A 55,605-nucleotide genomic window follows, 5' to 3' on the forward strand; every position below is an offset into this window, starting at 1 on the left:
CGCCCGCACCGGACAGGCGGTCCGGGGGTGCCGCCGCACGGGCGCCGAGCAGCACCGGCGCGCCCGCCGCGGCGGCGAGCAGCCGCAGCGGCCTCACCGGGCGGCCTTGAGGTGTTCGGCGAAGGCCAGGAGTTCGGCGTACTGCTCGGACAGTGCGGCCGGGCCGCCGTCCGGGTCCTTGAAGTAGAAGCCGAGCTCGGGCCGGGGGCCCGTCAGTCCGGCCTCGTGGGACCGGGCGAGCAGCCGGGCCAGGTCGAGGATCAGTGGAGCGGCCAGCGCCGAGTCGCAGCCCTGCCAGATCGTCTGGAGGATCATCCGCGAGCCGAGGAAGCCGTCGAACGCGATGTGGTCCCACGCGGTCTTCCAGTCGCCCATCGCCGGGACGTCGTCGATGTGGACCTCGCCCTCCGGGGCGGCCCCGAGGGTGTCGGCGAGCACGCGTTCCTTGCCGGCGTTCTTGGCCGCGGCGGCGGCCGGGTCGGCCAGCGCCGCCCCGTCCCCGCCGCCCAGCAGGTTCGTGCCCGACCACGCCCGTACCGGCAGGGCGCGCTGGACGAACATCGGGGCGAGTACGGAGCGGAGCAGCGTCTGGCCTGTCTTGCCGTCGCGTCCGGCGTGGGGAAGTCCGCAGGTGTCGACGGCGTCCTGGAGCCGCGGGCTGCGCAGGCCCGTGGAGGGGGTGAAGTTGACGTACGTGCAGCCGGCGCGGAGGGCGGCCGCCGCGTAGAGGGAGCTGGCGGGCAGGCGGGTGGCGTCCTCGGCGGGTGCGGGCTCGGTCGAGGCGACGTTGATGACGACGGTGCGGGCCAGGTCGTGGCGCCGGGCGAAGTCGGTGAGGTCGGCGGCGAACGCGGCGATGATCTCCTCGTCGGTCCGGGTGTCGCCGGGGTGGGGTCCGCCGGGGCGTATCTCCGCGTCGGCGGCGGCGAGTTCGGCCCGGACGGCCGAGGGGAGTCCGTGCGGGAGCACTCCGCCGGCCGCCAGGGCCTCGGCGCGTTTGGGCAGCGGGCAGTCGAGGGTGTCGTGGCCGCCGAAGACGAGGGAGGTCAGGGGTGGCAGTCCGCTGTCCGCGAAGGGTGGTGTCTCGGTGACCATGCCGGTCGCCGGGTGGAGGCCCGCGGCGATGGCGGCGCACCCCGCGGTGGCGGTGGTGGCGACGGAGCCGCGTGCTCCGATGAACCAGACTCCGGTACGTGCGGCATGTGCGGTCACGGGCTGCCTCCCTGGGGGGACGAAGAGGGGTTGGGTGGACGGTGGGCGGGGAGAGCGCGCTTCCCCGCCCACCGTCGGCAGAGGTGGCCGCCCTACGTGGAGGGCAGCTCCTTCAGCTGGATGTCGCGGAAGGACACCTGGTCGGCGGCCCCGTGGTTCTGGAGGCCGATGTAGCCGTTCCTGAGGCTGCGGACCGGGTCGGTGTTGGTGAAATCGTTGATCTTCACCCCGTTGAGGAAGACCTGGAGCCGTTCGCCCTGGACCTTGATCTCGTAGCTGTTCCACTGGCCGGGCGGCCTCAGGACCTGGTCACGGGCCTTGATGTCGGCCGACTTGAAGGTGTAGACGGCCCCCGTGGTGCGGTCCGCCGCGTCCGTGGCGTCGATCTGGACCTCGTAGCCCTTGTTGACGGCCGACCAGGGGTCGTCGGACTCGGGGAAGCCGACGAAGATGCCCGAGTTGTCGTCTCCCGCCATCTTCCAGTCGAGCTTCAGCGAGTACGACTTCAGCTCCTTGGCCTGGTAGGTCAGCAGGCCCATGCCGCCCTCGGAGCGCAGCTCACCGTCGGCGACGGCGAACTTTCCGGGGCCGGCCTGCTTCCAGCCGTCGAGCGTCTTGCCGTTGAAGATCGACCGGTAGCCGGTGTCCGGCTTGCAGTTGGCCTTCACCTGGCCGGCGGCGTAGCGCAGTCCGCCCAGCAGGTGCTGGCGCAGGGCGGGTTCGGCGTAGGACTCCTTGGTGTGGCCGAGGCCGGTGTAGAAGGAGCGGCCGCCCTGGTAGGTCTGGCACCAGGCGATCGGGTGGTCGCCCTTCATGGTGCCGCCGGTGTAGCTCGTCTCGTCGAGCGTGGCCAGGACCTGGGCCTTGTCCCGGGGGTTGGTGCGGTAGTTGTACCACTCGTCGGTGCGGTCCCAGGCCTCGTCCAGGTGTGCGGTCGCCGGGTGGTCGTGGTTCTCCACGCGGATGGTCGCGGGCTGGATCTGCGGGTGCGAGTCGAAGTACGCGCCGACGAGTCCGCCGTAGAACTCCCAGTCGTATTCGGTGTCGGCGGCCGCGTGGACGCCCATGTAGCCGCCTCCGGTGGCCACGAAGTTCTCGAACGCCTTCTTCTGGCCGGCGTCGAGGACGTCACCGGTCGTGGAGAGGAAGACGACGGCGTCGTAGCGGGCCAGGTTGCTGGTGGTGAACTGGCCGGCCTCCTCGGTGGAGTCGACGGTGATGTTGGTGGTCCTGCCCAGTTCCTTCAGGGCGGTGATGCCGGTCGGGATGGAGTCGTGGCGGAAGCCGCCGGTCTTGGAGAAGACGAGGACCCGCTTGGCGGTCCGGTCCACGGGGCTGTTGGAGAGTTCGAAGTCGTCCACGTCGTAGAGCGCTCCGTCGCCGCCCTTGAAGACCAGGAAGAGTTCCGTGGCCTTCTTCGGCGCGCCGCGCAGGGGCACGTCGATGTCCTGGAACGTGTCCCAGCTGCCGGTCACCGGTACGGGTGCCGAGCCGAGGATCTTTCCGGTGGCGGAGCCTGCCCGCACCTCCAGGAAGCCTCCCGCACCCGCGGAGGACGTGCGTGCGGTGAGCTTGGTGGTGCCGCCGAGGATGTACGGGGTGAAGGAGATCCAGTCGTCGTTGTGGATGTCGCCGACGGTCCGGCCGCCGTGGGCACTGGTCTTGCTCGGTGTGGTGACGCCGGAGGAGTTGTCGTAGTGCTCGGCCTGGCGGTGGCGCGGCTGGAGCTGGGCCTGGTCGCGCCCGGTGAGCGCCGCCTGGCCGCCGCCTCCGCCGTCCGTGTAGGAGGCGGAGATGCCGCCGTAGATGTTGGCGTTCGGGTCGTGCCCGCCTTCCATCGCGGTCTTGATGGTGCCTTCACAGCCGTGCTCGGTGGTGATGTCGTGGCCGTGGCTGTCATGCCCCAGGGTGAACTTGACCTCGACCTCGGTGCAGTCGATGGTGCCGTCCTCCGGGTCGGTGACGGTGACCTTGAAGGGCACCTCGTCCCCGAACGCGAACTGCTGCCCGTCGCTGGGGGCCTGCAGCACGACGGTGGGGGCGGTGTTGCCGACCGTCACGTGCACGCTGGCCGATCCGGTGCGGCCGGCCGGGTCCTCGGCGGTCACGGTCGCGACGTACGTGCCGTTCTTCTTGTACGTGTACGTGGGGTTCGCGGCGGTCGACTTCCCGCCGTCGCCGAAGTCCCAGGTGTACGTCAGGGCGTCGCCGTCCCCGTCGGTGGTGCCGGCCGAGGAGAACTTCACCCTGAGCGGTGCGACGCCGGAGGTCTTGTCGGACGAGGCCTCGGCGATGGGTGAACGGCCGCCCGTGGCGTTCTCGATGCGGTACAGCGCGGAGTTCTCGTCGCCGCCGAACCAGGCGAGGCCGTAGTCCAGGACGTACAGGGCCCCGTCGGGCCCGAAGGCCATGTCCATCACCTGGGTCCCGGACCACGGGATGTCGTTGACCGACTGGACCGCGCCCTCGCCGTCCTGCTCGATGCGCTTGATCCACTGCCGGCCGAACTCACCGGCGAAGAAGTCCCCGTCGTACTCCTCGGGGAACTTGACCGGCGAGTCGAGGTCCGCGTCGTAGTGGTAGACGGGCCCGCCCATCGGGGACTCGGAACCGGTGCCGAACTCGGGCACGGACCCGCCGTCGTACGGGATCCAGGCGGCCTGCGCCGGGGGCAGGTCCACCAGACCGGTGTTGTGCGGCGACTCGTTCTTCGGGGCGGCGCAGTCGAACGGGGCACCGGAGGTCTTCGTCGCGAAGTCGTAGTCGTTGAAGGCGTCGTTGTCGCCGGTGCAGAACGGCCAGCCGAAGTTCCCGGGCTTCGTCACCCTGGCGAACTCCACCTGTCCGGCCGGTCCGCGGTTCGGGTCGGCGGCACCCGCGTCGGGGCCGTAGTCACCGACGTACAGGATGCCGGTGGCCTTGTCGACGCTGAAGCGGAACGGGTTGCGGAATCCCATGGCGTAGATCTCGCCGCGGGTCCTGTCCGTCCCCGGGGCGAAGAGGTTGCCCTCCGGGACGGTGTACGAGCCGTCGTCGGCGACCTTGATGCGGAGGATCTTGCCGCGGAGGTCGTTGGTGTTGCCGGAGGTGCGGCGGGCGTCGAACGCCGGGTTGCGGTCCGGGCGCTCGTCGAGCGGGGTGAATCCGTCGGAGGCGAACGGGTTGGAGTCGTCGCCCGTCGACAGGTACAGGTTGCCCTGCGCGTCGAAGTCGATGTCGCCGCCGACGTGGCAGCAGATGCCGCGGGTGGCGGGGACGTCGAGGATCTTCTTCTCGCTGGCGTTGTCGAGGGTGCCGTCCGCCTTCAGCACGAAGCGGGAGAGGCGGTTCACCCCGTCGAACTTCGCGAAGTCGGCGGCGGTGCCGGTCTCCGGGGCGTCTCCGGCGGGGGTGTCCAGCGGAGGAGCGTAGTAGAGGTAGATCGCCCGGTTCTCCGCGAAGTCCGGGTCTACGCCGACGCCCTGGAGCCCTTCCTCGTCGTGCGAGTAGACGGGCAGGGTGCCGGAGACGCGGGTGTTGCCCGCGCTGTCGGTGATCCGCAACTCGCCGTTGCGCGAGGTGTGCAGCACACTGCGGTCGGGGAGTACGGCCAGCGACATGGGTTCGCCGGTCTCCGCGGCACCCTTGGCGAGCGTGACCTGCTGGAAGTCCTCGGCGGCGTCCTGCGCTGCCGGGGCCGCCGGCGCGTCGTCGGCGGTGGCGGGCGAGGAGCCCAGGGTGAGGGTGGCGGCTGCGAGCAGTCCGCCGGTGAAGAGGGCGAGTGATTTTCGGGCGCGGAGCCGTCTGCTGCTTCTGTGCACGTGCGTCCTCCGGAGTGTGCCGGTTGTTCGGGCGGGTGCGTTCTGCCGTTCCGCGCGGGGACTGCCGCGCTCGTCACCGGGGCTGTGGGGCCCCGGTGACGCGAGTCATGTCGTGTACACGTATGGGACGGTAGCTGTGTTCGTCCGGTACGGAAAGCCCTTGCGCAGGGCCTGAGTTCAACTTCTACCCGAGCCAGGACAAAGCCGTTTCAGGGCACACCGAACCGCCCCGGCGGCCCCTTCGAGCCCCGTCGGCGGCCCACAGAAAGCCCTCCGGCGATTGAGGAGCGGGGCGCTCCGGGGGGCGGAGCCCCGGCGCTCACGGCGGCCCACCGAAGCCCCTCCGGCGATTGAGGAGCGGGGCTCCGGGGCAGCGCCCTGGAAACCTCAGTCGCCGCCCCCGAACGCCGCGTCGAACGACGCACTGGGCGGGTCGAAATCGAACCGCTTCAGCGACGCGAGCGCCTCCGGCGCCCCCGTCAGCCGGTCCATGCCCGCGTCCTCCCACTCCACCGACACCGGCCCCTCGTACCCGATGGACCGCAGCATCCGGAAGACGTCCTCCCAGGGCACGTCACCGTGCCCGGCCGAGACGAAGTCCCAGCCGCGCCGCGGGTCGCCCCACGGCAGATGGGAGCCGAGCCGGCCGTTGCGGCCGTCGAGGCGCTTGCGGGCCTCCTTGCAGTCGACGTGGTAGATCCGGTCCCGGAAGTCGTAGAGGAAGCCGACCGGGTCGAGGTCCTGCCACACGAAGTGGCTCGGGTCGAAGTTCAGCCCGAACGCGGCCCGGTGGCCGACGGCCTCCAGGGCGCGGTGCGTCGTCCAGTAGTCGTACGCGATCTCGCTGGGGTGCACCTCGTGGGCGAAGCGCACGCCCTCCGCGTCGAAGACGTCCAGGATCGGGTTCCACCGCTCCGCGAAGTCCTCGTAGCCGCGCTCGATCATGTGCGGCGGGACCGGCGGGAACATGGCGACGAGATGCCAGATCGAGGACCCGGTGAAACCGATGACCGTGTCCACACCGAACGCGGCCGCCGCCCGCGCGGTGTTCTTGATCTCCTCCGCGGCCCGCCTGCGTACGCCTTCGGGCTCCCCGTCGCCCCAGATCCGGCCGGGCAGGATGCCCTGGTGGCGTTCGTCGATCGGGTTGTCGCAGACCGCCTGGCCCACCAGGTGGTTGGAGATCGCCCAGCACTTCAGTCCGTACTTGTCGAGCAGCTGCCGCCGCCCGTCGAGGTAGCCGGGGTCCGCGAGTGCCTTGTCGACCTCGAAGTGGTCTCCCCAACAAGCGAGTTCGAGGCCGTCGTAGCCGAAGTCCCGGGCGTGCCGGCAGACCTCCTCCAGCGGCAGGTCGGCCCACTGGCCGGTGAAGAGGGTGAACGGACGGGGCATGCGCGGGACCTCCTAGAAGGGGACCGGGGTGTGGACGGAGTTCTTCGCGGCGCTCTCCTCGACGGCGGCGAGCACCCGCTGCACCTGGAGGCCGTCGGCGAACGACGGCACGGGCGCGGTGCCCGTGGCGATGGTGTGCACCACGTCGCGGGCCTGGTGGACGAACGTGTGCTCGTAGCCCAGCGCGTGGCCAGGCGGCCACCACGCCTCCAGGTAGGGGTGTTCGGGTTCCGTGACGAGGATCCGGCGGAAACCGGCCGAGGTCGCGGGTTCGGTGTGGTCGTGGAAGGACAGCTCGTTGAGCCGTTCCAGGTCGAAGGCGATCGACCCCAGCTCACCGTTGACCTCCAGGCGCAGGGCGTTCTTACGGCCGGCCGCCATGCGCGTCGCCTCGAAGGAGGCAAGCGCACCGGAGGCGAGGCGCCCGGTGAACAGGGCCGCGTCGTCGACGGTGACCGCCCCCCGTGCGGTCCCGTCCGCGGTGCCGGACAGTCCGGCCGCCGGACCGGCGAGGACGGGGCGTTCGCGGACGAACGTCTCGGTCACCGCCGACACCCCGACGAGCAGTTCCCCGGCCAGGAACTGGGCGAGGTCGACGATGTGCGCCCCGAGGTCTCCCAGCGCACCGGATCCGGCGTGCTCGCGCTTGAGCCGCCAGGTCAGCGGCGATTCGGGGTCGACCAGCCAGTCCTGGAGGTAGGTGGCCCGCAGGTGCCGCAGGGGGCCGAGCCGGCCTTCGGCGATCAGCTTGCGGGCGTACGTGATCGCGGGCACCTTGCGGTAGTTGAAGCCCACGATCGCCACCTGGCCGCGGGAGGCGGCCCGTTCGGCCGCGTCCACCATGGCCTCCGCCTCGGCGACCGAGTTGGCGAGCGGCTTCTCGCACAGCACGTGCTTTCCCGCCTCCAGAGCGGCGATGGCGATCTCCGCATGGCTGTCGCCGGGTGTGCAGATGTCGACGAGCTGCACGTCGTCCCGGGCGATCAGGGCGCGCCAGTCGGTCTCCGCCGCCGCCCAGCCGTGGCGGGCGGCGGCGGTCTCGACGGCCGTACGGTCGCGTCCGCAGATGGCCGCGAGAGCGGGTCTCATCGGCAGGTCGAAGACGTGTCCCGCGGTGCGCCACCCCTGGGAGTGGGCGGCGCCCATGAACGCGTACCCGACCATGCCGACCCCGAGCGTCGCCGGCCGCTGTGCCGGCGGTGGGGCCTCGGTCTCCTGCTCCGTCTCTTCCCTACGGGCCATGCGGGCTTCCTCCTCGTCGGTGGTTCGGTGGCGGCGGTGGTGCGGGATCAGCTGAAGCCCGTCGGCAGGTACTGGTCGATGTTGTCCTTGGTGACCACGGCCGAGTACAGGGTGAGCGAGGTCGGGATCTCCATCTCGGAGAGGCCCGGGACGCCCTTCCCCTGGCCGAGGGCGCGCGCCAGGTCGATGGCGGAGGCGGCCATCGTCGGCGGGTACAGCACGGTGGCCTTCAGGACGCTGTTGTCGGCCTTGATGGCGTCCATCGCGGACTTGGCCCCTGCTCCGCCGACCATGATGAACTCGTCGCGGCCGGCCTGCTGGATGGCGCGCAGGGCGCCCACGCCCTGGTCGTCGTCGTGGTTCCACAGGGCGTCGAACTGCTTCTGTGCCTGGAGGAGTTGGGCCATCTTCGCCTGGCCGGACTCGACGGTGAAGTCGGCGGCCTGACGGGCCACCAGCTTGATGTTGGAGTAGTTCTTCAGCGCGTCGGCGAAGCCCTGGCTGCGCTGCTTGGTGAGCTCCAGGTTGTCGATGCCCGCGAGCTCGACGACCTTGGCGTCCGCCTTGCCCTTGAGCTGCTCGCCGATGTAGTGGCCGGCGTTGAGGCCCATGCCGTAGTTGTCGCCGCCGACCCAGCAGCGGTAGGCCTGCGGGGAGGCGAAGACGCGGTCCAGGTTGACGACCGGGATGCCCGCCTTCATCGCCTCCAGGCCGACCTGGGTGAGCGCCTTGCCGTCGGCGGGGAGGATGACGAGGACGTCGACCTTCTTGTTGATGAGGGTCTTGACCTGCCCGATCTGGGCGGCGGTGTCGTTCGAGCCCTCGGTGATCTCCAGGGACACCTCGGAGTACTTCTCCGCCCGCGACTTGGCGTTCACGTTGATCGCGTTGAGCCAGCCGTGGTCGGCCTGCGGTCCGGCGAAGCCGATGGTGACGGCCTTGCCCGGCTTGTCGTCGGCGGCGGGCTGGTTGCTCTGGGCGGTTGCCTGGGCCTTGGGCTCGTTGCTGGTACAGGCGGTGAGGAAGGCTCCCGCGGAGACGGCCGCGGTGCCGAAGAGCAGTCCTCTGCGGCTGGTTTCTGGCATGGCTGTCAAACCCTTCATCCGGTGTCTTGACTACGGAACTGCGGGTGGCTGGTCGGTGGCGCGGGAGGGGTCAGGTCTCGCCGTTGCGGAGCGTGCGGCGCTGGACCAGGACGGCGGCGACGATGATCGCGCCCTTGGCGATCTGCTGGACGTCGCTCTGCAGGTTGTTGAGCGCGAAGATGTTGGTGATCGTGGTGAAGACGAGGACCCCGAGCACGGAGCCGACGATGGTGCCGCGGCCGCCGCTGAGGAGGGTGCCGCCGATGATCGCGGCGGCGATGGCGTCGAGCTCGTACAGGTTGCCGTTGGTGTTCTGTCCGGAGCCGGACAGGATGATCAGCATGAAGGCGGCGATGCCGCAGCACAGGCCGGAGAGCAGGTAGAGGTAGAGCCGCTGGCGGCGTACGTCGATGCCGGCGAGCCTGGCCGCTTCCGCGTTGCCGCCGATGGCGACCGTACGGCGTCCGAACGTGGTCCGGTTGAGGACCAGCCAGCCGACGACGGTGACCGCGGCGAAGACCAGGACCAGGGGCGGGATGCCCAGGACGTACGCGTCGGGCAGGCCCAGGTCGAGGACGGACTGGACGGTGACGATCTGGGTCTTGCCGTCGGTGATCTGCAGGGCGAGCCCGCGGGCCGAGGCGAGCATGGCGAGCGTCGCGATGAAGGGGACCATGCGCCCGTAGGCGATGAGGACCCCGTTGACGAGCCCGGCGGCGAGTCCGACGATCACGGCGGTGAACAGGATGCCCGCGAAGCCGAAGTCCTGGGTGGCGAGCGTCGTCGCCCAGACGGAGGCGAGGGCCACCATCGCGCCGACCGAAAGGTCGATGCCGCCGCCGATGATGACCAGGGTCATGCCGACGGTGACGACCCCGATGACGGAGGACTGCGTCAGGATCAGCTGGAGGTTCCCGGTGTCCAGGAACGCGTCGGGTTCGGTGAGACCACCGACGGCCACCAGCACGGCGAGCACGCCGAGCAGGGACAGGTTGCGGACATCGGCGCGCAGGCCGAGTGCGCGCAGACCGCCGGGGGGCGAGGGCGGCGCGGCGGGGCCGGTCGCGGGCCCCTTCTCCGGGCCCTTGTGCTGCGCCGACGGTGCGGGCTGTGTCATGACGTCGGGCTCCCTTCCATGACGAGGTCGAGTACGCGGTGCTCGTCGAGCTCCTGGGCGGCCGCCGTGTGCACGACGCGGCCCTCGCGGAGCACCAGCACCCGGTCGGCGAGGCCCAGCACTTCGGGCACTTCGCTGGAGACGAGCAGTACGGCGAGGCCTTCGTCGGCCAGCCGGCGGATCACGGCGTAGAGCTCGGCGCGGGCGCCGACGTCGACGCCGCGGGTGGGTTCGTCGAGCAGGAGGACCCGGCAGCCGCGCAGCAGCCAGCGGGCCAGGACCGCTTTCTGCTGGTTGCCGCCGGAGAGGGTGCGGACCGCCGCGTCGGGGTTGTCCGGGCGCAGGGAGAGCTCGCGGGTCGCGGTCCTGGCGGCGGTCCGTTCGGCTCCCCGGTCGATCCAGCCGGCGCGGGCGAAGCGGGAGAGGGTGGAGACCGAGACGTTACGGGTGACGGATTCGGTCAACAGGAGGGCCTGCGCCTTGCGTTCCTCGGGGGCGAGGCCGATTCCGGCGGCGACGGCCGCCCGGACGCTGCCGGGTTTCAGCGGCCGTCCCGCGACGGTGACCCGGCCCGCGGTCGGCTTGCGGGCGCCGTAGACGGTCTCCAGGATCTCGGAGCGGCCGGAGCCGACGAGTCCGGCGAGACCGACGATCTCGCCGGGCCTGAGCTCCAGGTCGATCGGTTCGAACTCGCCCTTGCGGTACAGGCCTTCGACGGTGAGCACCGGCTCCGCGTCGCGTCCGGTGCCGGGTGCGGGCCGCTCGGGGAAGACGTATTCGACGTTGCGGCCGGTCATCATGGCAACGATGTCTCGCGTGGGGGTGGACGTGGCGGGAAGCCCCACGGCGACGGCCCGGCCGTCCTTGAGCACGGTCACCCGGTCGCCGATGCGGCGGATCTCCTCCAGGCGGTGCGAGATGTAGACGACGGCGACGCCGTCGGCGGTGAGGCCGTCGACGATGCGGAAGAGGTTGTCGACCTCGTCGGGGTCCAGGGCGGCGGACGGCTCGTCCATCACGATGAGCCGCACGTCGTGGGAGAGCGCCCGGGCCATGGAGACGATCTGCTGGTGGGCGGCGGAGAGGTCGCCGACCGCGCGGGCGGGGTCGATCTCCGGGTGGCCGAGGCGCTTGAGGAGCGCGGCTGCCGCGGTCCTGGCGTCTCGGGTGCGGACGACGAACCCGGCGGTGGTGGGTTCGTGGCCGAGGAAGACGTTCTCGGCGACCGACAGGCCCTCGACCAGGTCGAGTTCCTGGTAGATGGTCGCGATGCCCAGGCGCATCGCGGTGATCGGCGAGGAGAGTCTGACGGGTTCGCCGCGCCAGGTGATGGCGCCGTCGTCGGGCTGGTGGGCTCCGGCCAGCACCTTGATGAGGGTGGACTTTCCGGCGCCGTTCTGGCCGAGGAGGCAGTGGACTTCGCCGGCCTGTACCTCCAGGTCCACACCGTCGAGTGCGCGCACTCCGGGGAAGGACTTGGTGATGCCGGACATGGTGAGCAGGGGTGGTTCAGGTGCCATGACGAATCCCCTCGGCGAAACGGGGGCTCCCCTGCTCGGTCGAGTCCGAGAGCGCGGGGTAGGCCGGTGAGCGGGCAGGGCGCAGTACCGGCGGTGCCGTACTGCTGACGGAACTGCTGGCGGGTGCGGGGGCGGAGCTCGGATCGGGCGGGTGCGGGCGCGGATCGGCCCGCTTACGGGTACGGGGGCGGAGCTCGGATCAGGCTGCTTGCTGCGGTGGCCGCGCGGTGTGGGCCGCACGGCGCACCGGCCCGGACATCAGGCCGGCGAGAACAGGTGGTCGCTGATGAGCCTGGCCGCGCCGATGACTCCGGCGGTCGGCCCCAGCTCACCGAGGACGATGGGGAGGTTGCCCGTGGCCAGCGGCAGGGACTGCCGGTAGACCTGGGTCCGGACGCTGGCCAGCAGGTTGTGGCCGAGCCCGGTCACCCCGCCGCCGATGACGACGAGGCCCGGGTTGAAGAAGCTGACGAGTCCCGCGATGACCTGGCCGACCCTGTTGCCGCCTTCGCGGATCAGGTCCAGCGCGGTGGGGTCCCCGGCCGCCGCCGCGGCGGCCACGTCGACGGCGGTGAGTGTCCCGGCCGCGTCCAGCCGGGCCGCCAGCTCCGCGGACAGGCCCGCGCGGGCTGCGTCCTCGGCGTCACGGGCGAGGGCGGCCCCGCTGAAGTGGGCTTCCAGGCAGCCCCGGTTGCCGCAGGCGCAGGAGCGTCCGTCGGGTTCCACCTGGATGTGGCCGATGTCGCCCGCGCTGCCCGTCGTACCGCGGTAGACCTCGCCGCCGACGACGATGCCGCAGCCGATACCCGTACCGATCTTGACGCAGAGGAAGTCGCCCACGGAGCGGGCGACGCCCGCGTGCTGCTCCCCCATGGCCATCAGGTTCACGTCGTTGTCGACCATGACGGGGCAGCCCAGTTCCTGGCTGAGCGCCTCGCGGACCGGGAAGCCGTCCCAGCCGGGCATGATCGGTGGTGCGACCGGTATGCCCTCCGGGAAGCGGACCGGGCCGGGTACGCCGATGCCGGCGCCGTCGAATCCTTCGGCGAGGCCGGAGGCCCGGAGCTTGGCCGCCATCGACAGCACCTGCTCGAAGACGGCGACGGGCCCTTCGCGTACGTCCATGGGGTGGTTGAGGTGTCCGAGGACCTCCAGCTCCGCGTTGGTGACGGCCACATCGATGGAGGTGGCGCCGATGTCGACGCCGAGGAAGCGCAGTGCGGGGGCGAGCCGGATGTTGTGCGAGCGGCGTCCGCCGCGGGAGGCGGCGAGCCCGTCGGCGACGACGAGTCCGGTCTCCAGCAGCCGGTCCACCTCGACGGCCAGTTTGGAGCGCGAGAGGTCGACCTGGTCCCCCAGCTGTGCACGGGAGTTGGGTCCTCCGTCGCGCAACAGCCGGAGCAGCCGCGCCTGATGCGTGTTCGCGGGTCGTGCCGTCATCCGTCTCACGCGTCCCTCCCCGCCACATCGGCCAGTCCGTCGGGCTTTCGAGTGGGAACGTAGCAGCGGTTCACCGGAGTGGGAAGAAGTTGCGCAGGAATCCGCTCCAACTTTCTCCACACTCAGGACAAAGCTGGGATGCCCGACCACGCGCCGGGGACAGCGGGAGGGGCCGGAACGCCTGCGTTCCGGCCCCTCCCCCGCACGCGCCCTCAGCCCTTTTCGCGCTGGTGGTAAGCCGTGCGTGTGTGTTCCGTGTGCGCCCGCATGATCTCGGTCGCCCGCCGTTCGTCCCGTGAGGAGATCGCCTCGATCAGCGCGCGGTGCTCGATCCAGGACCGGGCGCCGCGCTGACGGGCCACCGGCGTGTGGTACCAGCGGACCCGGCGGTCGACCTGCGCGGCCAGCTCGGCGAGGACGACGTTGCCGGCCAGCTCCATGACCTTGGCGTGGAAGGCCGCGTTCGTGGCGACGGCGAGGTCCACGTCGTCCGCGTCGGCGGCCCGCTCCCCCTGGGCGCAGAGCTCCTGGAGCGCCTCGATGCCCGCCTTGCCGGAGTTGGCGGCGGCGAGCCGGGCCGCCTCGGCCTCCAGGAGCGTGCGCACCGAGAGCAGCTGGTCCGCCTCCTCCTCGGTGGGCTCGTGGACGAAGGCGCCCTGCGCGGGACGCAGATCGACCCAGCCCTCGGTGTTGAGACGCTGGAGCGCCTCGCGCACCGGCTGGCGCGACACCCCGAGATGCCCGGCCAGCTCGCTCTCGACCAGATGCCGGCCGGGTCCGAGCACCCGCGTGGTGATCAGCTCCAGCAGTGTCTCGTAGACGCGCTCGCGCAACGGTCCCGGCCGTTCGAGCTTCGGCACCGTTCCCTGCGGCAGTCCTGCGGACAACATCGCGGTCCCCCTCCGGGCGCCCGGCAATCGCCTTTTGTCTACAGCCTACCGAGCACGGCTCAGGGGCAGCGGATCACTTGGCCCGCGTACGAGAGGTTCCCGCCGAAGCCGAAGAGCAGGGCCGGCGCGCCGCTCTCGATCTCGCCCCGTTCCACCAGCTTGGACAGGGCCATGGGGATCGACGCGGCGGAGGTGTTGCCGGAGTCCACCACATCCCGGGCGATGACCGCGTTGACCGCGCCGATCTTCCGGGCGACGGGCTCGATGATCCGCAGGTTGGCCTGGTGCAGCACGACGGCGGCGAGGTCCTCGGGGGTGATGCCCGCCCGCTCGCAGACCTTGCGGGCGATCGGCGGCAGCTGTGTGGTCGCCCAGCGGTAGACGGACTGGCCCTCCTGCGCGAACCGCGGGGGCGTGCCCTCGATGCGTACGGCGTGGCCCATCCCCGGCACCGAACCCCACAGGACGGGCCCGATCCCGGGCCGGTCACCGGCGCCCGGGTCCGCGACGACGACGGCGGCCCCGGCGCCGTCTCCCATCAGGACGCAGGTGGAGCGGTCGGTCCAGTCGACGATGTCGCCCATCTTGTCGGCGCCGATGACCAGGGCGCGGGTGGCGGCACCGGCCCGGATCGCGTGGTCCGCGGTGGCCAGCGCGTGGGTGAACCCGGAACAGACCACGTTGATGTCCATCACGGCGGGCGAGCTCATGCCCAGGCGGGCGGCGACCCGGGCCGACATGCTCGGCGAGCGGTCGATCGCGGTGGAGGTGGCGACGAGGACCATGTCGATGTCCGCCGCGTGGAGACCGGCCGAGGCCAGCGCCTTGGCAGCCGCGTGCGCGGCCAGCTCGTCCACCGGCTCGTCGGGCCCGCCCACGTGCCGGGTCTTGATGCCGACGCGGCTGGTGATCCACTCGTCGCTGGTGTCGACCATGGCCGCCAGGTCGTGGTTGGTCAGCACCTTGGCAGGCTGGTAGTGGCCGAGCGCCACGACACGTGAGCCGGTCATGTACGGGTTCCCCTCGCTACGGATGGCAGGAACCACCCAGTCTTGGTTGCTACCGATCGGTACAAGGGCACGTAACCCCACAGGAATATGCGCCGGAGCTTGGAGCGTCTGGAAGCCCTTCCGGGGAACTCTGGCACCCACCTGCCACACAACCCGCCGGTCCGGCACGGTGGGGCCCACGAGAGGCACACCCTGTCACGACACGCGCCTCTCCACCCCCACCGAAGGCATACTGTAGACAATATCCCGCCGCCCAGGTCCATCTCATCGCCCGGGTCCGCACCTGGCGGTCATGCGCCGCGACGGCGTGCGGGTGCTCGGACCGTGCGGTGACATCCCCGCACGGTCCGGTGCGCTTTCGTTCAGCTCAGGGTTCGAGAACGACGCGATCGTCGAGGTCACCTCGCCGCACGACAGCCCGGTGACCCATGGCAACCTCTGTAGCAAGGGCCGGTTCGGCTGCCGACACGTACAGAATCGGGAGTGACGGCTATGGGACGTGTCACGGAACGTCGCCGCACCATCCGCATCCGGGACGGGGCCGTCACCACCCGGCCCGACACCCTCGTCGCGGAGGAGCCCCTGGAGATCCGGCTGAACGGCAAGCCGCTCGCCATCACGATGCGCACCCCGGGAGACGACTTCGCGCTCGCCGCCGGTTTCCTGGTGAGCGAGGGCGTGATCGGCGAGGGCTCCGAGGTGCAGTCGATCGTCTACTGTGCCGGGGCGACGGCCGACGGGGTGAACACGTACAACGTGGTGGACGTGCGGCTCGCGGCGGGCGTCGTGGTCCCCGACATCACGCTGGAACGCAACGTGTACACCACGTCGTCCTGCGGGCTCTGCGGCAAGGCGAGCCTCGACGCCGTACGCACGACGACCCGTCACCCGGTCGCCGACACTCCCCCGGTCCGGGTGGAGCCCGCGCTGCTCTCCGCCCTCCCCGACCGGCTGCGCGAGGCGCAGCGGGTCTTCGACCGGACCGGGGGTCTGCACGCAGCCGCGCTGTTCTCACCGGAGGGCGAGCTGGTGGACATCCGGGAGGACGTCGGCCGGCACAACGCGGTCGACAAGCTCGTCGGGCGGGCGCTGACGGACGACCGGCTGCCGCTCTCGCAGTCGATCCTGCTGGTGTCGGGCCGCGCCTCCTTCGAGCTGGTGCAGAAGGCGGTGATGGCCGGGATCCCGATGCTCGCGGCGGTCTCCGCACCGTCGTCACTGGCCGTGGACCTCGCGGCCGAGAGCGGACTGACCCTCGTCGGTTTCCTGCGGGGTTCGTCCATGAACGTGTACGCGGGTGACCACCGCATCGCCCTGGAAACGGTGGTGGGCGGGGGCTGAGGCGGCCTGCCCGCCGCACGCGTCGGGGGGCCGGCCGTCCGGGGTGCGTCCCCTGCGCCGACCGGACCCTCCTGCGCGCCTCAGACGCCTACGACGCCGTCTTTCACGGCGGACACGAACGGGGCCCAGTGGTCCGCCGCGAACGTGAGGGCGGGGCCGTGTGGGTTTTTGCTGTCCCGCACAGGGACAAAACCTGCGAAGTCGTCAGAGATCTCGACGCACGCGCCACCATCCTGGTTGCTGTGGCTGCTCTTGCGCCAGGTGACGGCGCTCAGGTCGATGGGCCTCACGACAGTTCCTCCAACACGTGCAGGATGAATTTTTGCGACTCGGCCGGGGAAAGTGCCAGGTCACGCGTCGCATCGTACGCACGTTGCATGCGCTCCACCGCAACGCCCTCCTCGTGGAGTTCCCCTCCGTACCCGTGCTCCGTGTATGCCACGGTACGGCTGTCCGGCAGTCGCAGAAACCAGACGTCAGTACTCGACAGCCCATGCAACCCGGCACTCTGCGGGAGCACTTGAACCGTCAGGTTCGGCCGCTCCGCCATCTCGGACAGGTACCCGAGTTGGTCCCGCCACTCGTCAGCACTCCGCAATGCTGTCCGAAGGGCAGCCTCCGACAGGATCGTCCGGAACGGCGGCGCACCTTCTCCCTCCAGCAGGTTCCGCCGTCCCATCCGCGCCTCCACCTGCTGCGTCAGCCGTGGCCCGCTGACCCCGCCGGATGCCAGTAATTCCCGCGCGTACCCCGGGGTCTGCAACAACCCCGGCAGCACACTCACCGCGAAGTGCCACAGACTCGTCGCCTCCGCCTCCAGCGCCATGTACCGCCGGTACCGCTCCTTGAACTGCGTCTGGTCGCTGATCGCCAGTTCCCACAACGCCAGCAGCAGCCCCGGTGTCCCGTAGTACTGGTCCAGCGCCTGCACGACCTCCGGCCCGCCGACCGTCTCGCCCTTCTCCATCTTTCCGAACAACGACCAGTCCCAGCCCAGCCGTTCGCCGAGCTGCCGCAGACTGTCGCCGCGCTCGGTCCGCAGGTGCCGCAGCTCCTCCGCGAACCGTGCGCGTGGTTCCCTGCTGCGGCCCGAAACCGCCCGCCTCGTCGGCATCGTGTCCTCCGTGGAACGTGTGGAACGTGACTCACCTGCCGGGGAAGCACATCCCGCTCTCGGTGTGTCGCACCTCTGACCAGGCCACTCTCGTATCGAGCCCCTCACGCAACGTAGCCGCAGGCGTGGGGTCAGGCAGAGGAATCCGCGAAAGCACAACCGAAGGTAGACACCGATGACGCCACCACCGCAGAAGCCGCCCCTCCCCCGCAGGACGCCTCAGGCCGACGCTCCCGACTCCCGAGCAGGACGCAAGGCACCGTCCAAGGTCCAGGAGGCCGTGGCCGCACGCGACGACCTCGCCGCCGCGCTGAGCAGCGCCGGTGTCCAGCTGCCCGCGATGGATGTGCGTACGCCGTGGCCGGACACGGACGGCGACGACAGCACACGGCCGACCCGTTACGCCCTCGTCCACCTCGGTATCTGCTCCGCCCCGGTGGCGCACGCCCTCGCCGTGGTGATCAGGAAGGGAGCGGCCGGGTGACGGATGACGGCGCCCTCTCCGTCGGGGCGGCCGTGCACGACGGCGACAGCGGCCGGGTGGGCCTGGTGATGGGCCACGAGGGCCCCTATCTCCAACTCCGCCCGCTCGGCGGTGGCCGCGAGTGGGACGCGGACCCGTCCCGCCTACGGCCACTCGGCCCGGCCGAGCTGCTGAGCGCCCGCGTCGCCGAAGCCAACGCCCGCAGCCGTACCGACCTCGGGCTGAGCGACATACGGAGTGCCCCGCACACCGGCCCGGCGGAGTAGGGCGCCCGGTGATCACCCGCAGCTCCCGTTGAGGTGCGGGCCGGATCTGCAGGCGGATGCCCTCGGGGGCGAACCCTTCCGGGTCCGCGGCTGCAACCGCCAGGCCGCTGCGGGAGACACGGACACGCATCCATCCGGCCGGGACCCCCGGGGCGGTCCCACCAGGCGAGGCCGTCGGCGGCGAGCGGCAGTGGCAGTCCGGCCGACGCGGCACGCAGTCGCCCGACGACGCCGGCCGCACCGAGGACATCGGGCGGCGCCAGGCCCGCACCACGCTGCTCGAGGCCGTCGCACGCCACCCTGCTCGCCGCCGTCGTCGAGCTCGGCGGTGATCTGGAGCTCCCAGCCACCCGTAACGGGCGCTTGAGGGGCGCGGTCATCCCAGAAGGCTGCGCGGTCAGCGCCGGCTGCCGCCCATGCGGCGGTCATCGGCCAGTGCGGTCAGCGGGCCGTACTCGAGGGCAAGCTCGTTCCACGTCAGAACCTCGCCACAGCGGGCCGGGAACTCCTTCGGGTTGAACTCGGGCATGGTCCAGGAGCCGGTGCCCCGGTCCCGCAGCCACAGGTCCCCGTCACCGTCGACCACAGTCGGCGGGACCGGTACGGGCTCGGCCTGATCGGTGGGCCCCCAGGTGACCCGGCCCGGGTGGGAAGCGCGGCGCAGCTCGGTGGTGGCCAGCCGCGCGGCCAAGTCACGGGTGGACTCTTCTGCGTCCTTGACCGACGCGAGTCGGAATGCGTCGTCAAGTACGGGCAGGGCTGGATTCTTGCTGCGCTTTGAACTCATACGCTGACTACCTCCGGTGGGGGGCGTCACATCCGTTATGGCGCCCCGTAGAGGAACACGATATCCGAGGCGGGAGCCGGGCCGGCTACGACCACCGTCCAGGAGGAGGCGCTGGCACGCCGGGCGGTGGGGCTGGGTGGTGAGCTGGTCCTGGACGTGGCGCAACCCGTGGTGGTAGCGCTCAGATATGGCGGTCCGGGTCGGAGAAGGTGAGGCCAGGCCGCCGGGGGCGAGCCGACGTCGGGCCGGGGCGGGTGCGGGCTCGGGCTCGCCGAGCGGCTGGCGGAAGTCGGCGCCCGCCCGCCTGGGCGGGTACGGGAGCGTCGGAAGCGGGCTAGGGGAAGGCGGGCGGCGAGAGCGGTCGACGGTCGGTCATGATCCCTGGTCTCCCAGGTCCGGCCCTGCGGGCAGGGCCGGGCTGGTTGTTTCAGCTCACCGGAACGGAGCGGTCGAGCCACTGCTACCGCCGGTGAACCGGCCCGGACCGCCGAGACCGGGCGGCACACTGCGCGGGTGACCACGACCTCCGCCTGAACCGGGTTCGGAAACCTCCACGACCTGGAGGGCGACGCGGGTGTCCTGTTCGCGCAGATCGATCCGCGCCCCGGAGGTCCCGGAGGAGCACGGCAGGCCCTGGCGGATCGCGTGTACGAGTGGGAGCCTGAGCGGACTCCTCGCGGCGGCCCGTGCGGGCCTGGGCCTGATGGCGCACACCCGGGGGCTGATCCCTCCGGAGCTGGTTCCGGTGCCTGCCAGGGCGGGTCCGTCGGAGCTCGGCGAGGTGGATCTCGTCCTGCTGCACGGGCGGCGCGGGGACGCCGCCCAGGAGGCGGCCGGCGCCCTGGCCGCCTCGATCCTGGCGGGCGGCGACCGGCTGTACCGCGGTCCGGGCACGTCCCCGCGCACGGCGCCGGCGTAAGCACGGCGTACAGATTCGGTGGAGATTCCCGCGCGAGCTACTTACCCGGCGGTCAGAAGTGCGCCCGAGCCCGGCCCATCTGGCCCGATTTCTGTGGGCGGCCTGTCCGGATGCCTCGATTTCAGGAGACTTCGGACCCTCCCGCCGCCGTGCCGGGTGGGGTAGCGTCGCGGCGCCGTGCGGAGCGCCACAAGGAGCAGGTCATTGCGCGAGTTCACTGTCCCACCCATGGCCGCCGCCCCTCAAGTCGGCGGCCTCGCCGACACCGTCTTCGACTACGCGGAGGACGATCCGCACCGGATCACCCTCGGCCGCAAGGACGCGGACGGACAGTGGCACGACGTCACCGCCGCCGCCTTCCGCGACGAGGTGCTCGCGCTGGCCAAGGGGCTGATCGCGCACGGCGTCCGGTTCGGCGACCGGGTCGCGCTGATGTCCCGTACCCGCTACGAGTGGACGCTCTTCGACTACGCGCTCTGGACGGTGGGCGCGCAGTCCGTGCCCGTCTATCCGACGTCGTCGGCCGAGCAGGTCCTGTGGATGCTGCACGACGCCGAGGTAGCGGCCGTGATGGTGGAGCACGAGGACCATGCCATGACGATCGGTTCGGTCATCGACCGGCTGCCGCACCTGAAGCGGCTCTGGCAGCTGGACGCCGACGCGGTGACCGAGCTCGTGGACGCCGGGGCCCAGATCGAGGACGAGGTCGTGCACCGGCACCGGCGCGCCGTGACCCCGGACTCGGTGGCGACGCTGATCTACACCTCCGGCACGACGGGGCGCCCCAAGGGCTGCGTGATCACCCACGCCAACTTCATGTTCGAGTCCGACACCATGGTCTCCCGCTGGGCGCCGGTGTTCCGCTCCAGGCCCGGCGACGAGGCCGCGACACTGCTCTTCCTGCCGCTCGCCCACGTCTTCGGCCGGATGGTGGAGATAGCGGCGCTGCGGGGCCGGGTGAAGCTGGGCCACCAGCCGGAACTCTCGGCGAAGGCGCTGATGCCGGACCTGGTGTCGTTCCGCCCGAGCTTCATCCTCGCGGTGCCGTACATCTTCGAGAAGGTCTTCGACGGGGCGCGGCGCAAGGCGGAGGCGGAGGGCCGGCTCGGGCCGTTCGACAGGTCCGTGGAGATCGCGGTGAAGTACGCGGAGGCGATGGAGGAGCGGGCCTTCGGCACGGGCCCGGGGCCCTCCGCCGGACTGCGGATGCAGCACCAGTTCTTCGACAAGGTCGTCTACCGGAAGGTCCGCGACGCCATGGGCGGCCGGGTGCGGCACGCGATGTCGGGCGGCTCCGGCATGGACCGGCAGCTGGGCCTGTTCTTCGAGGGCGCGGGCGTCACGATCTACGAGGGGTACGGCCTCACCGAGACGACCGCCGCCGCCACGGCCAATCCGCCCGAACGCACCCGCTACGGCACGGTCGGTCAGCCGATCCCCGGCTCCAGCGTGCACATCGCGAGGGACGGCGAGGTGTGGGTGCACGGCGCGAACGTGTTCTCCGGGTATCTGGGCGACCCGAAGGCCACCGACGCCGTGCTGCACGACGGCTGGCTGGCCACCGGTGACCTGGGGGCGCTCGACGAGGACGGCTATCTGACCATCACCGGACGGAAGAAGGAGATCCTGGTGACGTCCGGCGGCAAGAGCGTGTCGCCGGCCGGCCTGGAGGAGCGGGTGCGCGCGCACCCGCTGGTGGCGCAGTGCATCGTCGTCGGCAACGACCGGCCCTACATCGCCGCGCTGGTGACCGTGGACCAGGAGTCGGTGGACCACTGGCTCGTCATGCAGGGCCGCACACCCATGCCCGCCGCGGACCTGGTGCGCGACCCCGACCTGGAGATGGAGGTCCGCCGGGCGGTGGTGGCCGCGAACACGACGGTGTCCCAGGCGGAGTCCATCCGTACGTTCCGGATCCTGGCGCATCCGTTCACCGAGGAGCACGGTCTGCTGACGCCGTCGCTCAAGCTGAAGCGGAAGTCGATCGAGACGGCGTACGCGGCCGAGGTCGACGCCCTCTATCACTGAGCCGGTCCACGACCGTCCCGGGACACGCTTTCTGATGAGGCGTCACGCACGGGCGCGCCGTTCCGTCCCGTTCTTCCGTTCACCGGTTCGCCGCAGGTGGGAATGCGTAGGCTGCGTTGATCGTTCCTCCGGGAGAACCGACCGACAACGTAAGGATCGACCGCTCGTGAGCCAGGTCCCTTCCCTCACCCTGAACAACGGCCTCACAATGCCGCAGCTCGGCTTCGGTGTCTGGCAGGTGCCGGACGACGAGGCCACGAAGGCCGTGGCCACGGCCATCGAGGCCGGGTACCGGAGCATCGACACCGCCACGGTCTACCGCAACGAGACGGGCACCGGCAAGGGCATCGCGGCCTCCGGTGTGCCGCGCGACGAGCTGTTCGTCACCACCAAGGTGTGGAACGGCGACCAGGGCTACGACTCGACGCTGCGCGCCTTCGACGCCTCGCTGGACCGGCTGGGCCTGGACCACGTCGACCTCTACCTCATCCACTGGCCGGTGCCGGCCAAGGACGCCTACGTCGACACGTACAAGGCCCTGGAGAAGATCCACGCCGACGGCCGTGCGAAGTCCATCGGTGTGTCGAACTTCTTCCCGGCGGCCCTGGAGCGCCTGATGGACGAGACCTCCGTCGTCCCCGCGGTCAACCAGATCGAGCTGCACCCGCAGTTCCAGCAGACGGAGGCCCGCGCCTTCCACGCCCGGCACGGCATCGTCACGGAGGCCTGGTCGCCGCTGGGGCAGGGCAAGGGTCTGACGGTCCCGACCGTCGTGGCGATCGCCCAGAAACACGGCCGGACGCCCGCACAGGTGGTGCTCCGCTGGCACCTCCAGACGGGTCACGTCGCGATCCCGAAGTCCGTGACCCCGTCGCGGATCGTGGAGAACCTCGCGGTGTTCGGCTTCGAGCTGGACGCCGACGACCTGGCCGCCTTCGCCGCGCTCGACGGGGGCAAGCGCATCGGGGGCGACCCGGCCGAGTTCGCCGTCGGCGCCTGACGGCTCCCGAGCCCGCCGAAGAGGACCGGACCATGAGCGGGGACACGTTGCCCGTCGTCGAAGAGGGCCTGTACCGCCTGCGCAATGTGGCCAGCGGGCTGCTGCTGGAGGTGTACGGCGGGGCCAGGGGCAGCGGTGCCAACGTCCAGCAGGGCGAGGACGACGGCACCGCGGCCCAGCACTGGCGGCTCGCGCCCGTGCACGAGGGCGCCGCCCTGTACCACCTGGTCAACGCCAACAGCGAGAAGCGGCTGGACGTCGCGGGTGCCTCCACGGAGAACGGCGCGAACGTCCAGCAGTGGAAGGCCAACAACTTCGGCGCCCAGGAATGGCTGATCGAGCAGCATCCGGAGTCACCGGGCACGGTGACCCTGGTCAGCTTCGTCAGCGGACTCGTCCTGGAGGTCGCCGAGGCGTCGGCCGAGGACGGTGCCAACGTCCGTCAGTGGGAGGACACCGACTCGCCCGGCCAGTGGTGGCGGCTGGAGCGGGTGGCCGATTCCTGACACCGCAAGGCCGTGGCCCGGTTCCCGACGGCGTCCGGCGGTTCCGACGCCGGCGGGACGGCCCGGTTCCCGACCGCCGTCAGCCGGTGGTCAGGGGCGCCGCCGGGCCAGGTGCGCCGTGCGCGCGGACAGGGTGAAGACGTCCGGGCGCAGCCGGAGCCCGGCGGGGTCGGCCGGGTCGAGCAGCCGGTCGAGCGCGGCGGTGTCCTCGGCCGTCAGGTGGTCGGCGAACGCCTCGCGCCTGCGGGCGAAGTCCGACACGGCGTGGTCGAGCGCGGCGGCGGGCAGCGGAGCGGGGAGATCGAGCAGGAAGCTGCGGGTGCCCTGGGGTTCCAGGCCCACGGCGGCGAACAGGGCGCTCCAGTCCTCGGACTCCCTGATGGTCCCCGGAAGCCCGGCGCGCATGGCGTCGAACCTGTCGGCGGCGAGGACGTCGAGCCTGGCCTCCAGTCCGGGCCTGCCGAAGCCGATGTCGCGCGGGAGGTAGCGGGTGGCCAGGCCGCCTTCGAGCAGGGCCAGTGTGCCGCCGGGGCCGAGCAGCCCGGCGAAGCCCGCCAGGCCGCCCCGCTGGTCACCGATGTGGTGCAGGGTGTTGCCCACCCAGATCAGGTCGGCCTCGCCCAGCTTCCCCAGGTCTTGGGGGAGTTCGGCGTGGAGGGTGCGTACGCGCTCTCCCACCCCGTAACGCTCCGCGCGGGCCCTGGTGCGTTCCAGGAGGGCAGGTGTGCCGTCCACCGCGAGGATCTCGGCCTCGGGGAACACCTCGGCGAGCAGGCAGCTGATCACACCGGGGCCGCAGCCGATGTCGAGGACCTTGCGCACCCGCGGGGCTGTGGGCAGGCCAGCGATCCATCGGGCGGCCGCCTCGTACTGCGGGCGGCTCAGCTCGGCCTCCTGCTCAAGCACCGGGCCCACGACGTCCCAGTCGAACGCGTCGGAGTGGTGGTCATGGGCATGGGCGTGGCCGTCGGCATGCTCGTGCGCGGTGTGCTTACTCATGGGGGTCAGCTTCCACGGGAACGCGTTCCCCGGCGAATTTCATTGCCGGTTCAGCAAACAGGTTTCCCGTTGCGGAATTCCTGCGGACTCACGCCCCGTACCCGTTTGAAGGCGGCGCTGAAGGCGAACGAGCCGCTGTAACCCACTTTGCGCGCGACGGTCTCCACGGTCGCGTCCGTCTCCCGCAGCAGGTCGGCGGCCAGGGCGAGGCGCCAGCCGGTGAGGTACGCCATCGGCGGCTCCCCGACCAGTTCGCTGAACTGCCGCGCGAGCCCGGCCCTGGAGACGCCGGTCCTGGCGGCCAGCGAGCCGACCGTCCAGGGGTGGGCGGGCTCGTCCTGGAGGTGTCTCAGCGCCTGGCCGACGACCGGGTCGCCCAGGGCCGCGTACCAGGCGGGGGCGGCGGCCCCGGGCCGGGCGAACCAGGTGCGGAGCACCGCGATCAGCAGCAGGTCCAGCAGGCGGTCCAGGACGACGCCCTGGCCCGGTTCGTCCTGGGCGATCTCGGCCTCGAACAGCTTCAGCAGCGGACCGCTGCGGTCGTCCGAGGGGAGCAGGATCAGCGGGGGCAGCGCGTCGAGCAGCCGCCGGCTGATCTCCCCGTCGAGCAGGTACGTGCCGACCAGGAGGGTGGTCGCGCCGTCGGGTGCGTTGCCCCAGGTGCGTACCCCCAGCCGCATCGACTCGGCGAGCGGCTCGCCGTGGAGCGTTCCGCAGACGCCGCCGGGTCCGACCCGGGCGTGCGGGGCGGTGCCTGGCCTGTCCGCCACGGTGTACGGCTCGGGGCCGCGGATGACGGCGATGTCCCCGGGAGTCAGCCGGACGGGTCCGGTCCCGTCCGGCGGGACGATCCACGCCTCGCCGCGGGTCACGGACATCAGGCAGAGCGGGGCCCGGTCCTCGACGCTGACCGCCCAGGGCGGTTCCATCACCATCCGGAGCAGGAAGGCGCCCCGGGCCCTCGGTCCGTCCAGCAGCCCGGCAAGTGCGTCCATGCCTGCCAGCCTAGGACCGTTCCGAAGCTTCTTGGACGCGCGCGTATGGAGTTGAGTTCCTGGAGGATGTTCCGCGCGGGCCGTCCCGGCGAGTCTTGGGGCATGACGACGAACGCGGAACTTCAGAAGCAGGACACCGTGCTGGTGACGAGCGGCACGGGCAAGACGGGCCGCCGGGTGGTCGAGCGGCTCACGGCGCTCGGTGTCCCGGTCAGGTCGGGTTCGCGCGGCGGCGGTGTGCCGTTCGACTGGGAGGACGGGTCCGGCTGGGAGGCCGCCCTGCGCGGCGCGGACGCGGCGTACATCACGTACTACCCGGACCTGGCGGTCCCCGCGGCGCCGGAGGCGATGGCGGCCTTCGGGCGGATCGCGGCCGGCTGCGGGGTGCGGCGGCTGGTGCTGCTCTCCGGTCGCGGCGAGCCGCAGGCCGTGGTCGCGGAGGAGGCACTGCGGGAGGCGGCGACGGGCATCGAGCTCACCGTCCTGAGGTCGGCGTTCTTCGCGCAGAACTTCAGCGAGGGCGCGCTGCTGGACGGAGTCCTCGCAGGTGAGGTGGTCTTCCCCGCGGGCTCGGCGGCCGAACCGTTCGTGGACGCGGACGACCTGGCCGACGTGGCCGTGGCCGTGCTCACCGGGGACGGTCCCGCGGGAGTGGTCCACGAGCTGACGGGGCCGCGGCTGCTGACCTTCGAGGACGTGGCCGCGGAGCTCACCCGGGCGATCGGGCGTGAGGTGCGGTACGTGCCGGTGTCCGGGCCCGCTTTCGCGGAGGCGCTGGCGGGACACGGTCTGCCGGCGGACGAGGCGGGGTTCCTGGGGGACCTGTTCGCGATGCTGCTCGACGGGCACAACGCGTCGACGACGGACGGGGTGAAGCGGGCCCTGGGCAGGGAGGCGAAGGACTTCGGGGCGTACGTGCGCGAGGCGGCCGAGGGCGGCGCCTGGCAGAAGTGAGCGCGCTCAGCCCCGGGTCCGGAAGGCCGGCAACCGGTAGGCGGGGTCGGGGCGCCCGGTCGGGGCCGGGCAGCGCGGCGAGCCGTGCCGCGCACGGCCGGATCACGGGGCCGAACGGGCGCCGTACGTATTGCCGGTGGGTGCCGCCGGCCATAACGTGCGCTTATGGAGCTGGAGTTACGTCATCTGCGCACCGTTCGGGCGATAGCCGACACGGGGAGCCTCACCAAGGCCGCCGCCTCCCTGGGCCTCGCACAGCCCGCGCTCAGCGCCCAGTTGCGGCGGATCGAGAAGGCACTGGGCGGCCCGCTGTTCGACCGGGACCACACGGGTGCGCGCCCCACCCCGCTCGGTGAGCTGGTGCTGGAGCGGGCCCGGGTGGTGCTGCCGGCGGTGACCGAACTGCAGGAGGAGGCGGTCCGCTTCGCCAACGCGGGGGCCACCGTGGATCGGTTCAGGCTCGGCGGTACGCACGGCCCGTTGCTCGGTGGCCTCGTCGACCGGCTGGCGGCCGCGCATCCGACGGCTCCGGTGACCACGTACACCTCGTGGTCGGTGTCGGAGGTCGCGTCGCTGCTGGTCGAAGGGCGGCTCGACTTCGCGCTGATCGGGGCCTGCGGGGAGAGCCCGCCGCCGCTGGCGGACCGGCTCCTGTGGCAGGTCATCGGCATCGACCCGGTGTTCGTGATGCTGCCCGAGGACCATCCGCTGGCCGGCGGGTCCGAGCTGGAACTCTCCGCGCTGGCGGGCGAATGCTGGGCCGACGTACCCGGTGACGGCTGTTTCGCGGACTGTTTCACCGCCGCCTGCGCGCGGGCCGGCTTCACCCCGGTGTCGGTGTACGAGACGGACACCTCATCCGTCGTCCATCTGGTGCAGGTGGGGCGGGCGGTCGGGCTGTGCCGGGCCACGTTCCCCCCGACGCCCGGGCTGGTGACCCGGCCCCTGGTGGGTTCACCGCTGAGCTGGCGCCATCTGCTGGGCAGGAACCCGCGTTCCCCCGCGGCGGACGCGGCGGCCACGGCGGTGAGCGGGCACACCCGCTCGGCGTACGCGGAGGCGGTGCGGCGGAGCGACACCTACCCGGGCTGGCTGGCCGCCCACCCGCGCTTCGGCCCGGCGCCGTGAGACCTGTTCACTTCGCGCCGTGGCCCGGCGCCGTGAGGCGTGTTCACTCCGCGCCGTGCCCCGCCGCGACCGCCTCCACCCGTCCGGCGAGCGTCAGGTCCTTCCGCGTGACCGCGCCGCCCGCGTCATGGGAGTGCACGGAGAGGCGCACGGTGTTGTAGCCGAGTGTCAGGTCCGAGTGGTGGTTGAGCTCGTCCTGGATCTGCGCGACGTGGACGGTCAGCCCCGCGGCGGCGAAGTGGGAGGGCAGCCGGTAGGTCCGGGCGATCCGGTCGCCCTCCAGTTCCCAGCCGGGCAGGTCGCGCAGCCCGGTCTCGATGTCGTGCGCGGACAGCGGTTCAGCGGGCACGCGGCGCTCCTGCCGGGATCGGTGGCATCAGTGGGATCAGCGTTTCCCGTGACGTTACGGTCTGGGTATGACAACTGTCGCGCTTGACACGGGGGTAGGGCCACTGCTGCGCGGCTGGCGGGAGCGGCGGCGGATCAGTCAGCTGGAGCTGGCCCTGCGCGCGGACTCCTCGGCCCGGCACATCTCGTTCGTCGAGACGGGCCGTGCGCGTCCCAGCGAGCAGATGATCCTGCGGCTGGCCGATCACCTGGACATCCCGGTCCGGGAACGCAACGCACTGCTGGTGGTGGCCGGTTACGCGCCCCGCTTCGCGGAGACCCCCCTCGACGACCCGGCCATGGAAGCGGTCCGCGAGGCGATGGAGCGGCTGCTGCGCGGCTACGAACCGTATCCGGCGCTCGTCGTCGACTCCACGTACACGGTGGTGGCCGCCAACCGGGGCATTCAGCTCCTGCTGGAGGGGGTGCCCGAGCATCTGCTGGCCCCGGCGCCGAACGCCATGCGGCTCACCCTGCACCCGGAGGGTCTGGCGCCGCGCATCCTGAACCTGCCGGAGTGGCGGGCCGATCTGCTGGCCCAGATGGAACGCCAGATCGCCCTGGTCCGCTCCGCCGAGCTGCGCTCCCTGTACGAGGAGGTCGCGGCCTACCCCGTACCCGCGCCGCCCGGCGGCACCCAGGCCGTGGTGGGCGGCGGCGTTCCCTCGCTCGCACTGCCGTTGCGGATCCTGCACGAGGGGCAGGTGCTCTCGTTCGTCGCGTCCATCGCGACGTTCAACACCCCGATGGACATCACCGTCGCGGAGCTCGCCATCGAGACGTTCCTGCCCGCCGACCGGGCCACCGCCGACCGTCTGCACGCGCTCATCGGCTGACGGGCGGGCGGGTCCGGGGGGCGTCGTGGCGGCCGGCAGGACCGTGGTCGCGCTCACGGCGGCCAGGACCGCCACGGCGAGCACCAGCGGCAGCCTCGGATACCCGTCCAGCAGGGCCGGCGCACCGAGGAACGCGCCGGCCGGCATGGCCACGGCGGACAGTCCCCGGCGGCCGGCCCGGCTCCCCGGCCCTTGGCGAGCCGGCTGTCGGCGACGATCCCGGTGAGGGTCAGCTCGGTGGTCTTGAGGTCGGGCACGGAGAGCGCGCGGGCGGCGGCGCTCTGCACGCCTAGGCCGAGGGCGAGCAGCGCGATGAGCGTGAAGCGCACGGCGCCGGTGTACGGGTGTCCCGAGACGACGGCGACGGTCACGGCGGCCGTGACGAAGGCCGTCTCGGCGAACAACGCGTACTGGAGGTGTCGGCCCGTACCGACCGGGGTGCGCCGGGCACGCGTACGTCCCGGTCCGTGGCCGGACGCGACCGGCCACGGACCGGGGCGGCTCTAGACCCGCGCCCCGTTGTCGGCCGGATCCCGTCGTGCCCGCGGGGTCCCCGCCTTGCGGCCGGGCGCGCGCTTGCGGGCCGGCGGCGGGGCCTTGCTGCTCCGCTCCAGGAGGAGCGCCCCCGGCACGGCGGTCATCACCGAGGAGTACGTGCCCACGCAGACGCCGATGAGGAGGGCGAGCGCGAAGTCCGCGAGCGAGTCACCGCCCAGCACGGCGAGGGCGATGAGGATGAACAGGGCTCCCATCCCGGTGTTGACGGTGCGTGGGACGGTCTGCAGAACGGCGCGGTTGGCCACGTCGGCGACCGGTGTGCGCGGTCGCTTGGCCCACAGTTCCCGCACCCGGTCGAAGACCACCACCGAGTCGTTGACGGAGTAGCCGATGACGGTGAGCAGCGCGGCCAGGAAGATCCCGTCGACGGCGCGGCCGAGCCAGGCGAAGGCGCCGACCAGGATGATGACGTCGTGCACGAGCGCCGCGACCGAGGCCACGGCGAACGTCCAGCGGAACCGGACCGCGAGATAGGCGAGCTGCACGAACACGGCGACGCCCAGCGCGATCAGCGCGTTGCGCCGCAGTTCGTCCCCGAGGCTGGGACCGATCAGCTCGTCGCGCACCTTGGTGGTCTCGCCCCCTTCCTCGGACAGCGCGGTCCGCAGGGCGTGTTCCCCGTCGTTGTCGAGCTCCCCGGTGCGTACGGACAGGTCGCTGTCGCCCGCGGTCGTGACCTCCGCGTCCTCGAACCCGGCGGCGGCGATGACACCACGCGCCGTCTCCACGTCGACGGGGCGGCTGGTGGAGTACTCGACGAGCCGCCCGCCGGTGAATTCGACACCGAGGTTCACCCCGCGCACGAAGATGCCCAGGACGGCGACGGCGACGAGCACGGTGGAGACGAACAGCCAGCGGCGCGGCGACCGGAACAACTGCGGGTCGCGCTCGTTCAGCCAGGTACGGATGCGGCCCGGCCGTGCGATGCCGTTGACGCCCCGGTAGTCGCTGACGAACCGGGAGCCCGCCGCGATCTCGGTGAGCGCACGTGCGATGACGAGCGCGGAGAACATCGACGCGATGACACCGATGGCGAGCGTGACACCGAAGCCCTTGACCGGTCCCGAGCCGAGGAAGAACAGCAGCCCCGCGGCGATGAGCGTCGTCACGTTGGAGTCGGCGACGGCACTCCAGGCGTTGCGGAATCCGGCGGTCAGCGCGGATCTCAGCGACCGGTCGGGCCGCTCGGCGGACTCCTCACGGGCCCGCTCGAAGACAAGGACGTTCGCGTCGACCGCCATCCCGATGGCGAGGACGAATCCGGCGAGCCCCGGCAGGGTGAGGGTGACACCGAGGACGACGAGGGCCGCGTACGAGATCACTCCGTAGGCGGCGAGGGCGAGTGCGGCGAGTGCGCCGAACAGCCGGTACATGAAGGTGATGAAGAGTGCCGTGGCCGCGGCGCCGATCAGGGCGGCCTGGGCGCTGGCGTCGATGGCGGCGGCCCCGAGTGTCGGGCCGACGGTCCGCTGCTCGACGATCTCCACGGGGACGGGAAGTGCGCCGCCCTTGATGAGCAGGGCCAGGTCGCGTGCCTCGTCGGCACTGAACGAACCGGTGATCTGGGTGGACCCGGAGGGCAGGCCGACCTTGCAGCCGACCGACGGGTCGACCTGGGGCGAGGAGATGACCTGGCCGTCGAGGACGATCGCCACGCGGCGCCGTTCGTCCTGGGCGGGGTTGCACGCGGCCTCCCCGGTCAGGTCGGTCCACTTCTTGCCCGCGTCCTTGTGGAAGTCGAGCGCGACGCTCCAGCCCGTGCCCTGCTGGGCGTCGAAGCTCGCGGTGGCGTCCTTGACCCCGGCGCCGGAGAGCTGCGCCGGGCCGAGGTCGAGGAGGCCGCCCTGTTCGTCGGGGAGCGTCGGACCGTCCTTCGCCGTGTCGGTCCTGCCCTCCTCCGTCTTCCCTGTCCCGTCCGTCTTCCCTGTCCCGTCCGACTTCGCGGTCCCGTCCGTCTCCTCGGTCCCGGGGCCCTGGACGGCGTGGAAGCTCAGCTGGGCGGTCTTGCCGATGACTTCCGCGGCCTGGCGCGGGTCCTGTACGTCCGGCAGCTCGACGATGATCCGGTCCTCGCCGGAGCGGGTCAGGGTCGGTTCGGAGACCCCGAGGGAGTCGATGCGCTGGCGGAGCACCTCCAGGGTGCGGTCGGTGCTCTCCCGGTCCGCCTTCGCGGTGTCCGAGTCCTTGGCCTGCAGCACCATGCGGGTGCCGCCCTGAAGGTCGAGGCCGAGTCTGGGTGACATGGTCAGCGTGATGAACACGGAGACGAGCAGGACGGCGGCAGCCAGAACTGCTCGCACCGTGGTGGCGCGAGTCATGGGAATCCTCCGAGGGGGCGCCGTCCGCCCCTTCTCTCAGAGGGGGCGGGGCGACGGGTCTGTGGAGCAGGACCGGTGGGTGGCCGGCTGTCCGGCCGTCACCCGCGGAGGACCTCGGACACCGGGCAGCGCCGCGCGGATCCGGCCGGGTACGAAGAGGGCGGCGCGGGCCGCTTCCTGTGCGACGGCCCGGGGGACGGGCAGGCCGGGGAGCCCCGGCGGCAGGGCGCCGTGCCCGGGTGGGGGGAAGTGCTGCGGGGCGAGTGTGCGGTCGGCGCCGGCCCGGGGTGCGGGGGCCGGAGCGGCCTCCGCCTGGCGTCCGGGGCCGGTGGCCACGGCGGAGCGGGCCCCGGAAGCCGACGGCCCGGACGTCTCGGCCGTACGGACGGGGCGGTGGTCGCGGGCGTGCCCGGCGCGCAGGGTGCGGTCGGTGCGGGGGGTGGGGGCCTGCGGGGCGGGGGTGTGCGCGCCCGGCGCGCTCCCGGTGACGGGTGCCGTACCGGTGAGCGCGTGCAGGGGTACCGCCGCCCCCGAGGCGGCGGACGCGCCGCCGACGAGGGTGAGGACGGTGAGGAGGAGCGCTGCCAGGGCGTGCCGCAGCTGGTGCGCCGGTGTGTCCGGCCGCCCCCGTGGGGGCGCGTTCCCCCGGGGTGCCCCCGGGAGGGGGCTCACCTCAGCCGGCCCGGTCGGACGGACACCGCGCCTGTTCCGGCGTGGCGCAGGACGGAGTCCAGGATCAGTCCGGCGCCCCGGACGACAGCGGTCGAGGGGTCGGCGGCCGGCCGGACCGGCGTCCCGAGACGCAGCGCGATCCGGTGCGTGACCTCGGGGTGCAGGGCACCGCCTCCGGTGAGCACCGGCCCCTTGCGCAGTGCGCCGCGCACCGCTCCGTGCTTGTCCTGCCGCCACATGGACGTGATCATATCCAGTACGTTGCGGGCCAGTTCGGCAGGCAGCGCTTCGGGGGCCAGGTCACTGAGCCCCGTCTCGGCCTGGCGGGCGTCCGCGACCGTGCCGTCGACGAGGAGGGTGACCTCCGTCAGCTCGGCGCCCATGTCGACGACGAGCAGCGGACCGCCGTCCGGCGGACCGGCGTACGCGGCGGCGGCCCTGGCGCTGCTGAGGACCACGGCCCGGGACGGTCCGAGTGCCGCGAGGAGCTCCCCCGCCAGGGTCCGGTGCTCCGTGCCGGCCAGCACCGGATGGCTGAGGACGATCACGCTGCCGTGGCGGTCCGCGCCGAGCACCGTGTCGGCGAGGCGCCCCAGCAGCCGGCCGCAGGATTCCGCGTCGACGATGCGCCCACGCCGCACGGGGCGGCCGGAGGCGTCGTCCCACGGCGACGCGACGAGCCCGCGCCCCGGGACCCAGGCACGGGTACCGGAGCTGCCCAGGTCGACGGCCATTCCCCGGGGGGCCCCGTGGTGGGGAACCTGGCCGGCGCGCGGGCCGCTCGGCCGGTGCACCGGCCGACCGTGCCGGCGTCCGTCGCGCAAAGAAGGCATCGCCCCTCCACCCCCGGCCTGTCACTGCAGCCGTTCACCACTTACCGACCCGCAGATAGCGAGGCATGACCAAACCCTCACTATGCAATAACCGGATGGGGAACGCCACTACCTCGACAATTCCAAGGCATGGGCCCCGCGCGAACGCGGTTCACTCCTCCGAGGTCAGGAAGGCCGAGATCAGCTCCGCGAATTCGCCCGGGGCGGCGATCCTGACGCCGAGGTCCTCGGCCTTGGTCCGCTTCGAACCGGCTTTCTCCCCCGCGACGAGCAGGCTGGTGCGCTTGGAGACACTGGAGGAGGACTTCCCGCCGGCCCGCTCGATCAGCTCGTTCATCTGGTTGCGTGAGAGCTTCTCCAGGACGCCGGTCATGGCACCCGTGACGACGACGGTCATGCCTTGGAGTGGCAGATCGCCGGACGTCCCACCGGCCTCGGCGCCGGCCTCGCCGTCACCCTCCTGCTCCGTCCCGGGCTCCGGCGGCGGGGTCGCGCCCGGCTCCGTCATGTTGACCCCGGCCGCCACCAGCTTCGCGATCAACGGGGCGAGCTCCACCAGCTCCGTGACCACACCGGCGGCCTTCTCCTTGCCGATGCCGTCGACCCGCTGCAGCGTGTCCACGTCGGCGGCGACGATCCGGTCCATCGTCGCGAAGTAGCGGGCGATCCGCCGGGACATGGAGCGCCCCGTGCCGCGTACGCCGAGGGCGCAGAAGACGCGGGACAGCGGGCGGGCGCGCGCCGTGTCGATGGCGGCGAGCAGATTGTCGGTGGAGGTCTCCCCCATCCGCTCCAGGGCGAGCAGCTGTGCCCGGTCCAGCGTGAAGAGATCGGCGAAGTCGGCGACGAGCCCCGCGTCGACGAGCTGGACGACCCGGGTGGCGCCGAGGCCCTCGATGTCCAGCTGGTCCCGGCCCGCCGCGTAGGAGATGGACGCGACCAGTCGGCAGTTGCGTCCGCGGGTGCAACGCCAGCGCTGCTCGCTCATGTCTATCTCCGAGCCGCACTGCGGGCAGGTCTCGGGGAATTCGATCGGCTTCTCGTCACCGGTCCGCAGATGGGCGACGGGGGCCTCGATGCGGGGGATGACGTCGCCCGCCTTGTAGACCATCACCTGGTCACCCAGGCGCAGGTCACGGCGGGTGATGTCGGCCGGGTTGTGCAGGGTGGCGTAGCCGACGGTCGAGCCGTCGATCTCGACGGGCTCCAGCACGGCGCGCGGGGCGATGATGCCGGTCCTGCCGACGTTCCACTCGACCCCCAGGAGCCGGGTGATCTTCTCCACGGCCGGCAGCTTGTACGCGATGGCCCAGCGCGGCGCCCGGGTCCCGTTGCCCGCGTCGCGCTGGTCGGCCGCCAGGTCCGCCTTGATCACGATGCCGTCGATCCCGAACGGCAGGGAGGCGCGCAGCGAGGCGATGTCCTCCACCCCGGTCCGCACGTCCTCGACCGTGCCGACGGTGCGCGGCGCGACCGGCGTGTCCGCCGCGGTGTGCACGCCGAGCCCGGCGACGTACGCCAGGACCTCGCTGTGCGGCAGCTCGGCCAGGGTGCCGGTCAGCTCGCCGGAATCGGGCAGCGCGAGGGCGCCGTAGGCGAAGAACGTCATCTCGACGCGGTAGGGCCGGTCCTTGGCGCGGAGGGTGCCCGCCGCCCCGTTGCGCGGATTGGCGAAGGGGGCGCCGCCGTGCTCCGTACGCGCCGTGTTGGCCTGTTCGAACTGCTCGTCGGTCATGAGGATCTCGCCGCGCACCTCGATGGTGACGGGGGAGCCGAGCCGCTCGGGCAGGCCGAGCACCGTGCCGATCGCGTGCGAGACGTCCTCACCCGCCGTCCCGTCGCCCCGGGTGATCAGCCGGTCGAGGCGGCCGTCCTGGTAGCGCGCGGCGACGGCGAGCCCGTCGAGCTTGGGCTCCACGCTCCACGCGGTCACGGGTCTGCCGATGCGCCGCTCCACGGACGCGGTCCAGGTGACGAACTGCTCGGCGGAGAAGACGTTGTCCAGTGAGAGCATCGGCACCGTGTGCGGCACGTCCCCCACGGCCGCGCCGCCGGCGACCTTCCCCGTCGGGGAGGCGTCCAGCACCTCCTGCGGGTGCTCCTGCTCGAAGGCGGCGATCCCGCGCGCCAGCCTGTCGTACGCGTCGTCGTCGAGCATGCTCTCACCCGAGGCGTAGTACGCGGCGGCGGCCTGCGCCGCCTCTTCCACGGCGGCGGCGTACGAGGCGGCATCGGCGAGCACAACAGCTGGGTTCGTCGTCATGACCACCATCCTGCCGTCCACCACTGACAACGCCCTCCGACCCCCTCTCACCGGCCCGGATGGGAGAGCGCTCTCCCAATTGACGGGAGGCCAACTCCTTCCCGCGCGCTGCTATTTGGGCACCCTGTGCGGAGTCTTGACATGTCTATGTCGCACTTCTACGTTCAATGAGAGAGCGCTCTCTACCCTGATCGGGCGACCGATCGAAGGAACCCCACTTCCTCAGACAGGAGTGCCGTGCTCTTCCGAACCCGAAGTGACCGACGCACGACCGAACACCGCGGACGCAGAGCCCTGCCGCCGTGGCGCTACAGGATCGCGGGGCTCGCCGCGGCGGCCCTCGCCCTGTCCTTCGTCCAGGCCGAGGTGGGCAGCGCCGCCGCCGACCGGTCGGCCGAGGTCGCGCCGAAGGCCGCGGCGGACGTGGTGCGGGTGGCCGAATTCCTCGCGGAGTGCCCGTACACCCACCGGGCTCCCGACGACCCGATCGTGCTGCCCAACCTGCCCGGCGCCTCGCACATGCACAGCTTCTTCGGCAACGACTCCACCGACGCCCACTCCGATCTGGCGTCCCTGGAGAAGGCCGGCACCAGTTGCGCACCGGCGACCGACCTGTCGTCGTACTGGGTTCCGACCCTGTACGACGGCGACAAGCCGGTGGAGCCCACCGGCACCACCTTCTACTACCTGGGTGAGGGCGTCCGGGACGACATCATCCGGACGATCCAGCCGTTCCCCCGCGGTCTGCGGATCGTCGCGGGCAACGCCAAGGCGGCCCGCCCCGACGACAACAGGATCGCGCGCTGGTCGTGTCTGCACCACGGCGAGGTCAACCCGTCGCACGACTTCGTCAACTGCCCGGCGGGATCGATGCTGGAGTCGTACCTGGACTTCCCGCAGTGCTGGAACGGCACGGATCTGGACTCGGCCGACCACAAGAGCCACATGGCCTACCCGGTGGGCGGCGCCTGCCCGTCGACCCATCCGGTGCCGGTTCCCAAGCTGCGCCAGGTGCTGCGCTATCCGGTCAACGGCGACCCGGCCCGCCTGAGACTGGCATCGGGGCGCGGCTACACGATGCACGGCGACTTCTTCAACGTGTGGCCCGAGGCGGACATGGCGCAGCGGGTACGCGACTGCATCAACGCCATCATCAAGTGCGGTGCTGACGGCACCCCCTGACGGCCCGCCTGTTCCCCGCCCGTCCGGGGCCACACCGCCCCGGACGGGCACCCCACCCGAGGACACCCATGAAGGCCGCTCGTCGCACCGCGGTTTCGCTCCTGCTCCCGCCGGCTCTCCTCCTGGCCGGCCTGACCGCGTGCTCCGCGGGACCGTCATCGGACGCCGCGCCCCGCCCGACAGCGGTGCCCGCACCCTCCGCCGATCCGACCGACTCCGCCTGGATCCAGCTGATGATCCCGATGGACGAGCAGGCCGTGGCCCTGCTGGACCTCGCGGAGCGGAAGGCCACCGGCCCGCGGCTGCGGTCCTGGGCCGACAGGCTGCGTACCGCGCAGCAAACCGAACTGACGGCCCTGCGCGGCCTGCGGGACCGGATGGGGCTGCCGGACACCGATGTGCACGAGGGGCACGACATGCCGGGCATGGTGACGGCCCGGGACCTCGAACGGGCCCGCGCGGCCGGGGGCGCGCCGTTCGACCGGTTGCTGGTGGAGGAGATCCGCGACCATCTGCGGCAGTCCGCGCAGGTCTCACGTTCGCAGGCCGCGGCGGGCGGCGGGGCCGAAGCCAGGGAGCGCGCCCGGACGACGGTGGCCGCGCGTGCGGGCCAGCTGGCCGATCTGGGCGAGCTCCCGGGGGCGGGTGGCTGACGGGCCGGAGCCCTTCGCACGTTTCTCGGACCACCCGGTATAAAGGCCTGCATGACTGCCGACGTTTCACCGCCCGTACGCCCCGCCACCTTGGAGGACGTCGCCGTGGTGGCGGGTGTGTCCCGGGCCACGGTGTCCCGGGTGATCAACGGGGCGCCCACGGTGGACCCCGCCCTGCGGCGGGTCGTGGAGGAGGCGGTGGCGACCACGGGCTACGTGCCCAACCGTGCGGCGCGCTCCCTGGTGACCCGGCGGACGGACTCGATCGCCCTGGTGGTCTCCGAACAGGAACGGCGCCCCGTGTCCGAGCCGTTCATCGGCCGGATGTTCTCCGACCCGCACTTCGGGCGCGTGGTGAGCGGTCTGCTGGAGGTACTGCGTCCGGCCGGGATCCAGATGGTGCTGATGCTGGCCGACGACGAGACCTCGCGCAATCAGCTCCTGTCCTATCTGCGCCAGGGCCATGTCGACGGGGTGGTGCTCATCTCCTCGCACGCCGAGGACCCGCTGCCCGAGCTGCTCCACGAAACCCGGCTGCCGGCCGTGCTGGCCGGCCGGCCGAGGACGCCCACGCCACTCACCTATGTCGAGGCCGACCAGCGTGCCGGGGCGCAGCTGGCCGCCGATCACCTGGCCTCGCTGGGGCGGCGGCGTATCGGCACGGTGGCGGGGCCGCAGGACATGCCCGCGGGCCAGGCGCGCCTGACCGGCTTCCTGGACGCGTTGGACCGGCACGGCATCGAGGACGTGGTCACCGCCGAGGGCAACTTCACCCATGCGGGAGGGGCGTCCGCGATGCGGCAGCTGCTGCGTGAACGGCCGGACCTGGACGGGGTGTTCATCGCCTCCGACCTGATGGCGCTGGGCGCCCTGCCCGTGCTGCAGCGGGCCGGCCGGGACGTGCCCTCGGACGTGGCGGTGGTGGGCTTCGACGACAGCAGCGCGGCGGTGGCCTGCGATCCGTCACTGACCACGGTGCGCCAGCCGGTCGAGGAGATGGCGGCGGAGATGGCCCGGCTCCTCCTGAAGCAGATCGGGGCACCGGGCGGTCCGGCGCCCTCGGTGGTCTTCCACCCGACGCTGGTACGGCGCGAATCCGCCTGACACACGGCCCGCGACGACGAACGGCCCCGCTCAGCCTCGCGGCCCCGGTACGGCGTCCCCGCCGCCCGGTACGGCGTCCCTGCCACCCGGTACGGCGTCGCCCGCGCCGGGCAGTCGCTCGTCCGCCCGCAGGGCTCCGGTGAAACCTTCAGGCTGCAACGGCACCTGGGGCCCGGAGAGTTCCCGCAGCCAGCGCGCCAGTATCCGGTGGACGTCCTCAGCGCCCACGGGGGTGCGCCCCGGCGTACCGCCCTCCGCCGCCACGGCGTCCATCGGGTCCGCGAGGGTGCGCGGCCACAGCAGGAACGGCCGGGACTGCTCGCCGCCGAGTCCGCCGTGCGAGCCGATCTGCTCCTCGAACGCGTGGACGCTGCCGGTTTCGGGGTCGTACATCGAGTTGACCATGACGTCGGCGACGTGCGGGAAGGTGTCCGTGCGCCGCACCGCCTCCGCCGCGCCCGCGCCGAAGACGGCGAGCGGCCCTTCCCCGTCCGTCAGCTCCGCCACGGGTACCTCGGCCCCGCCGCGCCCCAGCACCACCGAACCGTGCTCCTCGCTGCGCACGAGCAGGAAACCGATCCCCGGATGGTTGGCGAGGGTGCCGAGCAGAGCGGGGTGGCGGTCGTCGAGCTGTTCACGCGAGGCCCGCCCCCCGATGTCGGGGAAGGACAGCAGCCCGAGATTGCCGGAGGCCAGCACGACCGGGTCCGAGGGACGCGCGGAGCGCTCCGTCTCGTCGCCGACCGGCCGGTGCAGCGCGGTGCGCACGGCGTCGCGCGCCTCCGAGGCGCTGCGGGTGCGCTGGGCCCTGCGGGGTACGGGCAGCCCGCAGCCCGCCCGTACGAGGTCCTTGAGCGTGAGGCCGTACTTCCCCGCGAAGGTCTCCCCCGGGCTCTGGCCGTGGTCGGAGAGCAGCACGATCCGGTAGGTGCGCGGGGCCTGTTCCGCGACCTTCACGATGAGGCCGAGCGAGCGGTCGAGCCGGGTCAGGACCTTCGCCGCGTCCCTGCTGTGCGGCCCGGAGTGGTGCGCGACCTCGTCGTAGGCGACGAGGTCGGCGTAGACGGCGGTGCGTCCGGCGAACATGTCGCCGATGACGGCGGAGACGACCACATCGCGCTCGACGACGGTCGCGAACGCCCGGATGAAGGGGTACAGCCCGCCGCGCTTGACCCGGGGGGCCTCCTGCCGCGTCCGGGCCCGGGTGGACTGGCCGATCTCGCGGCCCACCTCGGCGACGAAGGACAGGGCGGTGCGGACGGCGTTGGCCGGGTCGGAGAAGTAGGCGAAGTACCCGGCGCGCGACCGTCGCCCCTTGCCGCGCCGCGCGGCCATGGACAGGACGAGGGCGAGCTGGTCGGCACCGCCGCTGAAGAGGTTGCCCCGGCTCGCCCCGTCGACGGTGAGCAGGCCGCCGTCCCGGGTGCGGGCGATGGCCCTGCGCTGCAGTTCGAGTGCGCTGGCCGGGCGGCTGGAGACCATGACGGTGCCGCTCTCCTTCTCGTACCAGCGGAAGGCGGGCACGTCGAAATTGCTGCCGTGCAGGATGCCGAGCTGGCTGGCACCGGTCTGGCTGGACCAGTCGGTGCTCCAGGGGGTGAGCCGGTGGCCGGCCTCGTCGGCGAGCAGTCCGGCCACGGTGGGCATGACGCCGTCGGCCGCCGCCTGCCTGAGCACGTCGTGGCCCACCCCGTCGAGCTGTACGAAGACGATGCCCGCCGGGCCGCCGCGACCGCGGTCCGCGCCGCCGGGCGTACCGCTGCGGCGGCGGCGCCGGTCGGCCAGGCGGGAGAGTCTGCGCCGGTAGGCGTCGTCGTCGCGGACCGCGAGGGCGGTGGAGGTGGCGGAGGCCACGGCGGACATGACGGCGGCGACGACCACGGCGGTCTGCGGGTCGGCGGCCCCGCGCCCGTCCGGGATGAGCCGCAGCGCGATCAGCAGCAGCGAACCGTTGAGGAAGAAGACCAGCGCGCCCAGCACCAGCGCGGGCACGATGAGCAGCGCCCGTACGAGGACGGGCCACACCAGTGCGGAGAGCAGACCGAAGGCTCCGGCGCCCCAGGCCGCGGTGAACGCGGTCCGGGTGACGGTGTCACCGTCGTCCAGCTGGAGCTGGAAGTCGGGAAGGATCCCGGCGAGTGCCAGCAGGGTGAGCGTGGAGACCGCCCACACCGCGACCACGCGCATCAGGGCACGCCCTGCCTTAGGCCATCGCCCGTCACCCACGCCGTTCCACCTCACGTCCGGACCCGGTGTTCGCCGTGGGCCCGCGTCCAGCTTTTCACAGCCGGTCCGCGCTCCTGCCCGGGGTCAGCAGCCGTCGTAGCCGGCGGTGGGCATGGAGAGTCTGCGGTGCACGCTCGCCTTGCCGCGTGCGGTGTACACGGGCTCCTCCAGGCCGGCGAGCTCCAGCCGTACACCGCGCCGCTCGCACTCCGCGGCGAAGTCCGGCACCGAGACGACGGCGCGGGCGAGCACCCGGTCGTTGGGCGCCACGAACAGCTCGACCTGTCCGCCCTCGACGTCGGACCACAGGGCACGGTGGTCGGGGCGCAGCCCGTAGACGCGCAGCTGCCGCGTGACGACGTACCCCTGGTCGGCGGCCCAGCGTGCGCACATGGCGTGCTGGCTGCGGGTGTCGACGAGGAACGGGTCGCAGTCGAGCTCCTCCAGCGGTGTGAGACTGGCGATGGCCGCCACCCGTACGTCGCCGATGACGTCCCCCATGAACGGATCCCCCCGCACTCGGATACTGCGTCCGAGCCTACCCCGGACGTAGCCCTGCGTAGCCGTCCGTACCCGTGCGGAGACCGGCGTACCGGAGCACACCTGCGTGGGAGGGGCGCGGAGCGCCTACGCTCGTACGGGGGACGGGCGCGCGGGTGCGTCGGCCCACGGAGTGAGGAGGCGCGGCGGTGGAGGTCACCTGGTGGGGTCATGCCACGTGCACGATCGAGGACGCGGGCGTCCGGGTGCTCACCGACCCGCTGTTCGTACGGCGCTTCGCGCATCTGCGGCGCCGCCGGGGCGAGGTGCCGCCGCCGCAGGCCGCGGTCGCCGACGCGGTCCTGATCTCCCATCTGCACTCCGACCATCTGCATCTCCCCTCCCTGGCCCGTCTCGCCCCGGGCACCCTGCTGGTCGTGCCCCTGGGCACGGAGGCGGCCGTCCCGGGGCTGCGGCGGCTGCGCCGGGCGCGGGGTCTGCGGATCGCCGAGGTGGCGCCGGGCGGCGAGGTCCGCGTCGGCGAGGTGCTGGTGCGGGCGGTCCCGGCCCTGCACGACGGTCGGCGGCTGCCGGTCGGCCCGCACCGCGTCCCGGCCCTGGGGTACGTGGTGGAGGGTGAGGCGCGCACGTATTTCGCCGGGGACACGGGGCTGTTCGACGGCATGGCCGAAGCGGTGGGGCCGGTGGACGTGGCGCTGCTGCCGGTCGGCGGCTGGGGTCCGGGGCTGGGCCACCACCATCTGAACGCGGCGCGCGCGGCGCAGGCCCTGGCGATGCTGGAGCCGCGGTCCGCGGTGCCGGTGCACTACGGCACGTACTGGCCGATCGGGATGGACGGCGTCCGGCCGCACGAGTTCTACGCGCCGGGCGACGAGTTCGTACGGCAGGCGGCACTCCTGGCACCGGACGTGGCGGTGCACCGGCTGGGGCACGGCGAGCATGTGAGGCCGGAGGCCCGTAGATGATCCAGGAAGTGTTGCGGCAGCTGCCGACGGGGTCGACGCAGCAGGCCGCGGGCTATCCGACGCTGTTCCTGCTGGTGGCCCTGGGGTCACTGGTGCCGGTGGTGCCGACGGGGGCGCTGGTGAGTTCGGCCGCCGTGGTGGCGTTCCATCAGACGTCACCGTTCGCCCTGCTGGTGGTGTTCGCCGTGGCGTCGTCCGCGGCGTTCCTCGGGGACATATGCCTGTACTGGCTGGGGCAGCGCGGGGTGCGGTCGAAGAACGGCTCGAAGTGGCTGAAGGCGATCAGCGGCAGGGCGGCTCCGGAACGGCTCGCGCAGGCGCAGCGGAAGCTGGACGAGCAGAGCGGGACGGTGCTGGTGCTGTCCCGGCTGGTGCCGGCCGGGCGGATACCCGTGATGCTGGCCTGCCTGCTGGGCCGGATGCCGCTGCGGCGGTTCGCCCGTGGTGACGTGCCCGCGTGCCTGGCGTGGGCGGCGACGTATCAGCTGATCGGGATCCTGGGCGGTTCGCTGTTTCCCGAGCCGTGGCAGGGGGTGGCCGCGGCGGTCGCGCTGACGCTGCTGATCAGCGGGGCACCGGCGCTGTGGCGGCGGCTCCGGCGCGTCGCAGCGGCTGACTCAGCCGCCCAGGACACGTGAGCCGCCGACCGGCAGGTCCCAGAGGTCGCCGCGCGGGTATCCCGCCTGCTGCCAGGCGGTACGGAGCCGGGTGAGCGGTTCGAGTACGGGTTCGGCGGAGAGCAGGAACGTCGCCCAGTGCATCGGCGCCATCGCCCGCGCGCCGAGGTCGGCGTAGGCCCGCACGGCCTCCTCGGGGTCGGTGTGCACGTCCGAGAGCCACCAGCGCGGTTCGTAGGCCCCGATCGGCAGCATGGCCAGGTCGAGGCCGGGGTGACGGCGTCCGATCTCCTTGAACCAGTGCCCGTAGCCGGTGTCCCCCGCGAAGTAGATCCGCGCGCCCCGCGTGGCGAGTACCCAGCCGCCCCACAGGGACCGGCAGGTGTCCAGGAGGGTGCGCTTGGACCAGTGGTGGGAGGGTACGAAGTCGAAGCGGACACCGCCCAGTGCGGCCGATTCCCACCAGTCGAGCTCTGTGACGCAGCTGAAGCGGCGGCGCCGGAACCAGCGTCCGAGCCCGGCGGGGACGAACAGCGGGGTGTCCCTCGGCAGTCTGCGGAGCGTCGGTGCGTCCAGGTGGTCGTAGTGGTTGTGGCTGATGAGGACGGCGTCGATCTTCGGCAGGTCCTCCCAGCGGACGCCGACCGGGGTGATCCGGGCGGGGGTGCCGAGGATGCGGCGCGACCAGACCGGGTCCGTGAGGACGGTGAGCCCGCCGATCCTGACGATCCAGCTGGCGTGCCCGGCCCAGGTGACGGCCAGGGTGTCGGCGCCCGCGGCGGGCAGCGGCGCGGGGGCGTACGGCAGCCGGTGGATACCCCGCAGGCCCTCGGCGTTGGGCCGCATGGCGCGCTCCCTGGCCAGACGGGTCATGCCCCTGACACCCGGGAGGGGTGCGGTGAGCCGGTCCGCGAAGCTGCGGGGCCAGACCCGGACCTCCCCCAGGGGGCGCGCCGCGGCGACGGGACGGCCCGCGGGGCCGGCGAGCGGGCGCTCGGTCTGTTCCGTCATCGAGAGGCTCCCGTCATCGGAGTTCATCGAGGGCTGCTGCGAACATGCTCAGCGCTTGGGCGACATGGGGCAATTCCAGGGGCTCCACCGCAGTGAGGGACTCCATCTGCTCCTGCGGGGTTGAGCCGAGCAGCGGACCGGTGCTCAGCCGGACCCTGAGCGCGCCCAGTTCGTCGCCGAACCGGTGGCCGCCGGGGGCGGGCGCGCCGAGACGCCGTGTGAGGTACTCCTCCAGCTCCATGGAGTCCGTGACACCCCGGGCGGCCAGCCGGGTGCGGAGCGGGCCGAGGTCGGCGTAGAGGTGCCGGCCTGCCTGCGGCGGCCTGGCCAGCGCGCCCACGGTGAGTACGGCACGGTGGGCGGCGGAGGCGACCTGGGCCTGGAGGGCGGCGGCCTGCCGGATCCGGTCCGTGACGGCCTCGGGTTCGCGCAGCGCGTGGGCGGCGGCCCGGGCGACGGGTTCCGCGACGACGGCACCGAGTGCGGTGAGGATGTCGAGCACGCGGGCCCGGCGGGCGGCGGCCCGCCGGGTGGCCGGGAACCGTGCGACGGCGACCGGCCAGGCGGACGGGGTCAGCGCTCCGGCCAGGTCGCCGATGACGGTGACGTCGTCCGGGCACATCTCGGCGGGGCTGAGCAGGACCGTGTCGTGGGGGCGGTGCAGGGTGTCGCGCCAGGTCTCGTCGCTCACGATGTGCAGCCCCTCGGCGACCGCCGCCTCGCAGGCCTCGCGGACCAGCTCAGGCGGGGCGACGGTGGCGGTCGGGTCGTCGGCCACGGAGATCAGGAGCAGCTTGGGTCTCCCGCCCTCGGCGCGCACCCTGCGCACGGTCTCCAGCAGGGCGTACGGGTCGGGGATGCCACCGCACTCGGCCGGGGTCGGCACGTGGTAGGCGGGCCGGCCCAGCAGCCGCGCCTGCGGCATCCAGGTGGCCGGGCAGGGGCGCGGCATGAGCACGTCACCGCCGTACGCGGCGATCAGCGCGAGCAGCAGGGGCTGGGCACCCGGGGCCGCGGCGATGTCCCGCGGCCCGCCGTGCAGGCCCCGGCGCCCCCAGTAGGCGCAGGCGGCCTCGCGCAGGATCGTGCCGCCACCGGGTGGTTCGGGCCGGGTCCGGGCGGCCGAGGCGGCCAGTACGTCGGCGAGCTCGGGCAGCACGGGAAGACCGGGGTCGGGGGCGGGCGGGCCGTACCGGACCGGCCCGTGGTCCTCCCGGGCGGGACGGGGCTGCTTCCGCTCGCTCCAGTGCATCCCGGGACCTCCTCCGCCTGCGTCACCCTCAGGCCCCTTTATACGGAGGTTCCCCGGGGTCCGCCCCTGCACCGGGTCCGGCAGTGGCTGTCGCCGGACGAGGAATCCGCGGTTCGGCGGGGGCGGGGAGGCGAGCGCACCGGGCACACCAGCCGGGCGGGCGGGGAGGCGAGCGCACCGGGGCACTCGACCCGGGCGGGAGGAAGGGAGGGCAGTCGGGAGGCCGCCGGTCCGGGGCGGGGGCCGGGAAGCCGACAGTCCGGGGCGGGAGCAGGAAGCCGACGGTCCGGGACGAGGGCCACGAAACCGGCGGTCCGGGACAGGGGCTCGGGAAGCCGACGGTCCGGCCGGACCCGGCGGTTCAGGAGCCCGGGACTCAGAGGGCCGGCCCCGCGAGGCGCCTGCGGTTTCGGAAGCCGGACGCCTCGGCGGGCCCCGACGGTTCGGCGGACCCGACGCCTCGGCGGGCCCAGCGGTTCGGCGGGCCCAGCGGTTCGGCGGCCCAACGGCCCCGACGGTTCGACGGCCCCGGCGCCTCGGCGGTCCCCCAGCCGATGACAACCCCCGGGTCACCCCGCGAACGGCACCCCGGGAAGTCCCTGCCCCGCGTCCGGCACGACCAGCAGGGAACCCGACCACGGGTGCGGCGCGTCCAGGCCCGTCCGGGCTGTTGAGATGTACAGGTCGCGCAGGCCCGCCCCGCCGAACGCGCACGCCGTGGGCCGCCGGACCGGCAGGTCCACGACCCGGTCCACCCGGCCGTCCGGGGTGTAGCGCCGCACCGCGGCGCCGTCCCAGAAGGCGACCCACACGCAGCCGTCGCCGTCCACCGTCAGCCCGTCGGGCCAGCCGGAACCCGGCTCGACGACGGCGAACGGCCGTCGGTCCAGGACGCGTTCACCGTCCACGTCGAAGACGTCGATCCGCAGGGTGGGGGTGTCGATGTAGTACATGAGCCGGCCGTCCGGACTCCAGCCGGTGCCGTTGCTGACGGTCGACGCGTCCAGCACGCCCGTCACCGTGCCGTCCGGGGCGACCCGGGACAGACTGCCGCCGCCCTCGGCCTCGTCGTACCGCATGGTGCCCGTCCACAGGGCCCCGTCCGGCGCCACGGCCGCGTCGTTGCCCCGCCGCCCCGGAACGGGGTCCCGGGCCAGCCACGAGAAGGCGCCGGCGGCGTCGTACAGGCCGACGCCGTCCCGCAGGTTGACCACGAGCCCGCCGCCCGCCCGCGGCTTCGCCGCGCCGACGTGCTGCTCGGTGGCCAGGACCGTGCGGTGGCCGGTGGACGGGTCGTACGTGTGCACCCGCGAGGAGAGGATGTCGACCCAGATCAGCCGGCCGGCCGCCGCGTCCCAGGTCGGGCCCTCCCCCAGCTCGGCCCGTTCACGGACGGCGATCTCCGGGGCGTGCCTCATCCCTGGCTCCGGTGGTGTCCGAGCCGGCCGGACAGCGCGTCGGCGCCGCCCGAGGCGAGCCGCGCGAGCTCAGCCTCGCGCTCCTCGCTCCAGCGGATCATCGGTACGGAGATGGAGAGCGCGGCGACGACCCGCCCGGACCGGTCCCGGACAGGCGCGGCCACGCAGCTCACGTCGGGGTTCGACTCCCGGTGCTCGACCGCGATCCCCCGCTTGCGCACGGCGGCGAGCGCGGCCCGCAGTTCCGTGGCGTCGGTGAGGCTGTTGTCGGTCATCGCGACGAGTTCGCGTCCGTCGAGCCGGGCGTCGAGCTCCGCCTCCGGCAGGGCCGCGAGCAGCAGCTTGCCGACGGAGGTGCAGTGGGCGGGCAGCTTGCGTCCGGCGGCGGAGACCATGCGGACCGCGTGCGTGGAGTCCACCTTGGCGATGTAGATGACCTCGGTGTCCTCCAGGATCGCGACGTGGACGGTCTCGCCGCACGTCTCGGCGACCTCGCGGGCCACCTGCTGGCCCTCGGCCGCCAGGTCGAGCTTCTCCGCGTACCGGCTGCCGAGCTGGTAGGTGCGTACGCCGAGCCGGTAGCGGCCCGGCTGCTCCGGCACCGTGACCAGGTAGGAGCGGGCGGCGAGGGTGGTGAGCAGTTCGTGGACGGTGGTCCGTGGCAGTTGGAGCTTGCGGGTGACTTCGGGGGCCGAGAGCGTCCCCTCTCCCTGGAGGAAGAGTTCGAGCACGTCCAGCGCCCTGGTCACCGCGGGGACGAGTCGTCCCATGATCGCCCACCCATCGTTCGACACTCCGGTCAATGACCGGAATCACGAACGCAGGCTAACGTCAGGGGACTTGTCCGGGCAACGCCCGGGACGGGCCGGAGAGGCCGGCCCCAGGGGGAATCCACCGGATTATCCCCGCTTCGACAGATTTCCGGCAGCGACTGCGCGCGCCTCCTGGTTCACCGGCCACGGGCAGGGTAGTCGCTGTGCCATGTCGACATCGAGCGCTCTCCCCTCCGACCGCTGGCGGACCTGGTTCCGCCGGTGCGACCTCGCCGCGTTCCAGGGCGTGGCGAGAAGACACTGGCCGGGCGCCGCTCCCGTACTCCCCCGGCTGAGCCGCAGCGCCAACCACGGGCTGCTGTGGTTCGGGACCGCGGCGGGCATCGCGGCGCTGGGCACCAGCGCCCGGTCGCGCAGGGCGGCGCTGCGCGGCATCGCCTCCCTCGCCGTCGCCTCGGCCGCGATCAACACCGTGGGCAAGGGGGCGGTCCGCAGGGAGCGTCCGATACTGGACATGGTCCCGGTCATGCGTCAGCTCAAGCGGCAGCCGTTCACCACGTCCTTCCCGTCCGGGCACGCGGCGTCGGCCGCGGCGTTCGCGACGGGCGTCGCCCTGGAGTCCAAGGGCTGGGGCGCCGTCGTCGCCCCCGTCGCGGTTGCCGTGGCCGCGTCCCGCGTCTACACCGGCGTCCACTATCCGAGCGACGTCCTGGCCGGTGCGGCGCTCGGCATAGGGGCCGCGTTCGCACTGCGCGGCGTCGTACCCACCCGTGGGCAGCTGCCCGCACCCGGCAGGCCCCCGGCCGAGGCCCCGGCGCTGCCCGCGGGGCAGGACCTGGTGGTCATCGTGAACCAGGGGTCCGGTACCGCGACAGCGACGGCCGCTCTGGTGCGCGACGTGCTGCCGCTCGCCGAGGTGCTGGAGTGCGCACCCGCCGACCTGTCGGGCGCGCTGGACAAGGCGGCACGGCGGGGCAAGGCACTGGGCGTCTGCGGGGGCGACGGCACGGTCAACCTGGCTGCGGCCGTGGCGGCGACCCACGGCCTGCCGCTCGCCGTGTTCCCCGGCGGGACGCTCAACCACTTCGCGTACGACCTCGGCATCGAGACGGTGCACGACACGGTCACGGCCCTCACCGCGGGCGACGCCGTCCGGGTCGACCTGGGCCGCTTCCGGCCCGGCCCCGAAGGGCCCGGTGGTGCGCACGGCTACTTCCTCAACGCCTTCAGCCTCGGGGTCTATCCGGAGCTCGTACGGACCCGGGAGCACTGGGCACCCAGGATCGGCGGCTGGCCGGCGGGGGTGCTCGCGGCTTTCGAGGTACTGCGCGGCGAGCGCCCGCTGACGGCCGAACTGCAGGGCCGGAAGCGGCCGTTGTGGCTGCTCTTCGTGGGTAACGGACTGTTCCGGCGGGTCGGCCCCGCGCCCGGCCGCCGGCACAACCTGGCCGACGGCCTGCTGGACGTACGGGTCGTGCACGGCGGCCGCACCCCGGGGCTGCGGCTGCTCGCGGCGGCGATCGCCGGGCCCCTTAGCCGCTCACCCGTCCACGCGGCGGTCCGGCGCCGCCAGGTGCGCGTCTCCGGCCTCGCGGCGGGCACTCCGTACGCCTACGACGGCGAAGTGGCGCACTCCGGAAGTGAGTTGCTGATCGACAAGCTGCCGGAGGCGCTCACGGTCTACTGCCCGATGCCGGTGTAGCCATTCCACCTGAGCCATTCCGCATAGCAAGACGCCTATCTCAGGATACGACATCGCGGCGTACCGTGGCCGTACCGCTCGCGACCGGAGCCCGAGCAGTTGGAAGTCCGGGGAGGACACACGGCCATGCCCGAAGAGACCGCGACCTACACCCATGGTCACCACGAGTCGGTGCTGCGCTCGCACCGGTGGCGGACCGCAGCCAACTCGGCGGCCTATCTGATCGACCGGCTCACCCCCGGTCAGAGCGTGCTGGACGTCGGCTGCGGTCCAGGCACCATCACGGCCGACCTCGCGGCACTGGTCGCGCCGGGCCGGGTGACGGCGGTCGACAGGAACCGGGAGATCCTCGACCGGGCGGCCGAGGCGGCGGCGGAACGCGGTCTGGACAGCGTCGAGTTCGCCGTCGCCGATGTGCACGCGCTGGACTTCGCCGACGGCTCCTTCGACGTGGTCCACGCCCATCAGGTGCTCCAGCACGTAGGGGATCCGGTCCAGGCGCTGCGTGAGATGCGACGGGTGTGCCGGCCGGGCGGCATTGTCGCGGTACGTGACAGCGACTACGCGGCGATGGCCTGGTACCCGGAGGTGCCGGGGATGACGGAGTGGCAGGAGCTGTACGGACGGGTGGCCCGCGCCAACGGGGGCGAGCCCGACGCCGGGCGCCGACTGCTGTCCTGGGCCCGGCAGGCCGGCTTCACCGACATCACCCCGACCGCGGGCACCTGGTGCTTCGCCGGGGAGGAGCGTGCCTGGTGGAGCGGCCTGTGGGCGGACCGTACGACGGCTTCGGTGTACGCGAGACTGGCGGTGGACGGCGGGCACGCCCGGCCCGAGCAGCTGGCGGCCATCGCGGACGCCTGGCGCGCGTGGGGCGCGGAGGCCGACGCGTGGTTCCTGGTCCCGCACGGCGAGCTGCTCTGCCGGGTGTGAGCGAGCGGCCCGAAGGCCGGAATCGATCACACGCCGCGGGGCCGCCAACTACCCTCGTGGCATGGAGATCCTGGGAACCACGCTGCGAATCTGCGTCGACGACCTGGAGGCCTCGGTGGCCTTCTACGAGGGCCTGACCGGTACCCCGGCGCTGCGCTTCGAGCGCGGCGGGGTCTCGGTCGCCGCGATCGGCTGCTTTCTGCTGATGAGCGGGCCCGAGTCGGAGCTGGAGGTGCTGCGCAAGGTGTCGGCGACGATCGCGGTCAAGGACGTCGACGAGGCGAACGCGGCACTGACCCGGGTGGGGGCGAAGGTCATCGCCGGCCCGGTGCCCACCCCGGCCGGCCGCAACCTGATCGCCCTCCACCCGGACGGCTCGGTCTTCGAGTACGCCGACCGGAAGACCTCCGTCTGACGGTGCCCGGACCGCCGCGATATTCCGTACGCTTTCCGGCCTCCTCGTCATAGCCTCGCCCCGCAGGCGGTTGTCGAGCAGAGGACGGGCAGGACGATGGGCACGCGACACACGTACCGGGTGATCGTGCGGGGCACCTGGGAAGGGCTGACGGACGAGGGCAGGCAGCTGCTCCTGGCCGAGGTGGAGGAGCACGGCCTCGCGGCCATGCGGTTCACCGAGGAGGGGACGCTCACCTACGACACCGTGCTGAAGCACTTCAGCTTCCGGTACGTGGTGACCTCGGACCCCATGGACGGCGACGAGATGGCGGCGGCGATCGCCGAGGACCGCGCGGAGACCGCCCTCGCCGCGCGGGGGCTCGGCCACGGCGAGCTGCGCTGCTCGGTGACGGACATGGACACCATGAAGATCAACCACAAGGGCCGGCGGGGGCCCGGGGCGGCCTGACGCCGGGCCGGTCGACGCGGATGAGTGCCTGCCCGGCCGTTGGCCACGAGCTCGCGCCCGCCCCCTTCCCCGACGCCCTAGGTCATGGCCCGCCCACGGGTGCCCGGCAGACCGGCCGCCCCGGAATCACACCGGACATGGTCGTGGGCGACGAGGCCTGCTCGTCCCTCGGTGGTGGACGGGTGGGGAGCCGGTGGGGCGGGATCCCACCGGCTCCGGAACCCGGCTCGGCCGCGTCAGCCCTGGAGCAGGTTCCTGAGCGCGGTGTTCAGTTCGAGGACGTTCACCCGGGGCTCGCCCATGAAGCCGAGGAGCCGGCCCGTGGTGTGATCGGCGACGAGCTTCTCGACCTCCTCGACGCCGAGTCCGTTCCTCTCGGCGACCCGGTGGACCTGGAGTTCCGCGTACGCGGGCGAGATGTCGGGGTCAAGGCCGGAGCCGGACGAGGTGACGGCGTCGGCGGGGACGTCCTCGGGCCTCACCTCGTAAGACGCGGTGGAGTTGTCCGCGACCACGGCCTTCTTCGCCTCGGTGACCCAGGCGATCAGCTCCTCGTTGTCCCCGGCACGGTTGGTCGCGCCGGAGAGGATCAGGGAGTACCGCGTGTTGACGCTGTTGCCGCCCAGGCCGTTCGAGGGGCGCGGCTGGAACCACTTCGGGTCCGGGCGCGCGGCCTCCTCGGCGTCGTCGGGGTTCCGCTTCGGCAGGTCGTACCTCTGGCCGATGAGGGAGGAGCCGACCACCTGGCCGCCCTTGTCCTCGATCTCGGAACCGTTCGCCGTGTCGTTGAACAGGGCCTGGGCGACACCGGTGACGGCGAGCGGGTAGATGACGCCGCACACCAGCGTGAGGACGAGCAGGGCGCGCAGCCCGGCTCCGAACACGCGCAGGGTGCCGCTGACGGAGTTGTTCATGACGGATCAGCCGATTCCGGGGATGAGGGAGATGAGCAGGTCGATGATCTTGATGCCGATGAACGGGGCGACCAGGCCGCCGAGTCCGTAGATCCCGAGGTTGCGCCGCAGCATCCGGTCCGCGCTCCGCGGCCGGTAGCGGACGCCCCTCAGGGCGAGCGGTACGAGCGCCACGATGATCAGTGCGTTGAAGATGACGGCCGACAGGATCGCGGACTCGGGCGACGACAGGCCCATGATGTTGAGCTTGTCCAGGCCCGGGTGGACGACGGCGAACATCGCGGGAATGATCGCGAAGTACTTCGCGACGTCGTTGGCGATCGAGAACGTCGTCAGGGCGCCCCGGGTGATGAGCAGTTGCTTGCCGATGCCGACGATCTCGATGAGTTTCGTCGGGTCGGAGTCCAGGTCCACCATGTTCCCGGCCTCCTTGGCGGCCGAGGTGCCGGAGTTCATCGCGACGCCGACGTCCGCCTGGGCGAGCGCGGGGGCGTCGTTGGTGCCGTCGCCGGTCATCGCGACGAGTTTGCCGCCGGCCTGCTCGCGCTTGATGAGGGCCATCTTGTCCTCGGGCGTCGCCTCGGCCAGGAAGTCGTCGACTCCCGCTTCCTCGGCGATGGCCTTGGCGGTCAGCGGGTTGTCGCCCGTGATCATGACCGTACGGATGCCCATGCGGCGCAGTTCGTCGAACCGCTCCCGCATGCCCTCCTTCACGACGTCCTTGAGGTGGACGACCCCCAGGACCCGTGCGCCTCCGCCGTCCTCCACCGCCACCAGCAGAGGTGTGCCGCCGGCCTGGGAGATCCGGTCGGTGAGTTCCCGCGCGTCCTCGCAGACGCGCCCGCCCCGCTCCTTCACCCATGCGAGGACGGATCCGGTCGCGCCCTTGCGGACCTTCCGCCTGTCCAGGTCCACTCCCGATATCCGGGTCCGGGCCGTGAACGCGACCCATGTGGCCTGGGCCAGTTCGCCCTGGTGCCGTTCGCGCAGTCCGTACCGTTCCTTGGCGAGGACGACGATCGAACGGCCCTCGGGGGTCTCGTCGGCGAGCGAGGAGAGCTGTGCCGCGTCGGCGAGTTCGGCCGCGGTCGTGCCCTTCACGGGGACGAACTCGGACGCCTGCCGGTTGCCCAGGGTGATCGTGCCGGTCTTGTCGAGCAGCAGGGTCGACACGTCCCCGGCGGCCTCCACGGCGCGCCCCGACATGGCCAGCACGTTGCGCTGTACGAGTCGGTCCATGCCCGCGATCCCGATGGCGGACAGCAGGGCCCCGATCGTCGTCGGGATGAGGCAGACGAGCAGGGCGGCGAGCACGATCATGGACTGCTCGGCGCCCGCGTGCACGGCGAACGGCTGCAGGGTGACCACGGCCAGCAGGAAGACGACGGTGAGGGACGCGAGCAGGATGTCGAGCGCGATCTCGTTGGGCGTCTTCTGCCGGGCGGCGCCCTCGACCAGGCTGATCATCCGGTCGATGAACGTTTCACCGGGCTTCGTGGTGATCTTGATGACGATGCGGTCGGACAGCACCTTCGTGCCGCCGGTGACCGCGCTGCGGTCACCGCCCGACTCCCGGATGACGGGTGCCGACTCGCCGGTGATCGCGGACTCGTCGACGGACGCGACGCCCTCGACGACATCCCCGTCGCCGGGGACGATGTCACCGGCCTCGCACACCACGAGGTCGCCGATGCGCAGGTCGGTTCCCGGCACCCGCTCCTCGTTCGTGCCGATGACCCGGCGGGCGACGCTGTCGGTCTTGGCCTTGCGCAGGGTTTCGGCCTGGGCCTTGCCCCGCCCTTCGGCCACGGCTTCCGCGAGATTGGCGAAGACCGTGGTGAGCCAGAGCCAGGCGGCGATCGCCCAGCCGAACCAGTCCCCCGGGTCGGCACAGGCGAGGACGGTCGTGACGACCGAGCCGACCAGGACCACGAACATGACGGGCGACCTGACCATCACGCGCGGGTCGAGTTTGCGCACGGCGTCCGGGAAGGACTTCAGCAACTGCCGGGGGTCGAACAGACCGCTGCCGACGCGGCCCGGGGCCGGCCGGTGGCCCGAGGGGCTGTCTCCGTGCGGAGCCCGGGTGGGGGTGACGGTGCTCATGAGGCGAGCCCTTCGGCGAGCGGCCCCAGTGCCAGGGCGGGGAAGTAGGTCAGACCGGCGACGACGAGGATCGTGCCGACGAGCAGTCCCGCGTAGAGGGGCTTGTCGGTACGCAGGGTGCCGGAGGTCTCGGGTACGGGCGTCTGGGCGGCGAGCGAGCCGGCGAGCGCCAGGACGAACACCATCGGCAGGAAGCGTCCCAGCAGCATGGCGATGCCGATGGTGGTGTTGAACCACTGGGTGTCGGCGTTCAGTCCGGCGAAGGCGGAGCCGTTGTTGTTGGCGCCGGAGGTGTAGGCGTACAGGATCTCGGAGAAGCCGTGCGCACCTGAGTTGGTCATCGAGTCGGCCGGCGTCGGCAGTGCCATCGCCACGGCGGTGAAGCCGAGCACCAGTGCCGGGGTGATCAGGATGTAGCAGGCGGTGAACTTGATCTCGCGCGTGCCGATCTTCTTGCCCAGGTACTCGGGTGTGCGGCCGACCATCAGTCCGGCGATGAACACCGCGATGACCGCCATGATCAGCATGCCGTAGAGGCCGGAGCCGACACCGCCGGGCGCGATCTCGCCCAGTTGCATGCCGAGCATCGTGATGCCCCCGCCGAATCCCGTGTACGAGGAGTGGAAGGAGTTGACGGCGCCGGTGGAGGTCAGGGTGGTGGCCACGGCGAAGATCGACGAGCCGCCGATCCCGAACCGGGTCTCCTTGCCTTCCATCGCACCGCCCGCGATGTCGAACGCGGGCCCGTGGTGGGCGAATTCGGTCCACATCATCAGCGCGGTGAACCCGATCCAGATGGTGGCCGTCGCCGCCAGGATCGCGTATCCCTGCTTGACCGATCCGACCATCTTTCCGAAGGTGCGGGTCATCGCGAACGGAATGAGGAGAATGAGGAAGATCTCGAAGAGGTTCGAGAGCGGATTCGGATTCTCGAAGGGGTGGGCGGAGTTCGCGTTGAAATACCCACCGCCGTTGGTTCCCAGTTCCTTGATGGCTTCCTGGGAGGCGACGGCCCCACCGTTCCATTCCTGCGCGCCGCCCATGAACTGGCCGACCTCGTGAATGCCGGAGAAATTCTGGATGGCACCGCAGGCGACCAGGACGACAGCACCGATCACCGAGACCGGGAGCAGAATGCGGACGGTTCCGCGCACCAGGTCGGTCCAGAAATTCCCCAGCTCACCGGTACGGGAACGGGCGAAGCCCCGTACGAGCGCCACGGCGACGGCCATGCCCACGGCGGCGGAGACGAAGTTCTGCACCGCGAGGCCGCCGGTCTGCACGACGTGCCCCATGGCCTGTTCGCCGTAGTACGACTGCCAGTTCGTGTTCGTCACGAACGAGGCCGCGGTGTTGAACGCCTGGTCCGGATCGATCGAGGCGAAGCCCAGGGACCCGGGAAGGCTGCCCTGCAACCGCTGCAGGACGTAGAGGAAGAGGACGCTCACGGCCGAGAAGGCGAGCACCGCCCGCAGATAGGCGGGCCAGCGCATCTCGGCGGACGGATTGGCGCCGACGGCCTTGTATATCCACTTCTCCGGCCTGTAGTGCTTCTCGGAGGAATAGACCCTGGCCATGTAGTCACCCAGTGGGCGGTAGGCCAGGGCAAGGGCGGCGATCAGAGCGAGCATCTGGAGCACGCCCGCGGTCTGGGAACTCATGTCGGCGTTCAGAACCTCTCCGGGTGAAGGAGGGCGAGAACGAGATACCCGAGCAGTGCGACGGCCACGACGAGACCGACGATGTTCTCGACGGTCACAGCTTGGTCACCCCTCGGGAAATAAGAGCCACCAGCGTGAACACCGCGACCGTGGTGACGACGAAGGCCAGGTCGGCCATCGTGAGCTCCTGGATGAAGGAAGGAATGGAATCAGCCGTTCGGCCGATACGAGCAAACCTCGCCGGGAGCTGGAAACAGGACTTCTTGACGCGGCCCATACGGACAGCGGCAGACCCTTTACGGCAATCTAACGCGAAGGGCGGCCGCCACCGTGCGGCGAGCCGCGTGCGAAGGGGGACGCGGCGGTCGTCGCGGCCCTGTCACAGGACGACTCTGGTCGCGGTCGGCCACCGTCGCCGGCCCCTCGGCCGGCCTGGCGGGCCATCCCGCCGGGCCGAGGCGGCACCGGTTGCGCACCTCGCCGGCGAGGAGACCGGCGGGAGACCGGGTCCGGGACACCGACCGGCCGGTGCGAGGAGTTCTTCACCACCTCGGCGGCCGGATCCCGGGCCCGTCCGGTCTCCCCCGCCGGCTACCTGGCCCGGCGGCGGTACATCACGTAGCCGC

At 72.1% G+C, this 55,605-nt stretch carries 51 protein-coding genes and 2 pseudogenes (1 of these 53 only partly in view); 20 read left to right on the plus strand and 33 right to left on the minus strand.

Features of this window, described 5'->3' with window-relative positions:
• Positions 1-93: 93 nt before the first annotated feature.
• From ACFWVP_RS08615 to ACFWVP_RS08660, 10 genes are all read right to left on the minus strand, one after another.
• Positions 94-1,212 carry an inositol-3-phosphate synthase gene (locus ACFWVP_RS08615; protein ID WP_384494741.1) on the minus strand — a complete coding sequence of 373 codons (1,119 nt, stop codon included), beginning with the start codon at positions 1,210-1,212 and terminating at the stop codon, positions 94-96.
• A gap of 92 nt (positions 1,213-1,304) precedes the next feature.
• Positions 1,305-5,012 carry a ThuA domain-containing protein gene (locus tag ACFWVP_RS08620; RefSeq protein WP_384494742.1) on the minus strand — a complete coding sequence of 1,236 codons (3,708 nt, stop codon included), beginning with the start codon at positions 5,010-5,012 and terminating at the stop codon, positions 1,305-1,307.
• Positions 5,013-5,399: 387 nt separating this feature from the next.
• Positions 5,400-6,404: a sugar phosphate isomerase/epimerase family protein gene (locus ACFWVP_RS08625; protein ID WP_384494744.1), complete on the minus strand. Its 1,005-nt coding sequence runs from the start codon at positions 6,402-6,404 to the stop codon at positions 5,400-5,402.
• 12 nt (positions 6,405-6,416) lie between these two features.
• Positions 6,417-7,646: a Gfo/Idh/MocA family protein gene (locus ACFWVP_RS08630; protein ID WP_384494746.1), complete on the minus strand. Its 1,230-nt coding sequence runs from the start codon at positions 7,644-7,646 to the stop codon at positions 6,417-6,419.
• 47 nt (positions 7,647-7,693) lie between these two features.
• Positions 7,694-8,731 carry a substrate-binding domain-containing protein gene (locus ACFWVP_RS08635; RefSeq protein WP_384494748.1) on the minus strand — a complete coding sequence of 346 codons (1,038 nt, stop codon included), beginning with the start codon at positions 8,729-8,731 and terminating at the stop codon, positions 7,694-7,696.
• A 70-nt stretch (positions 8,732-8,801) separates the two neighbouring features.
• Entirely contained in the window at positions 8,802-9,848 is a 1,047-nt protein-coding gene (locus ACFWVP_RS08640; protein WP_384494749.1) for an ABC transporter permease, read from the minus strand.
• Positions 9,845-11,368 carry a sugar ABC transporter ATP-binding protein gene (locus ACFWVP_RS08645; RefSeq protein ID WP_384494751.1) on the minus strand — a complete coding sequence of 508 codons (1,524 nt, stop codon included), beginning with the start codon at positions 11,366-11,368 and terminating at the stop codon, positions 9,845-9,847. The genes ACFWVP_RS08640 and ACFWVP_RS08645 overlap by 4 nt, the downstream gene beginning before the upstream one ends.
• A 258-nt stretch (positions 11,369-11,626) precedes the next feature.
• Positions 11,627-12,808, minus strand: coding sequence for an ROK family protein (locus ACFWVP_RS08650; RefSeq protein WP_384494753.1), 1,182 nt, complete (start codon positions 12,806-12,808; stop codon positions 11,627-11,629).
• Positions 12,809-13,020: 212 nt separating this feature from the next.
• A complete protein-coding gene (locus ACFWVP_RS08655; protein WP_384494755.1) occupies positions 13,021-13,698 on the minus strand; it encodes a GntR family transcriptional regulator in 678 nt (225 codons plus the stop codon).
• Between the two features lie 59 nt (positions 13,699-13,757).
• Positions 13,758-14,708 (minus strand): beta-ketoacyl-ACP synthase III, encoded by a 951-nt coding sequence (locus ACFWVP_RS08660; RefSeq protein ID WP_384494757.1) that lies wholly within the window; start codon positions 14,706-14,708, stop codon positions 13,758-13,760.
• Positions 14,709-15,096: 388 nt separating this feature from the next.
• Between ACFWVP_RS08660 and ACFWVP_RS08665 the strand changes: the two are divergent.
• Together ACFWVP_RS08665 and fdhD are read left to right on the plus strand one after the other, a co-directional pair.
• Positions 15,097-15,195 (plus strand): annotated as a pseudogene (locus ACFWVP_RS08665) (Fe-S-binding domain-containing protein); the annotation flags it as partial.
• A gap of 5 nt (positions 15,196-15,200) precedes the next feature.
• Positions 15,201-16,049, plus strand: coding sequence for a formate dehydrogenase accessory sulfurtransferase FdhD (gene fdhD, locus ACFWVP_RS08670; RefSeq protein WP_384494758.1), 849 nt, complete (start codon positions 15,201-15,203; stop codon positions 16,047-16,049).
• Positions 16,050-16,129: 80 nt separating this feature from the next.
• Here fdhD and ACFWVP_RS08675 read toward each other — a convergent pair whose 3' ends face one another.
• Together ACFWVP_RS08675 and ACFWVP_RS08680 are read right to left on the minus strand one after the other, a co-directional pair.
• A complete protein-coding gene (locus tag ACFWVP_RS08675) occupies positions 16,130-16,339 on the minus strand; it encodes a DUF397 domain-containing protein (protein WP_384494760.1) in 210 nt (69 codons plus the stop codon).
• Positions 16,336-17,163, minus strand: coding sequence for a helix-turn-helix domain-containing protein (locus ACFWVP_RS08680; RefSeq protein ID WP_384494762.1), 828 nt, complete (start codon positions 17,161-17,163; stop codon positions 16,336-16,338). The genes ACFWVP_RS08675 and ACFWVP_RS08680 overlap by 4 nt, the downstream gene beginning before the upstream one ends.
• 175 nt (positions 17,164-17,338) lie before the next feature.
• On the opposite strand from ACFWVP_RS08680, the gene ACFWVP_RS08685 reads away from it, so the two are divergent.
• Together ACFWVP_RS08685 and ACFWVP_RS08690 are read left to right on the plus strand one after the other, a co-directional pair.
• A complete protein-coding gene (locus ACFWVP_RS08685; protein ID WP_384494764.1) occupies positions 17,339-17,647 on the plus strand; it encodes a hypothetical protein in 309 nt (102 codons plus the stop codon).
• Between the two features lie 68 nt (positions 17,648-17,715).
• Positions 17,716-17,913, plus strand: coding sequence for a hypothetical protein (locus ACFWVP_RS08690; RefSeq protein WP_384495152.1), 198 nt, complete (start codon positions 17,716-17,718; stop codon positions 17,911-17,913).
• A gap of 397 nt (positions 17,914-18,310) precedes the next feature.
• Here ACFWVP_RS08690 and ACFWVP_RS08695 read toward each other — a convergent pair whose 3' ends face one another.
• Positions 18,311-18,700: a hypothetical protein gene (locus ACFWVP_RS08695; RefSeq protein WP_384494766.1), complete on the minus strand. Its 390-nt coding sequence runs from the start codon at positions 18,698-18,700 to the stop codon at positions 18,311-18,313.
• A gap of 598 nt (positions 18,701-19,298) precedes the next feature.
• Here ACFWVP_RS08695 and ACFWVP_RS08700 point away from each other — a divergent pair.
• From ACFWVP_RS08700 to ACFWVP_RS08715, 4 genes and pseudogenes are all read left to right on the plus strand, one after another.
• Positions 19,299-19,619 (plus strand): annotated as a pseudogene (locus ACFWVP_RS08700) (LysR family transcriptional regulator); the annotation flags it as partial.
• 228 nt (positions 19,620-19,847) lie between these two features.
• Positions 19,848-21,647, plus strand: a complete 1,800-nt coding sequence (locus ACFWVP_RS08705) for an AMP-dependent synthetase/ligase (RefSeq protein ID WP_384495153.1) — start codon at positions 19,848-19,850, stop codon at positions 21,645-21,647.
• Positions 21,648-21,813: 166 nt separating this feature from the next.
• Positions 21,814-22,647: an aldo/keto reductase gene (locus tag ACFWVP_RS08710; protein ID WP_384494768.1), complete on the plus strand. Its 834-nt coding sequence runs from the start codon at positions 21,814-21,816 to the stop codon at positions 22,645-22,647.
• A 32-nt stretch (positions 22,648-22,679) separates the two neighbouring features.
• Positions 22,680-23,153, plus strand: a complete 474-nt coding sequence (locus ACFWVP_RS08715; RefSeq protein ID WP_384494770.1) for an RICIN domain-containing protein — start codon at positions 22,680-22,682, stop codon at positions 23,151-23,153.
• Between the two features lie 90 nt (positions 23,154-23,243).
• Here the strand turns inward: ACFWVP_RS08715 and ACFWVP_RS08720 are convergent, their stop codons facing one another.
• Positions 23,244-24,152, minus strand: coding sequence for a class I SAM-dependent methyltransferase (locus tag ACFWVP_RS08720; RefSeq protein WP_384494772.1), 909 nt, complete (start codon positions 24,150-24,152; stop codon positions 23,244-23,246).
• Positions 24,153-24,202: 50 nt separating this feature from the next.
• On the minus strand, positions 24,203-25,147 hold the full coding sequence (locus ACFWVP_RS08725; protein ID WP_384494774.1) for an AraC family transcriptional regulator: 945 nt from the start codon (positions 25,145-25,147) through the stop codon (positions 24,203-24,205).
• 102 nt (positions 25,148-25,249) lie between these two features.
• On the opposite strand from ACFWVP_RS08725, the gene ACFWVP_RS08730 reads away from it, so the two are divergent.
• Together ACFWVP_RS08730 and ACFWVP_RS08735 are read left to right on the plus strand one after the other, a co-directional pair.
• On the plus strand, positions 25,250-26,101 hold the full coding sequence (locus ACFWVP_RS08730) for an NmrA family transcriptional regulator (protein ID WP_384494775.1): 852 nt from the start codon (positions 25,250-25,252) through the stop codon (positions 26,099-26,101).
• Positions 26,102-26,266: 165 nt separating this feature from the next.
• Positions 26,267-27,229 (plus strand): LysR family transcriptional regulator, encoded by a 963-nt coding sequence (locus ACFWVP_RS08735; RefSeq protein ID WP_384494776.1) that lies wholly within the window; start codon positions 26,267-26,269, stop codon positions 27,227-27,229.
• Between the two features lie 43 nt (positions 27,230-27,272).
• On the opposite strand, the gene ACFWVP_RS08740 is transcribed toward ACFWVP_RS08735, so the two are convergent.
• Positions 27,273-27,578, minus strand: a complete 306-nt coding sequence (locus tag ACFWVP_RS08740; RefSeq protein ID WP_384494778.1) for a 4a-hydroxytetrahydrobiopterin dehydratase — start codon at positions 27,576-27,578, stop codon at positions 27,273-27,275.
• 67 nt (positions 27,579-27,645) lie between these two features.
• Between ACFWVP_RS08740 and ACFWVP_RS08745 the strand changes: the two genes are divergently transcribed.
• A complete protein-coding gene (locus tag ACFWVP_RS08745; RefSeq protein ID WP_384494779.1) occupies positions 27,646-28,452 on the plus strand; it encodes a helix-turn-helix domain-containing protein in 807 nt (268 codons plus the stop codon).
• Between the two features lie 53 nt (positions 28,453-28,505).
• Here ACFWVP_RS08745 and ACFWVP_RS08750 read toward each other — a convergent pair whose 3' ends face one another.
• The 5 genes from ACFWVP_RS08750 to ligA all read right to left on the minus strand — a co-directional run bounded on the left by ACFWVP_RS08750 (position 28,506) and on the right by ligA (position 35,096).
• Positions 28,506-28,856 carry a hypothetical protein gene (locus ACFWVP_RS08750; RefSeq protein WP_384494781.1) on the minus strand — a complete coding sequence of 117 codons (351 nt, stop codon included), beginning with the start codon at positions 28,854-28,856 and terminating at the stop codon, positions 28,506-28,508.
• A 99-nt stretch (positions 28,857-28,955) separates the two neighbouring features.
• Complete coding sequence (gene secD / locus ACFWVP_RS08755; RefSeq protein ID WP_384494783.1) at positions 28,956-31,328, minus strand: protein translocase subunit SecD; 2,373 nt, start codon at positions 31,326-31,328, stop codon at positions 28,956-28,958.
• 36 nt (positions 31,329-31,364) lie between these two features.
• A complete protein-coding gene (locus ACFWVP_RS08760) occupies positions 31,365-32,000 on the minus strand; it encodes a hypothetical protein (protein WP_384494784.1) in 636 nt (211 codons plus the stop codon).
• Positions 31,997-32,833, minus strand: a complete 837-nt coding sequence (locus tag ACFWVP_RS08765; protein WP_384494785.1) for a rod shape-determining protein MreC — start codon at positions 32,831-32,833, stop codon at positions 31,997-31,999. Before ACFWVP_RS08765 ends, ACFWVP_RS08760 begins: the two co-directional genes overlap by 4 nt.
• A gap of 151 nt (positions 32,834-32,984) precedes the next feature.
• Positions 32,985-35,096 carry an NAD-dependent DNA ligase LigA gene (ligA, locus tag ACFWVP_RS08770; protein WP_384494787.1) on the minus strand — a complete coding sequence of 704 codons (2,112 nt, stop codon included), beginning with the start codon at positions 35,094-35,096 and terminating at the stop codon, positions 32,985-32,987.
• 237 nt (positions 35,097-35,333) lie between these two features.
• Here ligA and ACFWVP_RS08775 point away from each other — a divergent pair, with 237 nt between their 5' ends.
• The 3 genes from ACFWVP_RS08775 to ACFWVP_RS08785 all read left to right on the plus strand — a co-directional run bounded on the left by ACFWVP_RS08775 (position 35,334) and on the right by ACFWVP_RS08785 (position 38,035).
• On the plus strand, positions 35,334-36,278 hold the full coding sequence (locus ACFWVP_RS08775) for a DUF1996 domain-containing protein (protein ID WP_384494789.1): 945 nt from the start codon (positions 35,334-35,336) through the stop codon (positions 36,276-36,278).
• 68 nt (positions 36,279-36,346) lie between these two features.
• The gene (locus ACFWVP_RS08780; protein WP_384494791.1) at positions 36,347-36,931 is read left to right on the plus strand and encodes a DUF305 domain-containing protein; all 585 of its coding nucleotides are present in this window, start codon (positions 36,347-36,349) and stop codon (positions 36,929-36,931) included.
• 51 nt (positions 36,932-36,982) lie between these two features.
• Positions 36,983-38,035, plus strand: a complete 1,053-nt coding sequence (locus tag ACFWVP_RS08785; RefSeq protein ID WP_384494793.1) for a LacI family DNA-binding transcriptional regulator — start codon at positions 36,983-36,985, stop codon at positions 38,033-38,035.
• Positions 38,036-38,065: 30 nt separating this feature from the next.
• On the opposite strand, the gene ACFWVP_RS08790 is transcribed toward ACFWVP_RS08785, so the two are convergent.
• The gene (locus ACFWVP_RS08790; RefSeq protein WP_384494795.1) at positions 38,066-40,222 is read right to left on the minus strand and encodes an alkaline phosphatase family protein; all 2,157 of its coding nucleotides are present in this window, start codon (positions 40,220-40,222) and stop codon (positions 38,066-38,068) included.
• A gap of 123 nt (positions 40,223-40,345) precedes the next feature.
• Positions 40,346-40,762, minus strand: coding sequence for a hypothetical protein (locus ACFWVP_RS08795; RefSeq protein WP_384494797.1), 417 nt, complete (start codon positions 40,760-40,762; stop codon positions 40,346-40,348).
• Positions 40,763-40,950: 188 nt separating this feature from the next.
• On the opposite strand from ACFWVP_RS08795, the gene ACFWVP_RS08800 reads away from it, so the two are divergent.
• Positions 40,951-41,727 (plus strand): MBL fold metallo-hydrolase, encoded by a 777-nt coding sequence (locus ACFWVP_RS08800; protein ID WP_384494799.1) that lies wholly within the window; start codon positions 40,951-40,953, stop codon positions 41,725-41,727.
• Positions 41,724-42,365 (plus strand): DedA family protein, encoded by a 642-nt coding sequence (locus tag ACFWVP_RS08805; protein WP_384494801.1) that lies wholly within the window; start codon positions 41,724-41,726, stop codon positions 42,363-42,365. The genes ACFWVP_RS08800 and ACFWVP_RS08805 overlap by 4 nt, the downstream gene beginning before the upstream one ends.
• Here the strand turns inward: ACFWVP_RS08805 and ACFWVP_RS08810 are convergent.
• From ACFWVP_RS08810 to ACFWVP_RS08825, 4 genes are all read right to left on the minus strand, one after another.
• Complete coding sequence (locus ACFWVP_RS08810) at positions 42,345-43,355, minus strand: MBL fold metallo-hydrolase (RefSeq protein WP_384494803.1); 1,011 nt, start codon at positions 43,353-43,355, stop codon at positions 42,345-42,347. The genes ACFWVP_RS08805 and ACFWVP_RS08810 overlap by 21 nt on opposite strands.
• A gap of 13 nt (positions 43,356-43,368) precedes the next feature.
• Positions 43,369-44,607, minus strand: a complete 1,239-nt coding sequence (locus ACFWVP_RS08815) for an aminotransferase class I/II-fold pyridoxal phosphate-dependent enzyme (RefSeq protein WP_384494805.1) — start codon at positions 44,605-44,607, stop codon at positions 43,369-43,371.
• A 569-nt stretch (positions 44,608-45,176) separates the two neighbouring features.
• Positions 45,177-46,025: an SMP-30/gluconolactonase/LRE family protein gene (locus ACFWVP_RS08820; RefSeq protein ID WP_384494807.1), complete on the minus strand. Its 849-nt coding sequence runs from the start codon at positions 46,023-46,025 to the stop codon at positions 45,177-45,179.
• Positions 46,022-46,795, minus strand: a complete 774-nt coding sequence (locus ACFWVP_RS08825) for an IclR family transcriptional regulator (protein ID WP_384494809.1) — start codon at positions 46,793-46,795, stop codon at positions 46,022-46,024. Before ACFWVP_RS08825 ends, ACFWVP_RS08820 begins: the two co-directional genes overlap by 4 nt.
• Before the next feature lie 211 nt (positions 46,796-47,006).
• Here ACFWVP_RS08825 and ACFWVP_RS08830 point away from each other — a divergent pair, with 211 nt between their 5' ends.
• The 4 genes from ACFWVP_RS08830 to ACFWVP_RS08845 all read left to right on the plus strand — a co-directional run bounded on the left by ACFWVP_RS08830 (position 47,007) and on the right by ACFWVP_RS08845 (position 50,298).
• Positions 47,007-48,500 (plus strand): bifunctional phosphatase PAP2/diacylglycerol kinase family protein, encoded by a 1,494-nt coding sequence (locus tag ACFWVP_RS08830; protein ID WP_384494811.1) that lies wholly within the window; start codon positions 47,007-47,009, stop codon positions 48,498-48,500.
• 126 nt (positions 48,501-48,626) lie between these two features.
• Entirely contained in the window at positions 48,627-49,433 is an 807-nt protein-coding gene (locus tag ACFWVP_RS08835; RefSeq protein ID WP_384494813.1) for a class I SAM-dependent methyltransferase, read from the plus strand.
• Between the two features lie 61 nt (positions 49,434-49,494).
• Positions 49,495-49,848 (plus strand): VOC family protein, encoded by a 354-nt coding sequence (locus tag ACFWVP_RS08840; protein WP_384494815.1) that lies wholly within the window; start codon positions 49,495-49,497, stop codon positions 49,846-49,848.
• A gap of 96 nt (positions 49,849-49,944) precedes the next feature.
• A complete protein-coding gene (locus tag ACFWVP_RS08845) occupies positions 49,945-50,298 on the plus strand; it encodes a DUF6204 family protein (protein WP_384494817.1) in 354 nt (117 codons plus the stop codon).
• A 236-nt stretch (positions 50,299-50,534) separates the two neighbouring features.
• Here ACFWVP_RS08845 and ACFWVP_RS08850 read toward each other — a convergent pair whose 3' ends face one another.
• The 6 genes from ACFWVP_RS08850 to ACFWVP_RS08875 form a co-directional block, all read right to left on the minus strand.
• A complete protein-coding gene (locus ACFWVP_RS08850) occupies positions 50,535-51,212 on the minus strand; it encodes a potassium-transporting ATPase subunit C (RefSeq protein ID WP_384494819.1) in 678 nt (225 codons plus the stop codon).
• A 6-nt stretch (positions 51,213-51,218) separates the two neighbouring features.
• Positions 51,219-53,318 (minus strand): potassium-transporting ATPase subunit KdpB, encoded by a 2,100-nt coding sequence (gene kdpB, locus ACFWVP_RS08855; protein ID WP_384494821.1) that lies wholly within the window; start codon positions 53,316-53,318, stop codon positions 51,219-51,221.
• A complete protein-coding gene (kdpA, locus tag ACFWVP_RS08860) occupies positions 53,315-54,979 on the minus strand; it encodes a potassium-transporting ATPase subunit KdpA (RefSeq protein ID WP_384494823.1) in 1,665 nt (554 codons plus the stop codon). The genes kdpB and kdpA overlap by 4 nt, the downstream gene beginning before the upstream one ends.
• 8 nt (positions 54,980-54,987) lie before the next feature.
• The gene (gene kdpF / locus ACFWVP_RS08865; RefSeq protein ID WP_384494825.1) at positions 54,988-55,077 is read right to left on the minus strand and encodes a K(+)-transporting ATPase subunit F; all 90 of its coding nucleotides are present in this window, start codon (positions 55,075-55,077) and stop codon (positions 54,988-54,990) included.
• Positions 55,074-55,256: a hypothetical protein gene (locus tag ACFWVP_RS08870; RefSeq protein WP_384494828.1), complete on the minus strand. Its 183-nt coding sequence runs from the start codon at positions 55,254-55,256 to the stop codon at positions 55,074-55,076. The genes kdpF and ACFWVP_RS08870 overlap by 4 nt, the downstream gene beginning before the upstream one ends.
• Positions 55,257-55,570: 314 nt before the next feature.
• Positions 55,571-55,605, minus strand: the end of a protein-coding gene (locus ACFWVP_RS08875; RefSeq protein ID WP_384494830.1) for a DUF1049 domain-containing protein. It continues 199 nt past the right edge of the window; only the last 35 of its 234 coding nucleotides appear in the window; its start codon lies off the right edge, out of view; its stop codon occupies positions 55,571-55,573.

It is taken from the genome of Streptomyces sp. NPDC058637 (genome assembly GCF_042717325.1).
In the GTDB taxonomy this organism is placed as follows: domain Bacteria; phylum Actinomycetota; class Actinomycetes; order Streptomycetales; family Streptomycetaceae; genus Streptomyces.

Excerpts from the sequence above, each read along its gene's own strand:
- ACFWVP_RS08725 (WP_384494774.1), bottom strand. The coding sequence starts at position 25,147 with ATGGACGCACTTGCCGGGCTGCTGGACGGACCGAGGGCCCGGGGCGCC.
- ACFWVP_RS08805 (WP_384494801.1), top strand. The coding sequence starts at position 41,724 with ATGATCCAGGAAGTGTTGCGGCAGCTGCCGACGGGGTCGACGCAGCAG.
- ACFWVP_RS08635 (WP_384494748.1), bottom strand. The coding sequence starts at position 8,731 with ATGCCAGAAACCAGCCGCAGAGGACTGCTCTTCGGCACCGCGGCCGTC.
- kdpB (WP_384494821.1), bottom strand. The coding sequence starts at position 53,318 with ATGAGCACCGTCACCCCCACCCGGGCTCCGCACGGAGACAGCCCCTCG.
- ACFWVP_RS08835 (WP_384494813.1), top strand. The coding sequence starts at position 48,627 with ATGCCCGAAGAGACCGCGACCTACACCCATGGTCACCACGAGTCGGTG.
- secD (WP_384494783.1), bottom strand. The coding sequence starts at position 31,328 with ATGACTCGCGCCACCACGGTGCGAGCAGTTCTGGCTGCCGCCGTCCTG.
- ACFWVP_RS08690 (WP_384495152.1), top strand. The coding sequence starts at position 17,716 with ATGGGCCACGAGGGCCCCTATCTCCAACTCCGCCCGCTCGGCGGTGGC.
- fdhD (WP_384494758.1), top strand. The coding sequence starts at position 15,201 with ATGGGACGTGTCACGGAACGTCGCCGCACCATCCGCATCCGGGACGGG.
- ACFWVP_RS08795 (WP_384494797.1), bottom strand. The coding sequence starts at position 40,762 with ATGGGGGACGTCATCGGCGACGTACGGGTGGCGGCCATCGCCAGTCTC.
- ligA (WP_384494787.1), bottom strand. The coding sequence starts at position 35,096 with ATGACGACGAACCCAGCTGTTGTGCTCGCCGATGCCGCCTCGTACGCC.
- ACFWVP_RS08730 (WP_384494775.1), top strand. The coding sequence starts at position 25,250 with ATGACGACGAACGCGGAACTTCAGAAGCAGGACACCGTGCTGGTGACG.
- ACFWVP_RS08745 (WP_384494779.1), top strand. The coding sequence starts at position 27,646 with ATGACAACTGTCGCGCTTGACACGGGGGTAGGGCCACTGCTGCGCGGC.
- ACFWVP_RS08780 (WP_384494791.1), top strand. The coding sequence starts at position 36,347 with ATGAAGGCCGCTCGTCGCACCGCGGTTTCGCTCCTGCTCCCGCCGGCT.
- ACFWVP_RS08695 (WP_384494766.1), bottom strand. The coding sequence starts at position 18,700 with ATGAGTTCAAAGCGCAGCAAGAATCCAGCCCTGCCCGTACTTGACGAC.
- ACFWVP_RS08765 (WP_384494785.1), bottom strand. The coding sequence starts at position 32,833 with ATGCCTTCTTTGCGCGACGGACGCCGGCACGGTCGGCCGGTGCACCGG.
- ACFWVP_RS08830 (WP_384494811.1), top strand. The coding sequence starts at position 47,007 with ATGTCGACATCGAGCGCTCTCCCCTCCGACCGCTGGCGGACCTGGTTC.
- ACFWVP_RS08705 (WP_384495153.1), top strand. The coding sequence starts at position 19,848 with ATGGCCGCCGCCCCTCAAGTCGGCGGCCTCGCCGACACCGTCTTCGAC.
- ACFWVP_RS08640 (WP_384494749.1), bottom strand. The coding sequence starts at position 9,848 with ATGACACAGCCCGCACCGTCGGCGCAGCACAAGGGCCCGGAGAAGGGG.
- ACFWVP_RS08655 (WP_384494755.1), bottom strand. The coding sequence starts at position 13,698 with ATGTTGTCCGCAGGACTGCCGCAGGGAACGGTGCCGAAGCTCGAACGG.
- kdpA (WP_384494823.1), bottom strand. The coding sequence starts at position 54,979 with ATGAGTTCCCAGACCGCGGGCGTGCTCCAGATGCTCGCTCTGATCGCC.
- ACFWVP_RS08650 (WP_384494753.1), bottom strand. The coding sequence starts at position 12,808 with ATGACGGCACGACCCGCGAACACGCATCAGGCGCGGCTGCTCCGGCTG.
- ACFWVP_RS08625 (WP_384494744.1), bottom strand. The coding sequence starts at position 6,404 with ATGCCCCGTCCGTTCACCCTCTTCACCGGCCAGTGGGCCGACCTGCCG.
- ACFWVP_RS08840 (WP_384494815.1), top strand. The coding sequence starts at position 49,495 with ATGGAGATCCTGGGAACCACGCTGCGAATCTGCGTCGACGACCTGGAG.
- ACFWVP_RS08720 (WP_384494772.1), bottom strand. The coding sequence starts at position 24,152 with ATGAGTAAGCACACCGCGCACGAGCATGCCGACGGCCACGCCCATGCC.
- ACFWVP_RS08810 (WP_384494803.1), bottom strand. The coding sequence starts at position 43,355 with ATGACGGAACAGACCGAGCGCCCGCTCGCCGGCCCCGCGGGCCGTCCC.
- ACFWVP_RS08785 (WP_384494793.1), top strand. The coding sequence starts at position 36,983 with ATGACTGCCGACGTTTCACCGCCCGTACGCCCCGCCACCTTGGAGGAC.
- ACFWVP_RS08660 (WP_384494757.1), bottom strand. The coding sequence starts at position 14,708 with ATGACCGGCTCACGTGTCGTGGCGCTCGGCCACTACCAGCCTGCCAAG.
- ACFWVP_RS08715 (WP_384494770.1), top strand. The coding sequence starts at position 22,680 with ATGAGCGGGGACACGTTGCCCGTCGTCGAAGAGGGCCTGTACCGCCTG.
- ACFWVP_RS08685 (WP_384494764.1), top strand. The coding sequence starts at position 17,339 with ATGACGCCACCACCGCAGAAGCCGCCCCTCCCCCGCAGGACGCCTCAG.
- ACFWVP_RS08815 (WP_384494805.1), bottom strand. The coding sequence starts at position 44,607 with ATGCACTGGAGCGAGCGGAAGCAGCCCCGTCCCGCCCGGGAGGACCAC.
- ACFWVP_RS08735 (WP_384494776.1), top strand. The coding sequence starts at position 26,267 with ATGGAGCTGGAGTTACGTCATCTGCGCACCGTTCGGGCGATAGCCGAC.
- ACFWVP_RS08645 (WP_384494751.1), bottom strand. The coding sequence starts at position 11,368 with ATGGCACCTGAACCACCCCTGCTCACCATGTCCGGCATCACCAAGTCC.
- ACFWVP_RS08845 (WP_384494817.1), top strand. The coding sequence starts at position 49,945 with ATGGGCACGCGACACACGTACCGGGTGATCGTGCGGGGCACCTGGGAA.
- ACFWVP_RS08630 (WP_384494746.1), bottom strand. The coding sequence starts at position 7,646 with ATGGCCCGTAGGGAAGAGACGGAGCAGGAGACCGAGGCCCCACCGCCG.
- ACFWVP_RS08870 (WP_384494828.1), bottom strand. The coding sequence starts at position 55,256 with ATGGGCCGCGTCAAGAAGTCCTGTTTCCAGCTCCCGGCGAGGTTTGCT.
- ACFWVP_RS08850 (WP_384494819.1), bottom strand. The coding sequence starts at position 51,212 with ATGAACAACTCCGTCAGCGGCACCCTGCGCGTGTTCGGAGCCGGGCTG.
- ACFWVP_RS08790 (WP_384494795.1), bottom strand. The coding sequence starts at position 40,222 with ATGCGCGTGGTCGCGGTGTGGGCGGTCTCCACGCTCACCCTGCTGGCA.
- ACFWVP_RS08680 (WP_384494762.1), bottom strand. The coding sequence starts at position 17,163 with ATGCCGACGAGGCGGGCGGTTTCGGGCCGCAGCAGGGAACCACGCGCA.
- ACFWVP_RS08820 (WP_384494807.1), bottom strand. The coding sequence starts at position 46,025 with ATGAGGCACGCCCCGGAGATCGCCGTCCGTGAACGGGCCGAGCTGGGG.
- ACFWVP_RS08825 (WP_384494809.1), bottom strand. The coding sequence starts at position 46,795 with ATGGGACGACTCGTCCCCGCGGTGACCAGGGCGCTGGACGTGCTCGAA.